The sequence below is a fragment of the Streptococcus sp. FSL W7-1342 genome, from assembly GCF_037966635.1.
GTDB lineage: Bacteria > Bacillota > Bacilli > Lactobacillales > Streptococcaceae > Streptococcus > Streptococcus salivarius_D.
In genome coordinates, this window is sequence record NZ_CP150200.1 from 1844437 (window position 1) to 1902107 (window position 57671).

54 protein-coding genes and 1 pseudogene (2 of these 55 only partly in view) are annotated in these 57671 nt (G+C 40.1%); 8 read left to right on the forward strand and 47 right to left on the reverse strand.

The window, feature by feature from the left end; translation table 11 throughout:
• Positions 1-114, forward strand: partial view of a carbonic anhydrase family protein gene (locus tag NSQ79_RS08525; protein WP_014632664.1) — the 3' end only. 669 nt of this gene lie to the left of the window's left edge; the window shows 114 of its 783 coding nt (coding positions 670-783); its start codon lies off the left edge, out of view; the stop codon is at positions 112-114.
• Between the two features lie 85 nt (positions 115-199).
• On the forward strand, positions 200-652 hold the full coding sequence (locus tag NSQ79_RS08530; RefSeq protein WP_049529020.1) for a GNAT family N-acetyltransferase: 453 nt from the start codon (positions 200-202) through the stop codon (positions 650-652).
• Between the two features lie 16 nt (positions 653-668).
• Here the strand turns inward: NSQ79_RS08530 and NSQ79_RS08535 are convergent, their stop codons facing one another.
• From NSQ79_RS08535 to NSQ79_RS08545, 3 genes are all read right to left on the reverse strand, one after another.
• Complete coding sequence (locus NSQ79_RS08535) at positions 669-1214, reverse strand: hypothetical protein (protein WP_241003663.1); 546 nt, start codon at positions 1212-1214, stop codon at positions 669-671.
• 112 nt (positions 1215-1326) lie between these two features.
• Positions 1327-2274 (reverse strand): serine hydrolase domain-containing protein, encoded by a 948-nt coding sequence (locus NSQ79_RS08540; RefSeq protein WP_014632661.1) that lies wholly within the window; start codon positions 2272-2274, stop codon positions 1327-1329.
• Positions 2274-3029, reverse strand: coding sequence for a CppA family protein (locus tag NSQ79_RS08545; protein WP_004183351.1), 756 nt, complete (start codon positions 3027-3029; stop codon positions 2274-2276). The genes NSQ79_RS08540 and NSQ79_RS08545 overlap by 1 nt, the downstream gene beginning before the upstream one ends.
• A 173-nt stretch (positions 3030-3202) precedes the next feature.
• Here NSQ79_RS08545 and NSQ79_RS08550 point away from each other — a divergent pair, with 173 nt between their 5' ends.
• Complete coding sequence (locus NSQ79_RS08550; protein ID WP_014634982.1) at positions 3203-3874, forward strand: CPBP family intramembrane glutamic endopeptidase; 672 nt, start codon at positions 3203-3205, stop codon at positions 3872-3874.
• 87 nt (positions 3875-3961) lie between these two features.
• Here the strand turns inward: NSQ79_RS08550 and gla are convergent, their stop codons facing one another.
• Positions 3962-4828 (reverse strand): aquaglyceroporin Gla, encoded by an 867-nt coding sequence (gla, locus tag NSQ79_RS08555; RefSeq protein WP_004183354.1) that lies wholly within the window; start codon positions 4826-4828, stop codon positions 3962-3964.
• Between the two features lie 123 nt (positions 4829-4951).
• Here gla and NSQ79_RS08560 point away from each other — a divergent pair, with 123 nt between their 5' ends.
• Positions 4952-7219 (forward strand): Xaa-Pro dipeptidyl-peptidase, encoded by a 2268-nt coding sequence (locus NSQ79_RS08560; protein WP_175062648.1) that lies wholly within the window; start codon positions 4952-4954, stop codon positions 7217-7219.
• 278 nt (positions 7220-7497) lie between these two features.
• On the opposite strand, the gene NSQ79_RS08565 is transcribed toward NSQ79_RS08560, so the two are convergent.
• The 6 genes from NSQ79_RS08565 to NSQ79_RS08590 all read right to left on the reverse strand — a co-directional run bounded on the left by NSQ79_RS08565 (position 7498) and on the right by NSQ79_RS08590 (position 10763).
• Positions 7498-7794, reverse strand: a complete 297-nt coding sequence (locus NSQ79_RS08565) for a bacteriocin immunity protein (protein WP_155213959.1) — start codon at positions 7792-7794, stop codon at positions 7498-7500.
• A gap of 164 nt (positions 7795-7958) precedes the next feature.
• Positions 7959-8885 (reverse strand): thioredoxin family protein, encoded by a 927-nt coding sequence (locus NSQ79_RS08570; RefSeq protein ID WP_175062649.1) that lies wholly within the window; start codon positions 8883-8885, stop codon positions 7959-7961.
• Between the two features lie 186 nt (positions 8886-9071).
• Complete coding sequence (locus NSQ79_RS08575) at positions 9072-9251, reverse strand: bacteriocin transporter (protein ID WP_155213961.1); 180 nt, start codon at positions 9249-9251, stop codon at positions 9072-9074.
• A 28-nt stretch (positions 9252-9279) separates the two neighbouring features.
• Positions 9280-9672 (reverse strand): hypothetical protein, encoded by a 393-nt coding sequence (locus NSQ79_RS08580; RefSeq protein ID WP_003094909.1) that lies wholly within the window; start codon positions 9670-9672, stop codon positions 9280-9282.
• A gap of 11 nt (positions 9673-9683) precedes the next feature.
• Positions 9684-9923, reverse strand: coding sequence for a Blp family class II bacteriocin (locus tag NSQ79_RS08585; RefSeq protein ID WP_021152514.1), 240 nt, complete (start codon positions 9921-9923; stop codon positions 9684-9686).
• A 585-nt stretch (positions 9924-10508) separates the two neighbouring features.
• Entirely contained in the window at positions 10509-10763 is a 255-nt protein-coding gene (locus tag NSQ79_RS08590; RefSeq protein WP_021152515.1) for a Blp family class II bacteriocin, read from the reverse strand.
• Positions 10764-11356: 593 nt separating this feature from the next.
• On the opposite strand from NSQ79_RS08590, the gene NSQ79_RS08595 reads away from it, so the two are divergent.
• Positions 11357-12097 (forward strand): response regulator transcription factor, encoded by a 741-nt coding sequence (locus NSQ79_RS08595; protein ID WP_164332023.1) that lies wholly within the window; start codon positions 11357-11359, stop codon positions 12095-12097.
• A gap of 314 nt (positions 12098-12411) precedes the next feature.
• Positions 12412-13428 carry a GHKL domain-containing protein gene (locus NSQ79_RS08600; protein WP_339313535.1) on the forward strand — a complete coding sequence of 339 codons (1017 nt, stop codon included), beginning with the start codon at positions 12412-12414 and terminating at the stop codon, positions 13426-13428.
• A 27-nt stretch (positions 13429-13455) separates the two neighbouring features.
• On the opposite strand, the gene NSQ79_RS08605 is transcribed toward NSQ79_RS08600, so the two are convergent.
• From NSQ79_RS08605 to proB, 27 genes are all read right to left on the reverse strand, one after another.
• On the reverse strand, positions 13456-13611 hold the full coding sequence (locus tag NSQ79_RS08605) for a ComC/BlpC family leader-containing pheromone/bacteriocin (RefSeq protein WP_021152520.1): 156 nt from the start codon (positions 13609-13611) through the stop codon (positions 13456-13458).
• A 16-nt stretch (positions 13612-13627) separates the two neighbouring features.
• Positions 13628-14851: an HlyD family efflux transporter periplasmic adaptor subunit gene (locus tag NSQ79_RS08610; RefSeq protein WP_049527520.1), complete on the reverse strand. Its 1224-nt coding sequence runs from the start codon at positions 14849-14851 to the stop codon at positions 13628-13630.
• An 11-nt stretch (positions 14852-14862) separates the two neighbouring features.
• On the reverse strand, positions 14863-17019 hold the full coding sequence (locus NSQ79_RS08615) for a peptide cleavage/export ABC transporter (RefSeq protein ID WP_107372339.1): 2157 nt from the start codon (positions 17017-17019) through the stop codon (positions 14863-14865).
• A 175-nt stretch (positions 17020-17194) separates the two neighbouring features.
• Complete coding sequence (locus tag NSQ79_RS08620) at positions 17195-17362, reverse strand: hypothetical protein (RefSeq protein ID WP_049527517.1); 168 nt, start codon at positions 17360-17362, stop codon at positions 17195-17197.
• A gap of 188 nt (positions 17363-17550) precedes the next feature.
• Complete coding sequence (locus tag NSQ79_RS08625) at positions 17551-17640, reverse strand: ComC/BlpC family leader-containing pheromone/bacteriocin (RefSeq protein ID WP_073688908.1); 90 nt, start codon at positions 17638-17640, stop codon at positions 17551-17553.
• A gap of 139 nt (positions 17641-17779) precedes the next feature.
• Positions 17780-17947: a hypothetical protein gene (locus tag NSQ79_RS08630; protein WP_049527516.1), complete on the reverse strand. Its 168-nt coding sequence runs from the start codon at positions 17945-17947 to the stop codon at positions 17780-17782.
• Positions 17948-17962: 15 nt separating this feature from the next.
• Positions 17963-18142, reverse strand: coding sequence for a Blp family class II bacteriocin (locus NSQ79_RS08635; RefSeq protein WP_004183368.1), 180 nt, complete (start codon positions 18140-18142; stop codon positions 17963-17965).
• 160 nt (positions 18143-18302) lie between these two features.
• Positions 18303-20048 (reverse strand): ABC transporter ATP-binding protein, encoded by a 1746-nt coding sequence (locus NSQ79_RS08640; RefSeq protein ID WP_004183369.1) that lies wholly within the window; start codon positions 20046-20048, stop codon positions 18303-18305.
• A complete protein-coding gene (locus NSQ79_RS08645) occupies positions 20041-21798 on the reverse strand; it encodes an ABC transporter transmembrane domain-containing protein (protein WP_339313539.1) in 1758 nt (585 codons plus the stop codon). The genes NSQ79_RS08640 and NSQ79_RS08645 overlap by 8 nt, the downstream gene beginning before the upstream one ends.
• A gap of 63 nt (positions 21799-21861) precedes the next feature.
• Positions 21862-22308 (reverse strand): hypothetical protein, encoded by a 447-nt coding sequence (locus tag NSQ79_RS08650; RefSeq protein WP_013991127.1) that lies wholly within the window; start codon positions 22306-22308, stop codon positions 21862-21864.
• 102 nt (positions 22309-22410) lie between these two features.
• Positions 22411-22938, reverse strand: a complete 528-nt coding sequence (locus tag NSQ79_RS08655; protein WP_004183372.1) for a VanZ family protein — start codon at positions 22936-22938, stop codon at positions 22411-22413.
• 1 nt (position 22939) lies between these two features.
• Positions 22940-24049, reverse strand: a complete 1110-nt coding sequence (gene rlmN, locus NSQ79_RS08660) for a 23S rRNA (adenine(2503)-C(2))-methyltransferase RlmN (RefSeq protein WP_096832658.1) — start codon at positions 24047-24049, stop codon at positions 22940-22942.
• A gap of 63 nt (positions 24050-24112) precedes the next feature.
• Positions 24113-24841 (reverse strand): YutD family protein, encoded by a 729-nt coding sequence (locus tag NSQ79_RS08665; RefSeq protein WP_014632648.1) that lies wholly within the window; start codon positions 24839-24841, stop codon positions 24113-24115.
• 54 nt (positions 24842-24895) lie between these two features.
• Positions 24896-26251, reverse strand: coding sequence for a metallophosphatase (locus tag NSQ79_RS08670; RefSeq protein WP_080610845.1), 1356 nt, complete (start codon positions 26249-26251; stop codon positions 24896-24898).
• A 273-nt stretch (positions 26252-26524) separates the two neighbouring features.
• Complete coding sequence (locus tag NSQ79_RS08675) at positions 26525-26755, reverse strand: Blp family class II bacteriocin (protein ID WP_002884558.1); 231 nt, start codon at positions 26753-26755, stop codon at positions 26525-26527.
• 479 nt (positions 26756-27234) lie between these two features.
• Entirely contained in the window at positions 27235-28578 is a 1344-nt protein-coding gene (locus NSQ79_RS08680; protein ID WP_014632645.1) for a DEAD/DEAH box helicase, read from the reverse strand.
• Positions 28579-28651: 73 nt separating this feature from the next.
• A complete protein-coding gene (gene mraY, locus NSQ79_RS08685) occupies positions 28652-29674 on the reverse strand; it encodes a phospho-N-acetylmuramoyl-pentapeptide-transferase (RefSeq protein WP_002891748.1) in 1023 nt (340 codons plus the stop codon).
• A gap of 1 nt (position 29675) precedes the next feature.
• Positions 29676-31943, reverse strand: coding sequence for a penicillin-binding protein PBP2X (gene pbp2X, locus NSQ79_RS08690; protein ID WP_339313544.1), 2268 nt, complete (start codon positions 31941-31943; stop codon positions 29676-29678).
• 3 nt (positions 31944-31946) lie between these two features.
• Positions 31947-32267: a cell division protein FtsL gene (ftsL, locus tag NSQ79_RS08695; RefSeq protein WP_002884540.1), complete on the reverse strand. Its 321-nt coding sequence runs from the start codon at positions 32265-32267 to the stop codon at positions 31947-31949.
• A 2-nt stretch (positions 32268-32269) separates the two neighbouring features.
• A complete protein-coding gene (rsmH, locus tag NSQ79_RS08700; RefSeq protein WP_084915326.1) occupies positions 32270-33220 on the reverse strand; it encodes a 16S rRNA (cytosine(1402)-N(4))-methyltransferase RsmH in 951 nt (316 codons plus the stop codon).
• Between the two features lie 114 nt (positions 33221-33334).
• The gene (locus NSQ79_RS08705; RefSeq protein WP_339313547.1) at positions 33335-34363 is read right to left on the reverse strand and encodes a hypothetical protein; all 1029 of its coding nucleotides are present in this window, start codon (positions 34361-34363) and stop codon (positions 33335-33337) included.
• Between the two features lie 30 nt (positions 34364-34393).
• A complete protein-coding gene (locus NSQ79_RS08710; RefSeq protein WP_339313549.1) occupies positions 34394-34849 on the reverse strand; it encodes a Wzz/FepE/Etk N-terminal domain-containing protein in 456 nt (151 codons plus the stop codon).
• Between the two features lie 167 nt (positions 34850-35016).
• On the reverse strand, positions 35017-35445 hold the full coding sequence (locus NSQ79_RS08715) for a TM2 domain-containing protein (RefSeq protein WP_211181049.1): 429 nt from the start codon (positions 35443-35445) through the stop codon (positions 35017-35019).
• A gap of 2 nt (positions 35446-35447) precedes the next feature.
• Entirely contained in the window at positions 35448-36347 is a 900-nt protein-coding gene (locus NSQ79_RS08720; protein WP_339313551.1) for an LPXTG cell wall anchor domain-containing protein, read from the reverse strand.
• Positions 36348-36646: 299 nt separating this feature from the next.
• Entirely contained in the window at positions 36647-37045 is a 399-nt protein-coding gene (locus NSQ79_RS08725) for a DUF805 domain-containing protein (protein ID WP_339313553.1), read from the reverse strand.
• Positions 37046-37142: 97 nt separating this feature from the next.
• Positions 37143-38393, reverse strand: a complete 1251-nt coding sequence (locus NSQ79_RS08730) for a glutamate-5-semialdehyde dehydrogenase (RefSeq protein WP_138261774.1) — start codon at positions 38391-38393, stop codon at positions 37143-37145.
• 1 nt (position 38394) lies between these two features.
• Positions 38395-39198, reverse strand: coding sequence for a glutamate 5-kinase (gene proB / locus NSQ79_RS08735; RefSeq protein ID WP_339313555.1), 804 nt, complete (start codon positions 39196-39198; stop codon positions 38395-38397).
• A gap of 230 nt (positions 39199-39428) precedes the next feature.
• Between proB and NSQ79_RS08740 the strand changes: the two are divergent.
• Positions 39429-40678, forward strand: a pseudogene (locus tag NSQ79_RS08740) (ISL3 family transposase).
• Between the two features lie 58 nt (positions 40679-40736).
• Here the strand turns inward: NSQ79_RS08740 and NSQ79_RS08745 are convergent.
• Together NSQ79_RS08745 and NSQ79_RS08750 are read right to left on the reverse strand one after the other, a co-directional pair.
• The gene (locus NSQ79_RS08745; protein ID WP_339313556.1) at positions 40737-42326 is read right to left on the reverse strand and encodes an ABC transporter permease; all 1590 of its coding nucleotides are present in this window, start codon (positions 42324-42326) and stop codon (positions 40737-40739) included.
• 2 nt (positions 42327-42328) lie between these two features.
• On the reverse strand, positions 42329-43060 hold the full coding sequence (locus NSQ79_RS08750) for an ABC transporter ATP-binding protein (protein ID WP_002891761.1): 732 nt from the start codon (positions 43058-43060) through the stop codon (positions 42329-42331).
• Between the two features lie 274 nt (positions 43061-43334).
• On the opposite strand from NSQ79_RS08750, the gene NSQ79_RS08755 reads away from it, so the two are divergent.
• A complete protein-coding gene (locus tag NSQ79_RS08755; RefSeq protein ID WP_339313558.1) occupies positions 43335-44066 on the forward strand; it encodes a DUF554 domain-containing protein in 732 nt (243 codons plus the stop codon).
• 352 nt (positions 44067-44418) lie between these two features.
• On the opposite strand, the gene addA is transcribed toward NSQ79_RS08755, so the two are convergent.
• The 8 genes from addA to NSQ79_RS08795 form a co-directional block, all read right to left on the reverse strand.
• Positions 44419-48072, reverse strand: a complete 3654-nt coding sequence (addA, locus tag NSQ79_RS08760; RefSeq protein ID WP_339313560.1) for a helicase-exonuclease AddAB subunit AddA — start codon at positions 48070-48072, stop codon at positions 44419-44421.
• The gene (gene rexB / locus NSQ79_RS08765; RefSeq protein WP_164332229.1) at positions 48062-51382 is read right to left on the reverse strand and encodes an ATP-dependent nuclease subunit B; all 3321 of its coding nucleotides are present in this window, start codon (positions 51380-51382) and stop codon (positions 48062-48064) included. The genes addA and rexB overlap by 11 nt, the downstream gene beginning before the upstream one ends.
• A gap of 248 nt (positions 51383-51630) precedes the next feature.
• Positions 51631-53004, reverse strand: coding sequence for a GHKL domain-containing protein (locus NSQ79_RS08770; protein ID WP_138261779.1), 1374 nt, complete (start codon positions 53002-53004; stop codon positions 51631-51633).
• A 35-nt stretch (positions 53005-53039) separates the two neighbouring features.
• Positions 53040-54350 carry a hypothetical protein gene (locus tag NSQ79_RS08775; RefSeq protein ID WP_138261780.1) on the reverse strand — a complete coding sequence of 437 codons (1311 nt, stop codon included), beginning with the start codon at positions 54348-54350 and terminating at the stop codon, positions 53040-53042.
• 247 nt (positions 54351-54597) lie between these two features.
• Positions 54598-56340, reverse strand: a complete 1743-nt coding sequence (locus NSQ79_RS08780; RefSeq protein WP_138261781.1) for a DUF6287 domain-containing protein — start codon at positions 56338-56340, stop codon at positions 54598-54600.
• 9 nt (positions 56341-56349) lie between these two features.
• Positions 56350-56610 (reverse strand): hypothetical protein, encoded by a 261-nt coding sequence (locus tag NSQ79_RS08785; protein ID WP_014635017.1) that lies wholly within the window; start codon positions 56608-56610, stop codon positions 56350-56352.
• Positions 56611-57426 (reverse strand): ABC transporter permease, encoded by an 816-nt coding sequence (locus tag NSQ79_RS08790; protein ID WP_037604722.1) that lies wholly within the window; start codon positions 57424-57426, stop codon positions 56611-56613.
• Positions 57427-57434: 8 nt separating this feature from the next.
• Positions 57435-57671, reverse strand: partial view of an ABC transporter ATP-binding protein gene (locus NSQ79_RS08795; RefSeq protein WP_164332230.1) — the final stretch only. It continues 549 nt past the right edge of the window; 237 of the gene's 786 nt are visible here — the last part of the coding sequence; its start codon lies beyond the right edge, outside the window; the stop codon is at positions 57435-57437.

The following is a 57671-nucleotide window of genomic DNA, read 5'->3' on the forward strand; positions in this document are numbered from 1 at the left end:
TTCAAGAATCAAGAAACCGTTAGTAAGGAACAAGTGGAGAAATTCACTCAAACCCTTGGATTTAAAAATAACCGTCCTATCCAAGATACAAACGGTCGACAAATTAAAGAATAAAACAAGATAAAAAGCTTGATGATGACTCCTCTCATCAAGCTTTTTTTCGTTGACAATTAGTTATAGACTTTGTTACACTTGCCCTATGATTATCAAACATACAAGAGATACACTCTCAGAAACTTACCTCGATGCCGTAGCCATCCGAAACACTGTTTTTGTTAAGGGGCAAGGTGTTCCTCGCTCCATTGAGATTGATGCGAATGAAGCCTACTGCATCCACTTTGTTCTATATGATGACAAAGGCAAGGCCGCAGCAACCGTACGCCTACTACCGAATAAAGACTTGACTCAGCTTACCCTCCAACGTATGGCGGTGCTCGATGCCTACCAAGGTCAAGGTCTGGGGAGCATTCTCCTAAAAGAAGCTGAAGATTTTGCACAAGAACAAGGCTTCCAGACTATTTCTCTCCATGCTCAACTCAGTGCACTTAAGTTCTACCTCAATAATGGCTATCAAGAAGTCGGTAACATCTTTGAAGAAGCTGGTATCCAACACATTACTGTAGAAAAATCCTTAATAAGTAAAAAAGCTTAAGCAGTTGACGTACTGCTTAAGCTTCTTCTTTTGTCGCAAATATAGGATAACCATGCTCGACAGCCAGCACTGTCACATTTTCTCTAGCTTTTAATCTCTCTGTGATTTTTTTCCAGTATTTCTGTCCTGTAAAAAGAAGGACAAAAAATCCCATGTAGACCAAAAAACCAAGAAATTGTTTATAATCAGAAGATGCCATTCTTGATTCTAGTTCTAGTAGCTCAAATATTCCTCTCAATAGGGCTGTAAAGGTAATCATTATAAGACTAAGTCCATTAAAGTATCCTAAACATATAAGCAAATACTCTATTTGAAGCTTCTTGGAACGCTTTTTGTAGAGTAACTTATAGTCTTGACCATACTTTTCAAACACAGGAAAATGAATATCAAACCCTCTTCTCATATGAAGGACTTTTAAATCGGGTTGGGCACGATACCCAAGGCAATGAATCAGTTTGTATAGTAGTTCTCTTATCAAAATATAAAAAGAAATAATAAGGTTAGATAACAAGCTAATAAATACCAAAACTACAAAAGAGCTTACATCTCTATTAGTCGTCAAAAAAATGATCACCACTGTAAAACACATACCACAGAAAAAGAGACTACTCCCGTTAAGCATGCAAAAGAGCAAACTCAGAAACCAAGGGATAAGCTTTCTTTCCTTGGAGTGTCTACTCGACCGTTTCACGAATCAGCTCCTTCTTCATTATCTCAATTAAAACATCTCTGTCCTTAATCCATTGAGCTCTCTCATCCTTGTAGTAAGTACGATTACTGAGGAAAATCGCCGCACGTTGACGAGGGATATTGATAAGCACAAAGGTACCTGTATAACCAGTGTGAAGAATCCACTCGCCTTGGAGGTCCCAAGCGACACTGCGTTCCTTGTTGGATTGGCTGATATTCTGCGTCATATTTTTAGCAAAATCATCCGTCAAATAATGGTTAACAAAAATCTCTAAGTCTTTTAGTGTTGAAAAGAGACCTGCTGAACCTGTATGTTCTTTGAGAACTCGAGCCTTGGGATCATGAACAGTCCCTCCCGTAACCCCCTTAACTGTTGGAACAGCTACCTCAACTGGGCCAAACTGTGTTTCAGACATACCAAACGGTTGAAAAATCTCGGAGTCAAAGAGCTTATCCAGTGTTTGTCCAGAGACTTTTTCAAGCATCAAACCTAGGAGAATAAAATTTATATCTGTATACAAGAAAGGTTTATCAGCCTTAACTTTGATGGCATTAATAGCAGCAATCAAGCCAGCTTGGTCTAAGTCATCACGATTTGGAATAAAAGGATCAATGCCGCTACTGTGAGAAAGAAGCTGACGAAGGGTTAACGTCTTATCCACAACTTCAGGATAATAGGTCGATAGTTTCTCATCCAAGTCCAATTTTCCCGCTTGCAAGTAGAAAAGACAGAGGGTCCCAACTCCGACTACCTTGGAAACACTAGCTAGATCATAGGTAAGTCCTGGAACTACCGGAATAGTTCCATCCTGAGTTCCTAGATAATGCTCCTGCCAATCTTGTCCGTCATAAAGTGCAAGGCTGGCACCTGGAAAGATGTCAGCCTTGATGTAGTCTGTAATTGTTGACAATGTTTGTTGAAAATTAGTCATTACTTTGTAAACCAAACCTCAATATTGCTCATGTCAGTGAGTGCGAGCAAGTTCCCTTTGCTGTCTAGGTAACTAGAGAACTGTTCTTTTTCAAGTTTATCATGCAAGGCAACCAAGTCATAGTCTTCTGCTACCTTAAACTCTAGAATTTCCAAATCCCAAGTCTGGTCTGGACTCACTTGGAGGTCAGGACCTTCTGCTTTTTCAAAGTGGATAGACAAAGGCAATTCTTCGCCAAAAAGATTATCGTAGAAGAAAGCTGCTTGAGCTGTATCAACAACGTTCAAGGTCAAAGACTCAACTGTAAAGTCTGACACTCCTTTGAAATCTTCTTTTTCTTCAACATCTGCGTATTCAACTGTCTTAAGAGTAGACAAGTCATCTTCAGCATGCATCAAAATAAGACCATTCTCAGGTGAGATTGTTTCAAAGGCATAGCCCTTTTCCCCTTGGAAAATAGCCTTGGCTTGGTGATCATCACGCGCCAAAAGGTATTCAATCTCAAGTGGATTTGAAACTTTAATGACCACTTTATTAATTTTCTTAGGACCTTCAACAGCGCGACAACGATAAGCTGGTGACTCCTCAATCACAAAAAGTGAGTTACGGTCTGTCCAATCTGTGAAGACCGCAAGGGCATTTTCCTCAGTCAAAAGCTTAAATCCTAATGTATTTTGGTAAAAATCAATATTTTCCTGTCTATTATTCACACGAAAGATTGGTGTGTGAAACTTAAAATTCCCTGATTGCGTCATGACAACCTCCATTCTTCTCTATTTTATCCGAAAAGAGCTTGTGTGACAAGGATTTTCCTAAGAAAAAACAGTATTGTAATTTTTTCACTTTCTTTCACACAAATTATGAAAATCATTACATTATCTTTACTTTGGGGCTAGCATTTTCCTCATTTTAGAGTATAATAGAGTCTATGAAAACTCTTGTCAATAATCTGGCATTTAGACATGCCTATCAGGGATTTTTTTTACTGCTGATGATAGCTATCCCAAACATCACCTTAGGTATGACAACCTTATATAACAATCAGACTGGATTGACTTTTACGAAGCTTGAAAGCTGGGGAGTCATCGCTATCAATCTCATCATTTTTTACCTTACCTATCTCTGGGCAAAGAGTGAAGGATTGATGACTCGTTTTAGACTAGACCTCAAGGATGCTAAAGCAATTATCTGGGGCTTTCTCACTATCTTCTTGATGGGAGTCATTGGCAGTAATCTTATGCTACTAACCCATACCAACTACCATGCAGAACTTCAAAAGACGCTCACAACAACGCCTATCCTTCCAGTAGCCATTGGTATGATTACGGCAGCCTTCCTCCAAGAAATCCTCTTTCGCAAGTGGATTTTCACCTGGTTAGCTCCTTATTCGAAAACAGCTGTGCTAGTCAGCACTGGGCTCTTTTGTCTCTTTCATATGCCAACTAATCTTGCCTACCTCACTCTTTATATCGGAATGGGCTTGGCTCTCTCTATGGTCTACCAAAAAAGAGAAAACTTATCTGCAAGTATCACACTTCATGTTTTATGGAATCTTTACACCTTAGGTGCTACCATTCTAGTAATGACTAATCCAATGTGACTGAGAATATTTTCTCAGTTTTTTATTACTTTCAAAATTTTAAGCATAAAAAAATCTGAAGCACTAACTTCAGATTTTTTGTATTGATTAAAGGTAGAGGAACTTGAACAAAGCTATAGCTAAAACTCCTGCTAAGATTGGAGCCACAACTGGAACCCATGAATACCACCATTTAGAATCACCTTTGTGCTCACCAAGAACTGTTGTTGGCAAGATGTGGTGGAGAAGACGTGGCATCAAGTCACGGGCTGGGTTAAGAGCTGGACCTGTTGCACCACCAAACGAAATAACCAAGGCTGCAACCAAGAAACCAACACCGATGTGGGCAACCGCAAGTGCACCATTAGCCATTTGACCTGTTACAGCTTCTTTATCATACCCATATTGAACTGCTTGTGAGACTAATTTGTGACCAAAGTAGTTGTTAGTCAAGGCAAGAGCACCAAAGAAGAGAAGGAATGAACCCGCAAACTCATTGGCAAAACCATTAAGCCAAGCACGTTTGTGATTTTCCTCTGAGTCTGAGTTATCATCAACAGCAGAGATTGTAGAGAAGGTACCGAGGATGTTGTTTGGATTCTCAGTTTGAAGATAATAAGGTTGGTGAACCCAAACCACGATAGCTTGTCCTAAGAAAGCACCGAGAAGTTGAGCAATCAAGTAACCTGGAACGGCTACCCATGAGAACAAGCCAGATGCAGCAAGTCCAAGTGTGAAGGCTGGGTTGATGTGGTTACCAGAAACATCACCAAACATAAGTGCTGGCATCATTACCGCAAAACCATAACCAAAACCAATAACAAGCCATCCAGACTTATTACCCTTAGTCCCTTTAAGCTCAACATTGGCAACCGAACCATTACCAAGTGCAACCATCAAAGCTGTCCCAATAAACTCAGTAATGTACTTCATAATCCAATCATGACTGAGCGCTTCTTTTAGAAAATCATTCATTTGTCTCTTTATTTCCTTTCACATTTTACAATAATTTAGACATCTATCATTTTATCAAGTATAATGTCTGATGTAAAGATATTTCTGAAATGTTTACGTATTCTTTTTTTGAGGTTTTAAAGTATGAAATTTAACCAGTTTAGTTACATCCCAGTAAGTCCTGAAATGGCTTGTCAGGAACTCCATTCTCTGGGCTTTGAAGTCTCTCTAGATGCCAGTGCCAAAGCTAATTTTGAGGCTTTTGTTCGCAAGCACTTCCTTTTCTTTGAAGATACTGATTTAGCTTTGAAAAATTGGATTGCTGATACAGAGACTGATCTCCTAACCTTCTTCCAATCAGACCGACCTTTGACTGCTGACGTCTTTGGTTTGGTGGCTCTTCAAATGCTAGGATTTGTCCCTAATGTAGACTTTACAGATAGTGTTGCTTTCCTAGAGGAAATGGCTTTCCCAATTACTTTTGATGGTAGCCTTAATAACCTCCATCAATTGCTAGCAACACGCACACAGTCTGGCAATACCTTAATTGATCAGTTAGTAGCTCAGGATTTGATTCCTGTAAGTAATAACTACGTCTTCTTTAATGGTAAGAGCTTGGCAACATTTGACACTAATCAGCTTTACCGTGAGGTGGTTTATGTTGAAACACCTGTAGATACCGATAAAGATGGCCAGTTAGACTTGGTCAAAATGACTATCTTACGTCCTAATGTGGACTTCCCAGTTCCAGCCATGATGACCGCAAGCCCTTATCAACAAGGGACTAATGAGCCTGCTTCAGATAAGCTTACCCACAAGATGGAAGGTGATTTACTCGTCAAACCAGCAGGTGAAATCTCCCTTAGCCAACCAGAAATCAAGACACCAGAGGCAGACCTTACGCCTATCAATCCTGTCACAAAGGCTCAGGAGCGTTTTGCTCACACAGATACCTACACGCTTAACGATTACATGTTGGCTCGTGGTGTGGCTTCTATCTATGTATCGGGTGTCGGTACCTTCAATTCTGAAGGCTTCATGACCTCTGGAGACTATCAACAAGTTCTGGCCTATAAAGCTGTCATTGACTGGCTCAATGGTCGTGCACGCGCCTTTACTAGCCGAAGTAGACAGCATACCATCACTGCGGATTGGGCTTCTGGTAAGGTGACTACTACCGGACTTTCATATTTGGGTACCATGTCCAACGCCCTTGCTACAACTGGTGTCGACGGTTTGGAGATGGTTATCGCTGAAGCGGGTATTTCTTCTTGGTACGACTACTATCGTGAAAATGGACTCCTCGTCAGTCCTGGAGGCTACCCTGGTGAAGATCTCGACACCTTGACCGAATTTACCTATTCTCGTGCCCTATTAGCTGGAGAATACCTACGCCACCAAAAAGACTACCAAGCCTACCTCAAAGAGCTAAGTACAGCCATTGATCGTAAGCATGGAGACTATAACCAGTTCTGGCATGACCGTAACTATGTGCAGTTCGCAGACCGTGTTAAAGCCACTGTTGTCTTTACACATGGTAGCCAAGACTGGAATGTTAAACCTATTAACGTCTATCAAATGTTCAGAGCCCTTCCAGACTCTCTTGAAAAACACCTCTTCTTCCACAATGGTGCCCACGTTTACATGAATGCATGGCAGTCTATTGACTTCCGAGAAAGCATGAATGCCTTGATTTGTCAGAAACTCCTTGGTTTGAATAACGGCTACACACTGCCTACTGTTATCTGGCAAAACAACCAATCTGAACAGACCTGGGAAGTCCTCGATAACTTTGGACGCGACAATGGGAAAAACATTCAGCTTGGTGAGGCTGAAGCTAGCATCGCTAACCATTACGAAGAGGAAACCTTCGCCAAATATGGTAAAGCTTACCAAAGTTTCAAGGATGACCTCTTTGCTGACAAAGCCAACGCCATTACCTTAGACTTTGAACTGGACCAAGATATCCAGATTAATGGTCGTGTCCACCTAGAGCTCAAAGTCAAATCTAGCACAAACCGTGGTCTCATCTCGGCCCAAGTTCTAGAAATGGGTGACAAGAAGTATCTCGCACCTATTCCCGCACTCAAACGCATGAATTTAGATAACGGCCGTCTCTTCAAGGAAGAAGCCTTACGTGAATTGCCATTCAAGCAGGAAAAATACCGTGTCATTACCAAAGGACACCTTAACCTGCAAAATCGCAAGAACCTCCTTAACATTGAGAATGTCTCTCCAAATGAATGGATGACTATCGGTTTGGACTTGCAACCAACCATCTACAAACTCAATAAGGGCGACAAACTCCGACTTGTTCTCTATACCACAGACTTTGAACACACTATTCGTGATAATAGCGACTATGAATTGACCGTGGACCTAAGCCAAAGTCAGATGACATTACCTTATTAGCTTTTTATCACAAAAAATCCCATAGGAAGATACTCCCATGGGATTTTTTGATTGTGTGGAAATAAACAAGATTTAGGCTTCAATTTTTACGATTCATTTTAATGTTATTTAAACAAATGATGTAGCCAAGACAGTGGAACAACACTTGGCATAATCATAACTAGAACTTAAGGTTCTTTCTCTGCTCCTCAACAGGTTGGAAAAGAACCTTTTTGCCCCATCTTCCTTTTCTCAATGGACAACTCACCCTTAAAACCAAGAAATCCTCCCTAATGACATCAATAGCCATAACGAATCGCTAGCAATTTTCGCAACTCTGCCATTCGCTCCTCGATAAAAGGAGACAAGGTTAGCTGGTCTTTTCTGACCACTTCGGATATTTCCAGTGACATCCTGCTTAAGATATAGGGAGTGGCTGAACGAGAGTCTGCAAGTTCCGTTCGGTAGGAGTGCAGGACCTGCTTCAAATTAGCATAATCTGGCTTATCTCCAATAGTTTCAATTACTTCATCGATGATAGCTACTGCTTGTTCTCGTCTCTCTTTGCCTCCTGCAAACCATTTAAGTCCTGTCATTAAGAAAACCTCCTTATTTCTTTCAACTAATTTTTCAATCACATTTTTAGTATAGCACCCTGATAGTCATTTAAAAGCCAGCGTTCCAAAAAGTGGCTATACGTCCTGAATGGTCATTCATATACAAAATGAAAAAAATTGAGGGAGATACTCAATCTTTTTACCTATTTAATATAATATCTCAGTGCTAACATGAGTGAAGCTAAGATTGCTAATGCCCCCACAAAAGAGACAAGTGATTGCTCACCATCATTTGTTTTAGGGAGTTCTTTTGTGTCTGCTACTTTATCAGTCATTGGTGCCATTTGCCCTGTTTGAGCGTTCAGTTCCTTCTGAACCGTTGACATCGGCTGTGGTTGAACAGTTGGCAAAGATTTCTCTTTCGTACTCTCTTCGGTTACTCGTGTAGGACGAACAGTTTTAGTTTGAGGTTCAGAGATGGTTGTTTGTTCCTGATTCAAAGTCATAAAACGTGGACTAGAGCTGGCTAAATGGTCATAAACTGTTTGAGCAGGTCCACCACCAACCCATCCTGACAATAGCTGACCATTTTCCAGATAAAGTAATGTAGGTGTACCTGGAATACCAATCTCACCAAACACATAGTTTCTGTCAAAATCCTCACGATCTGTATCGTAATATTCTAAACGACCATTCATCAGTTGGTTCAAGACCTTCAACTCTGGTGAAAACTGACGACAATAGTAGCAGGTTCCACGTCCAAAATAAATCGTATGTGCCTGACCATCCTCAGTGAAAGCATTACGCACATCATCTAAGCTTATCTTAGATAAATCAGCAACATTAGCGTCGTATTCCTCACGAGATACTGCTGGGATATCATTTGCAGTCTCCTCCTCAGACTCAGCCAAGGTTACTGATTCAGTCGCTGCTGGTGCCTCTTTATCTTCAGAAAGCGACTGCTCCTGACTATCTGATGGTTGTTCTACTGGAGTAGATTCGGTTGCTTCCACCTTTGGAGAATTATCAGCTCCCGTTTCTACCACCTCATCCGCTAAAGCAGTTCCTACCGATAGATTCAGTAACAAGGCTGAACTCATCAGCCATAGCGTTAATGTCCGTTTTTTCATCATAAACTCCTTTCAATTACTTAGTCTAGTTTAACAATTTACAACTCTCATAGAAGCTAACGTCCCAAAAAGTGACTATACGTCCCGAATGGTAAGAATATAAAAAATCCCACTATCACCAGAAGGTTCGGGTAATAAGGGGGACTTTTATATTCTTATCAAATAAGAGCCTTTAAATTAAAGTTCTTACATAATAGCACAGACAGGTAAATATACCATGGGATAGGCTTCACCGCTTCGATATCTAGTTGGTGATACCCAACCGTCTTTAAGGGGGTCACCCTCCTTGTTATTCACATTTGGCATAAGACAAACAGCACCACCTTGAATTACTTCAAGGTCGTTATGAGTTAATTTTGTAAACATTGCTTATACTCCTTATTTTGTCAATTACTTACTTCTCTATATTATGGTTGATATACTTGATGCCCCATAAAAATAGTACGAAACCCAATAATGAAAAAAAACCTACAAATATAGCGATAACTTTTTGATAATAGAAATCTGTTGTCAAAAAACGAAGGCAACTAAGTGTCAGTAACAAGAAACAAGCTAGGGAAGCTTTTAATTGATTTAACACAGTTGGTTCTTCTCTTCTTGTCATTATTTTTCGAATGAGCAATATATCAACCACAACCACTAAGAGGGCTGCTACGATGTAGACCAATTGGAATACGGATGATAAGTTATGAAGTAATTGACTAAAAAAAAGTACCAGTAAGGATATGCTAACTACTTGGGCAATGACAAATAGCACTATATCCCTTTTTGAAACTCTATGTGTCATTGCTGTTCTCCTTAACAGCCAAGTAAGGCTACTCCGCCTCCAATAGCTGCACCTACTGCACCAGTTCCAATTGCATACGGTCCAATGAAGAAAGCCGTTCCACCTGCAGCTGCAGAGAATCCTTCTGAAGCACCTACGGCGACAGAGGCCCCACACACTCCCCATCGTTCCCAATTGACTCGTCCTCCTTCAACACTAGCAAGTGTTTCAAGGTCGAGGGTGTTAAAGTTTTCAATTGTTTGAGTTGCCATGGCAACTACCTCCTAAAATTTTTATCGTGTGATCTCTCAATCACATCTTTAGTATAGCATTCAAGTGTCTCTATCAGAGCTAGCGTCCCAAAAAGTGGCTATATGTCCCGAACGGTAAAAAAATATAAAAGACCACTTTAAGATGATAAAGTGATCTTAATAGTCATTATCGAATAAGAACCTTGATTTCAACTTCCTACATAAGAACACAGATAGGAAGATATACCATCGGATAGGCTTCGCCACTTCGATATCTAGGTGGCGATACCCTACCGTCTATAAAGGGGTCGTAGCTACCACCAGCTTTATTATTTGTTCTAGGCATAATACAAGATACTCCACCTTGGATGGTTTCAAGGTCGTTATATGTTAGTTCTGTAATCATTAGTTAACTCCCCATCTACATAAAAATAAACTATTTGTTCAAAGAAAATAACACTATCTTATAAACAAATTATTAAAAATTGTTATGAAAATACCCGTATATGTTCAAGATGATTATTTATGTTTATTTTTATTGACCTTGTTGAAAAAGATATTACCTAACAAAGCAACAACAAAACCTATAATAAAATATACCATAGATTAGCTCCACCAGCAGGTTGCTCCATAGGCAACAGTACCACCTACACCACCTAGAGCACCACCACCGACCCAACCAGGAACTGAGCCTACAACTGGTAAAACTACATTACCTCCAAACGCTCCTGCGATAGCTCCTCCGATAGCTCCTTGAGCAGCCGCTCCACCTGCGCCTCTCCAACTACATCCACCTCCTTCAACACTAGCAAGTGTTTCGAGGTCAAGGGTGTTAAAGTTTTCAATTGTTTGAGTTGCCATGGCAACTACCTCCTAAAATTTTTATCGTGTGATCTCTCAATCACATCTTTAGTATAGCATTCAAGTGTCTCTATCAGAGCTAGCGTCCCAAAAAGTGGCTATATGTCCCGAATGGTAATTCCTAATGTATATTGTTTCTAAAATTCAGAAAAAAAGAAAAATCTCATTTTCCACTAATAAAAAATTGAAAAACCGTTTCTTTATGTTACAATTTTTCAATAAACAGTATTCGTCATGAAAGGGAGGACTCAACCTTGAGAATTTACCTATTAGAAGATAATCCTATTCAGATGGGTCGCTTGGAAGAGGCTGTGGCACATGAACTTAAATCCTTCGGAAAAGATCTATACAACCTCCTTTATAAATTTATTGTGATATCTCAACCACAATTGTAATATAACAATCTTATTAAAGAAAATTAAATATTGTCACAAACTACCAATATATGTCCTAAATGGTATTGATAGATAATGAATCACATTTATTTCTAATCTTTTTAAGAATAGTTGGATGGAATATGTAAATTATGGTATAATATTACATATTTATGAGTATAAAAACAACAGCATACAAAAATTTGGAGGGAACTACAATTGGATATATATATCTTAGAGGACAATCTCATTCAACAAGGAAGACTGGAGAGGGTATTGTCTCAAGAGTTAAAAAAATACAACAAAGACTTATCTATTGTCCACACGTTTGATAAGCCTAAGCAACTTATAGAAGCGTTTGAGTCAACAACTTCTAACCAGCTCTTTTTTCTTGATATCGAAATTAAAGGAGAAAAATTAAAAGGGCTTGATATTGCTAAAATCATTAGGGAAAAAAACCCCTATGCTACTATTATCTTTGTCACTACTCACTCAGAGTTCATGCCACTAGTTTTTGATTACCAAGTATCTGCCCTAGACTATATCGACAAAAGTCTCTCTGAAATAGAATTTAGGAAAAAGATAACCAGAGCTTTAGCTATAACTATGAAACCACTTGGAATAGAGAATGACGAGATTTTTGATTTTCAAACACAACATACAGCTATTCGCATCCCTTTAAACCAAGTTATTTATATTGAAACTTCTCCTCAAAAGCATTATGTAATACTTCATGGTACAAACAACCAAATGACCTTTCGTGCAAATCTAAAGGATCTTGAAAAAGCTAGTCCTTCACTCGTATCTTGCCATCGTTCGTATCTCATTAATCCTAAAAACATTTTAAGAATCAACAAATTAAAACGTGAAGTCGAAATGACTGATGGTAGTATCTGTCCTTTTTCACGTACCAAAGCTAAAATGCTGATAGATACTTTTAAAAGAAGGAACCTTCAATGATTATTTTTTTATTTTTGCTTACTGTTGTCTCTGAATGTTTCAATATTTGCCTGTTTCTTTACTTAATAAACAAAAGAGTTTCAATTAGGCATTTTCTTATTATCTTATTTTGTCGCATAGCATATACCAAAATATGTAACAGTCTATCCTGGAAATTCTTATTCTACTTTAACGAAGAAATATTCTATCTTTTATTATCTTTTTTTATATCACGAAAGCCCTACTTACAATCAAAGCTTAAAATATTCAATGCTCTTCTCCTCACAACTCTTAATAATATCAGTTTTAGAGTAATCATTTTCTTTATATTTCCTTTGTTTGGAATCAGTGTTGAAACAATAAAAGTTAATTATCTTATAGCTGTCTCATCTTCTTTCCTAACTATTTTACTATCCTTTCTTTTAATAAAATTATTCAAAGAAAGCTTTGAAGTTATACAAAAAAGACGATTAGCCCCTCTCATATCAAAGAGTATTATTGTTGCTGATTTCATTATGATTGGTTATACATTTACCCAGCAATATCTCGTCTACCTCGAAAACACTACTCATACATCCACTCTGATAATCAGAAAGTTAATTGTGGTTATTTATCTAGTCTTGTCCTTTATCATGCTTATCTTACTAGATAGAAATATCCGAGCAACAATACAAAGTCAATTGGACTTTCAAAAAGACATTCAACTATCGCATCTTAAGAATTATAACAAACAGATTGAAAACCTCTATCAGTCGGTTCGAAGTTTTCGTCATGATTATGCCAATATTTTAACAACACTCAAACTTGGTATCGAACAAAATGATATAGCTATTGTAAAAGAAGTCTACGACTCAGTTTTAAAAGATTCCGATAAGCATTTAAAATCGAAAACATTTGATTTAACTCGCTTAATAAACATAGAAGATAACACTATTAAAAGCCTACTTGCAGCTAAGTTCCTAGAGGCAGAAGAAAATAACATTGATGTCTCCTTAGATATTCCTAAAACTATCAAACTTGAGGGTATGGAGATGGTCGATTTTATTACTGTCATATCTATCTTTCTAGACAATGCGATGGAAGCATCGATTCAGTCTGACATACCAAAAATGCATATTGGCTACTTCAACCATGGTAATAAACAGCTCTTTATTGTCCAAAACTCGACCCGGGAAGAATTCATTTCGATCACCTCACTTTTTGAGAGAGGTGTCTCCAGTAAAGGGGATCATCGCGGTATAGGTTTGGCCAACGTTAGGAATATATTAGACAACTATCAAAATATTTCTTTAAAAACTGAAAGTATGACTTTTGCATTTACACAGGAACTTAATATATCGAAAAAAGCTTGACTAGTTTCAAGCTTTTAAAATTTTTAACTATAACAGATTTTTACTGCCATCTGAAAGAAAGTATTTATAATCCTCTTTTAAATATCTTGACAGATAATTTGCCCAACTGATTCCTCCATATACCTGTTCAAGCTCATGGTCACTGAGCTTTTGAAACTCAGTGACATTTCTTTGTTTTTTCATTTTCCACTCCTTGAATTTAATTAAGCTGATTAAATAACTTATCTTTAAGATAAGCAAAGTAGCTTTTTTTATCTATTATACTAGTTACTCGCCCTTGAAAACCATATTTAAGACTTCTAGATTCTTGAGCAGTTAGCTTTGCCTTTGCTTTAACTCGAAAGATATTTCCTTTCTCTGTTTCAATTGCTGAACTATCAATGCTCTCAATCTTACCTAAAACCATCATATTATGATTACCAACCTCATCAAGTGTTAGTCTAACTGACTGACCTTTTTTTAATTTAAGGATATAATCTGAACTAACATAATAACTAATAAAAACTTCCTTAGTAGACTCTATTTTAGGATAAATCTGTGCTAGTTCCTTACCTGTTGAAACCGTTGACAGATTTTCATAAGATTGATTAAGATGTATTATTCCATCTTCAGGTGCCTTTATTGTTGTATTAGACAATAGTATATTCGCTTGGTTAAGTTTTCCCTCTACTTCAGACTTCTGTATTTGAACAGTTGCTAATTGTTGTCCAGCTTCCTTAAGATACTGAGCTTTCAATACCTCCCTTTGACTTGATAAATCAGTATCGTATTGACTATCCAATGTAAGTGGGATAGACTTATAACTATTTCTCTTAGAAGTCATCTTATGATTCTTATTTGTTTTTGATAATGTCTCAGATTGAACTGGAAATCCACTGATTTCAAAAGAACTAGCAGTATCTGTTTCATTACCCAAATTAGTTTGGGGACTTGATTCCCGATTAGAACTATTAACACCTTGACCAATAGAATCGTATTGGGCTAAGAAAGTAGTAAATGTGCTTTGATAGCCAAATTCATCATTTTCTTCCTGAAAAAGGCTAGTTCCTTGATTGATACTATCTTCTAAGGTTTTTAGCCCTGTCTCCTGACGACTTAAAAGATCAAATTGTTTTTGAAGACTCTCTTTCTGAGAGCTTTCCATTTTTTCGGAATATTGAATCAATAAATCACCTTTTTTGACTTCTTTATTGGACCTTAACTGATTCTTTATAATAGTATTGTCACTGGTTGACTGGATTGTTGCAACAATACTTGTAGGCTCTATCGTTCCTGTGACTTCAACTGTTACCTCTTTTTTTGCCCAAAGTAAAAACGAAAGAAGGAACATTATCAAAAGGACTAATGGAAATATAATAATTGTTGAGAAGTTTTGATACCTTTTCTGATAAAATTCCGTACTTTTAAATAATTGAGAATTCATTTTTCTTCTTTCTATTTCTTAAATAAACGATAGTAAAAACCATGCCTAGACATCAACTCACTATGTGAACCACTCTCTATTAAACGCCCCTGTTCTATTACTATTATCTTATCAGTCCTTTGAGCAATACTAAGTCTATGAGCTACAAAAATAATCGTCTTTTGAGTTAATTTCAATAAATTATCTATAACTTTCTTCTCCGTTAGGACATCTAATCCACTTGTAGCTTCATCTAAAATAAGAACTGGAGCTTTAGTTAATAGAGCACGCGCTAAAGCAATACGTTGCTTTTGTCCTCCAGATAACCCTGAACCATCAGAAAGCTCCGTTTGAAATCCCATTGGCATTTCTTCAATGTCCCTCCGAATTTCAGCGATATCACATGCTCTAAGAATATCTTCCTCTGTTACAGTTATATCGGCTCCCAAAGTCAGATTTTCCAAAATACTTCCACTAAAAATATAGGACTGTTGAGGGAGATAGTTAATCTTCCTACGAAGACTTTTTTTATCGATTAGATTGATATCTTGACTACCTAGGCTAACTTTGCCTTTATAAGGTTGGTAAAAATTCACTATCATCTTCGCTAATGTGGTTTTTCCCGAACCGCTGACTCCAACAAAACTTACCTTCTCACCTCGTCTAATAGTTAAGTCAATGTCAGATAATGTATCCTGTCCAAATCCATACTTGTAGGACAAGCCTGAAATAATAATATCTCCATTCATTGGCTGTTTTTGATATATATTACCATTAGTTTCTTTAAACTCCGATTCAACAAGGTAGACCTCATTGAGACGTGCATTAGCAACTTTTGCAGATTGGAGTTTGCTCTGAAGATTAATTATATTTTCTAACGGCTTTGTAAAATATGACAATAACGTATTGAAGGTTATAAGTTGCCCAACTGAGATTTTATTTGACATAACTAACTGAGCACCTGTCCAAAGAATGAGCACATTTAAAATCAACTGAGCTCCTTGTTTTAAAGATGTCTGTAAAATAGATAATTTTGACAAACGAAAAGAATTTTCTAAATAGTCTATAAACTCACCATCAAGCTTTTGGTAACGAATTTCCTCACTAGTTAAAGATTTAATCGTTTCAATGCCATTGATATCTTCAATAATAGCCGAGCTTACCATAGCATTACTTTGCATGACCTTATGATTCATTTTCTCAAAGGGCTTCATGAACACAAGCACTATTATTGTATAGATAGGAACTGAACAAAGAACTATCCAGAACAAACTAACATTTTGTAATAGTAATATACTACCAATAACAACAAGAACAGAGACATCTAAGAAGAGAGACAAAATAGTTGATGCTAGTGCGTCAATAATTGAGTTGGCATCACTAAAACGTGAGGTAACTTCACCGGTTTGCCTAGTCGCAAAAAAAGACATCGGAAGATCAAAAATATGTCGTACGTAAGACAAAATAACATCAATCGTAAAACGCTGACTGAGGATAGTCAGTAGATAATCCCTAGCATATGTCATCATCTGCTGTAAAACATAACTAACAACTAGGCCAATGGAAATAATTCCTAGTGTTGACCTCATCTGATGAGGAATATAGTCATCTAAAATCCCCTGAAGATAATACGAACCAACAATATTTACCAAAGTAACCAAAAAACTAGCTAATACAATATTAGTAATTAATGATTTTTGCTTAAAAATGAGAGGAAGAAAAGCCAACAGACCGATTCCTTTTTCCTTATGTGGTTTGTAACTTGGTTCTGGTCCTATAAATAAAGCGACACCCGTCCACTCCTTTTTAAATTGCTTTTTAGACATTTTAGTTACTTTGATACTAGGATCAGGGTCACCAATAACTAGCTTATTTTTTCCATTTTTATAGACCACATAATAATGCTGAAGTTTACCTTCTTTGTTTACATGAGCGATGAAAGGATAAGGAACATCATCCATGTTAAATAGAGACATGTCAGCTTGAATAGCCTTTGTTTCAAATCCGATTTTCTTAGCAGCTTCAACAATTCCTAAAGCCGTCGTACCTTCTTTGGTTGTCTTTGCTAATTCTCGAAGATAAGCTAAAGAATAGTCCGACCCATAATACTTGGCAATTGAAGCCAGAGCTGCAACACCACAGTCTCTAATATCCATTTGGGGAACAAAGGTCCTACGATAAAGAAACATAAAATTCCCTTTCATTTAGTTTTTATTTATAGTATGACAAATTCTTATCTGTAAAATATCTCTTGTCACAAATGACCATTATATGTCCTAAATGGTAGGTTTTAAGTGATCTTTAAAGTCTTTTTCCTCAAGATAGTGACAAAACACAAGTAATCGAATTATCTAGAACCCGACATTATTTCTTAAACTGTGCCCATTTTTTTAAAAGCAGACTATAAAGAAGCAAGGTTAGCCCCAGCAAGTTAATGGTATGGTGGACTGCATCCAAACTTCTAAATAGATTAGCAAGGCCCATTCCGATGAGAATGGTAGCCAGTAAATACGGTTTTGAGTTTTTGAACATACTTTTCTCCTTAAAGTGTTTTTAGCTTTCTGTGCATAAGCTATTCACAGACCAGCAATTGACAAAGTCCTTCAATTAAGATTTCTTTTTTGTGGAATTGGTAGCTTTGTGTTTTTCAAGAAATGACATAATAGGCTTATCCAAAAAAGTCATCAAGGCCATGAAAACCATCCCTAAAATATAACTTTTCAAATCAAACATAATCCATCACCACCTTCAACGTTTGCAAGTGCCTCAAGGTCAAGGAGTTCAAAATTGTTAATTGTTTGCCTTGTCATAGCAATACCTCCTAAACTATTTTTTAGCTTCTTTCTCTCAAGCTATGATTTTATTATAGGGTGGAAGACAACAAAAAAGTAGTGACATAAATGTCACTACTCGATTTTGATTTTTAGGAACTCTACATTTCGAATACTTCTATTTTTTGAGTCGCTCCCATTTACTAAAAATCAAACTAAAAGTGATTAATGTTAACCCTACCAAATTAATGATATGATGAACAAAATCTAAATTTCTAAAAAGGTTAGCAATGCCAAATCCTAAAAGGAAAATTGCTAGTAAATACATTTTTTTATCTTTAAGCATAGAGTCACCTAAATATTAGCAGAATGTAGCATAGCCAACTAAAGCTCCTCCCCAGTAACCTACCGGGCCTCCTGCTGATCCTACTAGAGCAGAGCCAATTGTGCCGGCATAACACTTAACCCATCCGCCACCTTCAACGTTTGCAAGTGTCTCGAGATCGAGTGTTTCAAAAGTGTTCATTGTTTGTGTTGTCATTCTAACAACCTCCTAAAATATTATTTTTTAGCTTTTTTCTCTCAAGCTATGGTTTTATTATAGGGTGGAAGACAACAAAAAAGTAGTGACATAAATGTCACCACTCGATTTTGATTTTTAAGAAATCTTTTCGAATATAGAATCTATGGTCTAGACTAGCTTACTCTCCTTCCATTGCACCTGCTTGTAGGCTGTACATCTTGTGGTAGGTGCCACCGAGGGCTAGGAGCTCCTCATGGCTACCATGTTCGATGATGCGGCCCTTGTCTAAGACATAGATGCAGTTGGCATCTTGGATTGTCGATAGGCGGTGGGCAATGGCAATGGTTGTGCGTCCTTGACGCATTTTTGCTAGAGAATTTTGGACAATAGCCTCTGTCTCTGAATCAATATTGGCTGTCGCTTCATCCAGAATCAAAATCTTAGGCTGGCTAGCAACGGTCCTAGCAAAGGCTAGAAGTTGGCGCTGTCCGGTTGAAAAACTTGAACCTCGTTCAGAAACTGGAGCATCATATCCTTCTGGAAGTTTGTCGATAAAGTGATTGGCATCCACAAACTCAGCGGCTGCTTTAATCTCTTCATCAGTTAGATCCTGATACATGGCAATATTTGATTTGACTGTACCATGATAGAGAAAGGGTTCCTGAAGGACAAGACCAATGTTCTTACGCAGCTCTGCCTGACTATAATCGCGAATATCCACACCGTCAAGAAGAACTTGGCCTGATTGGAACTCATAGAAACGCATAAACACGTTGATAATAGAGGATTTTCCGGAACCTGTAGAACCGACAAAAGCGATGGTTTCTCCTTTATTGACAGAGAAGGAAATATTATCCAAAATCTGATGCTTGCCATCATAGGAGAAGGAGACATTTTCAAAGCGAATATTCCCCTCAGTAATCTTGGCATCTGTGTCTCTCTGCTCAGGTTCATAGGTGCGCTCGTCAATCAAGGCAAAGACCCGACCGGCTGAGACCATAGAAGTTTGCAAGGTTGAGAAGTTCTGTGTCACTTCAATCAAGGGATCAAAAAGACGGTTAATGTACTGGATAAAGGCATACATGGTCCCCGCTGTGATGCCCAGGTAGATACCACGGTAGCCAAAATAGGCCATGAGAACGGCATAGCCCAGGAGCTTCAGTAAACTCATGGCTGGGCGTAGAAAGAGAGAATCCAGTGACATGGAACGGCTAGCGTAAATCAAGTGTTCCTCATTAATAGCATCAAACTCTTTTTTGAGGCGTTTCTCTTGATTAAGGGCCTGAATGATGCGAATCCCTTCGATACTCTCTGACAGTTTGGCATTTATATCTGAAAGTAAGGCTCTGGTCTTTTCAATGATAACCACTGATTTTTTGCGGTAAAGGTTAACCAAGAGAACAATCAGAGGAAGAAAGAGTACAATAAGCCCGGTCAGACGAATGTCCAACATCATCATGGTGTAAAGGGTGGTAACAAAGATAAAGATAGCCGAAATAAAGCTAGACAGAATTCCTGAGAACATCTCACTAATAGTCTCTGTATCATTGGTCAAGCGGGAAACAATAGACCCTGCTGGAGTCTTGTCAAAGTAAGACATACCCAGTTTCTCCATATTGGCAAAGGCATCCCGGCGAATATCCCTGACAATACTATAGGACACACGCGCAAAAAAGAGATTTCCCAAATACTGGACTAGCGTCTGCAAGAGATAAAGACCATAGTAACCAATCAGAATTAAGCTTGCCGCCTGATTCATATCATGAAGATAGTGGTCGATAAAATAAGAGGCCACAAGGGGAATGATACTCTTGATAACCGTTGTGGACAAGAGAAAGGCCAAAGCTAGAAAGGTCAAGAATTTGTAAGGCTTGAGATAGGTCAAGAGACGCTTAAACACAGACCATTGGTTTTGATTAGGCATCGGCTTCTCCTCCTTCCATTTCTAACTGTTGAGACTCATAGGTCTTGGCATACCAACCACCCTGAGCTAGCAAATCCTCATGACGGCCACGTTCAATGATACGACCATCCTGCATGACTAAGATAAGGTCAGCGTGCACCACCGCACTCAAACGATGGGCGGTAATGATAGTCGTCTTGTCCTTACGAGTATGTTTGAGATTGTCAATAATAGCATGTTCTGTCTTGGCATCCACTGCCGATAGAGAGTCGTCCAAAATCAAAATATCTGGATCCAAAATCATGGCCCGACTCATGGCCAGACGTTGTTTTTGACCGCCTGATAGGCTGATACCCTTTTCACCAATGATCGTTTCAAAACCTTCAGGCATATCCTTGATATCATCATAAACTTGAGCCAACTTAGTCGCTTCTTCTATCTTGTCAAAGGCGAGATCAGGATTACCAAAGCGGACATTGTCTAAAATGGAACTGGCAAAGAGAAACTGGTCTTGAGGAACGTAACCCATCAAGCTACGCAAGTCTGATAGGCGATAGTCTCGGATGTCATGCCCATTCAAATAGATGGCTCCTTGATTAACATCGTGCTCCCGCAAGAGCAACTTGACAAGAGCCGTCTTTCCAGAGCCAGTCTGACCAACCAAGCCAAGGGTTTGCCCCTTGTCCAAGGTGAAATGAATATCTCTCAAAGTATCCTCATCCTCAAAAGCAAAGCGGTCAATCGCATATTCTAAGCGACCATTTTCAATACTTGGGAGAGGATGCGCAGGATCTTGAACATCTGATTCCTGCTCCAGAAGATTTTCAATACGTTGGTAGGACACATTTCCTCTCTGTGTGATATTAAAGAGGAAGCCAATGGCCATTAGGGGCCAAACCAGCATGTCCAAATAGGTAATGAAGGTTACCAAATTTCCGACCGTTATCTGACCAGCCTGAATCATAAAGGCACCGACAAGAAGGGTCAAAACATAAGATGAGCCAACAAAGAGTAAGACCAAAGGATCAAAAAGGCTGTCATACTTCATGGTATGCATATTCTTTTTAAAGGTCATCTTATTGGTCTCTTGGAAGGACTGAAGCTCAGCCTCCTGATAGCCAAAAGACTTGGTTACCTTGATACCTGATACCGACTCTTGAACCTTATTATTAAGTTCTGAAAAGGCTGCCTGGGATTCTCCAAAAGCTTTATGGGTCTTACGGCCCAAACGACTAGTCGCAAAAGCCATGAAAGGTAGGGGTAAGACAGCCACTAGTGTCATCTGCCAGGAAATGCTGAAAAACATAGTGATTAGGGTTACCAAGGCTGTAATAGAGGCATCCACGGCTGACATGACACCCCCACCAGCCAAGCGAGTTAAAGAGTTGATATCATTGGTTGCATGGGCCATGAGGTCCCCAGTTCGGTACTTTTGATAAAAAGAAGGCGACATCTTGGTAAAATGCTCAAAAAGGCATGAACGCATAATCTGGCCTAAGCGATAAGAAGTCGCCAAGATATACATGCGCCAAACATAGCGTAAATAGTACATCCCTAGAGCTGCCAAAAGCAAATAAACGAGATTCAGAAGCAAGATCTGATTGGTCAATTTTCCCGATGTGATAGCATCAATGACCCGTCCCATAACCATAGGAGGAATCAGATTGAGAACCGAAACCAGACTCAGTGCCAAAATCCCAACAATATACCGGCGTTTTTCTAACTTGAAAAACCACCAAAGTTTTGCAATGATTGATTCTTTAAAAGACAAGTTACTCCTCCTATCCTTACAAATGGTTAATAATAGACCTCGTATAAGTCTCTTATGATAAGGTTACTTCCAATAGCGATAGATTGTGCCATCTTCTAACTGAAAGTGACCAATATAAGATAACTTCCCAAAATCAGTAGACTCTGGTAATTGATAAGCAAAGGAATCAAAATTATATACCTTGTTCCCACCATCCATAGAGTAACTATCCTTATCATGGATAACGGATTCATCCTTCTTAGGGTTCCAAATGCGTCTGATTTCATCAGATGTTTTATACTCTCTGACAAAATTGTACAATTCAAAGTTAGTTGCCTCACTGAGATAGCGACCATCAGTGTTGTAGTTGGCTAATTGAGGATCTCTCTTAGACTCAGAATAATTCCAAACCTGTCCTCTTTCTCGCATAATATCGGCATCACGGCCACTTTGATAAGTATCTGCCTTAACCATCGTCATTGTTGCTCCTAACGTTAATACGGTGACTACTGTCATCATTAAGTGTTTCATTATTTCTCCAAACGTGTTTATTCATTTTTCCCTCTTTTGAATATGTTGTATTTGTATGATAGAAAATAAGTGAAACCTGGGACACATAGGCTCCCAGGTTTTTTACTCTTTAAAATGCGTTTGAATCAGTTTTACAAGAAGGCGGTAGACAGCTAATGCCAGCAAACCTCCTAAAGTATTGGTCCATAAATCATCTAGCTCAAAGACACGATTAGCATCAATGAGAAGGTCTAGAATGACTTGTCCAACCTCAATCGTCAAAGACATGACAAAGGTCGCTAAAAGGACCTTTTTCCAAGACCTGAATCTTGGATACAAGGCTAAAAGCCCTAAAATCAGCGGACTCAGCAAGAAAATGTTGGTCACATTTTGCCCAAGCACAAAGACAATCTCTTTAAGACTATCCAGCTGATAAAAGTTGGTCAAACTATTGAATGGGGTTAATAGGACCACGACACGACCAAAATGTTGAATACCAGGGGTTTCAACACCTTCGACTAGCCCATACTGGGGTGTCCAACATAGGAGCACTAAACAAAGGAGATAAGCACAGACCAAAACTCGGCTTAGCTTGCTTCCTTTTGGTGTTAGTTCTCCATCCTTATCTACCCAAGTCTTAAGCTGAAACATCTTACTTACCTTCTGATTTACCAGAAGCTTCTGCCACTGCCTTTTGACGGTCGCGTTTCATAGTGTTTGAACGCAATTGTCCACAAGCTGCATCGATATCTGTACCGTGCTCTTGACGAACCACGCAGTTAACCCCATTTTTCTTGAGCACATCGTAGAAGGCCGCCACACGTTCTTTCGTTGAACGGCTATATTGGTCGTGCTCTGATACTGGGTTATATGGAATCAAGTTGATATATGACAACTTACGGATTTTCTTAGTCAAATCAGCCAACTCTTGAGCATTTTCAGGATGATCATTGACCTCATTAAGCATGATATACTCAAAAGTTACACGACGGTTGGTTGTCTGGATGTAATACTCGATAGCTTCAAAGAGTTTTTCAAGTGGGAACGAGCGGTTGATACGCATGATGCTTGAACGAAGGTCATTGTTAGGCGCGTGAAGTGATACGGCAAGGTTAACTTGAACACCTTCGTTAGCAAATTCCTTGATTTTTGGTGCCAAACCAGATGTTGATACGGTAATGTGACGCGCTCCAATGGCAAGACCATTGTCATTGTTAATGGTACGCAAGAAGCGAAGCACATTGTCATAGTTATCAAATGGCTCACCGATACCCATAACAACCACGTGGCTGACACGTTCACCGTCACCACGATCGTCAAAGTATTTTTGTACCAACATGATTTGCGCCACAATCTCACCAGCCGTCAAGTCACGTTGTTTCTTAATCAAACCACTGGCACAGAAAGTACAACCGATGTTACATCCAACCTGAGTTGTCACACAGACAGACAAACCATAGTGTTGACGCATCAAAACCGTCTCAATCAACATACCATCTGGCAATTCAAAAAGATATTTAACGGTACCATCTTTAGATTCTTGAACGATACGTTGTTTCAATGGGTTCACACAGAAATTCTCATTCAATTTAGCAATGAAATCCTTAGAAATGTTGGTCATTTCTTCGAAAGATTGCACACGCTTCTTGTAGAGCCAATCCCAAATTTGAGTAGCACGGAATTTCTTTTCACCGTGTTCCATAGCCCAATCAATCAACTCATCACGAGTAAGACCATAAATAGAAGGTTTGTAGCCTTCCATATCCTCTAACTTCTGACGTTTACGACGTTCTGGTTTTGCTTGTGTTGTTACTTCTGACATAGTTTAATTTCCTTTTTTTCTGATTGTGAAATGCTGACCATCTGACTTGGTCTGGCTTTGTTTCTTCGATGGGGTGTTTTGACCTTTAGATTTTGGAGCTTGCTTCTGACTCTTCTTGAAGTTAGGCTTACGCTCACGACCACCATCCTCGGATCTAGATTTGAACTTAGGACGACGCTTGATTTTCTCAAAGCTTGGGCCCTCTTGATCCCTATCTCTTCGTTTGGACTTGTCTGGCTTTTGCTTAGCAGAAGCTTTTTGCCCCTTATTCTTTTGAGAAGCATTTCGCTCTCTATCTCTAGATTCCTGAGAAGAATTACGACGATTATTAGAACGACGGCGCTTGCGACGAGGCTCCGTCTCCTCTTCAAAGACGATTAACTGCGGCTCTTCATTTTTCAAAATAAAGTAGGCACAGCCAAAAGCACAGTATTCACGCAAATACTCCGACAATCGGCTAATGCAGTCTGTCTTACGCGTATTAGGGCGCTCGTCCTCGTAAAATCCCTTAAGGCGAAGCTGATCATTGGACCAGTCCCCAACGATATAATCATACTTGAGCATGATTTCAGAAAAACGTTGCCCAAAGCGGGTAGCGTCTAAAGCATCCTTGTGATTTTCAAGAACTGTAAACTGACAGGCATCTGATTTCAGAAGATCAGCCACATACACAAAGTCTGGCCCTGGATATTTATTATAATTAAACATTTCTGGCAAGATTTCTTTACGCATGTGCCATCCTTTCTGCTCTCTCTTATTTTCTATCCTGATGCTGTAATAATGTCTCTATATCTTATCCCAATTGGCACCATTTTTTCCTAAATACTTGGCCACAAGTTCCCTTAACAAATCTGGAAAAAGAAGAGTAACTTCCTTTTCCTTAATTGTAGGGAAATAAGAAGCAAAGTAGTACTGGTCCACAAGGACCAAACTAAACTTCTCATTGGAATCTACAACCCTTCTATTATACAACAAATTACCGTTTTTGTAAGCAAAATTCCCTGTGATTACTTCACCAAATGTCTTCCCTCTGAATCCCATACCTTTAATAGCTTGATTTTTAAGGAGTTCAGCCTTAGTAAAAACTTCCTGACAGATTTCTTTGAGTTCTTGTCCTGTCACGACTAGACGTGCCATCCGCATCTGGTGAGGAAGGGCTTCTTGCAGGTCTGCCATGGTCACTTGAGGACCTAGTGTTTTCATGATAAGTCCAGTATTTAAAAGCGTTAATTGGCTATCGGTCTCCTGACAAACAGCCTGTAAAACCAATTGACAGGTCTCATCAAAATCTAGTTCTCGACCTAGATTAGCTACTTTTTTCTGAGCTAAACGACGATGGCCTTCCTCACGCATAGCCTTGATAAAGGTTTCGTCCTCCTTGTCTAAATCCAAGATGTAGGACTTGGTGGGGATAGCCTCAATCTGACATTCTATCAATCGCCCATTTTCCACAGTAAGGTCAATACAGCCAAGATAATAGCCATATCTGTCAGCAGCTGCCAAATAGGTTTCATTGACTAATTTCCCCTCTTCAAAAAGGTGATGCGTGTGGCTCCCGATGACAAGGTTTACCTGTGGATAAGTCTCTGCAATCTGCTCATCATAACGTACACCTAGGTGGCTAAGAACGACGACTATATCTGCATCCTTTACCTCAGGACGAGCCAAATCCTCTTCCAACCTAGCCATAGGCTCTAACACCTGCCAACCATTGGGAGCATAGGTGATGTAATATGGGAAGGTATAGGCTAAGAAAGCAATGTTTGTACCTGCTTTAGTTTTGTGGATAAGATAGGGCTTAGCCCATTCAGGTTGTCTCCCCTCATCCTTGAGATTTCCTATGATTGGCTGAAACTTAGCCTGCTCATAAAGACAGTCTAGCTCCTCCTTGGCCAGACCAATCCCCTCATTATTTCCAATAGTCGCATAGTCTATCCCCAACTCATTCATCAGGGCTACATTAAAACGCCCGGCTGTCGCATCAGATAGGGGATGGGACTTATCCACATTATCCCCAAGATCTACCTTGATCAACTCTCTATCCGTCTGACTCAAATCATCCACAGCTCGCTTGAGTTGTGGATACTGTTCAAAATGAGAGTGTAAATCATTGATATGAAGAATTCGAATCGTGTCTTTCATGACTCCTATTGTAGCACTTTTGCTATAAAAAAACTTGACAATCATTCTGCCAAGTTTTTACATGCTATTTTTCAAACAGGAACGTATTCCTAGTTAACTTTCTTTTTAACATATTCTTCTGCGAGATGATAGATGTCATCTGCTAGGGATATACTGACATAGATGCACACAATTGAGAAAATTTCTCCTCTAAAGTGTTGCCAAGCAAAGAATATAAGCCCATAAATTAGTAGCGCAAGTACTATTTGGCCAAAAAATTGACTCAGTAATCGCCTAATAACGACAAATAAGGCCATAAGTAATCCCATCTTTAATACCATAACCAATACCCTTTAAGGCTGCACCTTGCCAAGTACCTGTTTGAATACCACCTTTAATGGCTCCTCCAACAGCCCCGACGCCTACGGCAGCTGTAGCTCCCCAAAAACTACATGCTCCACCCTTAACAGTAGAAAGATCTTCGGAATTAAGTGAGTTAAAATTGTTAATGATTTGTGTTGTCATTAAAACAACCTCCTTTAAAATATTTTTTAGCCTTTTCTCAAAAGCTATGATTGTATTATAGATAGAAAGTCAACAAAAAAGTAGTGACATAAATGTCACTACCTGATTTTGAGAGTTGACTCAACTAATAACCTCAAACTTACACATTATTTTACTTTAAACGGAAAGCTTCTTAAAAATGGCTGTGATAAAACTATTTAAAATCTGTCATAGTTTCAGTTCTTAAGACAGCCAATTATTTTGCGAGTGTAGTGAGCATATACTGAGACTTGTCGCTGTGATAATGACGCCTAAGACTTTGTAGTCATAAGCGTTGGGAAGTTTTGAGACCTTAGGCTCAAAAGAAAAATATATCTTCAAACTAAATAAGGTCTTTTGAGTTTCCAAAAAGTTTGATAATAATCAAAAAAGCTGAAACACTTTGGTTTCAACCTCTTGAATTTTTAAATTAAAATTTGCTTTCACCTAAAAGCCAATACTTAGAAACTTTGCTTCTTAGCTTTACGCTCAGCACGCCCCTTAGCACGGTTAGCCGCACGACGCTCACGTTTGCGTTTTTCATCAACCTTCCACTGAATTTTCTTCTTATAGCCAGGTTTGATCTTTTTCTTTTTCTTCTTAACCAAACCAATCATTTCCGTATCAAGTTTTTGATAGGCTTTTTCACGGTTGGCACGACGGTCACGGTCATAGGTATCTTGAAACTCGCCGTCCTTATAGACTTTAGGGTCAAAGGTAATCCCCATCTTTTCAAGCTCACGAATATCTGAGTCGTCACTTGGTTGATAAAGGGTGATAGCTGTTCCTGACAAACCATTACGTCCTGTACGCCCTACACGGTGAACAAAGAAAGACAAATCCTGAGGGATAGCATCGTTGATAACATGACTAACCCCTTCAATATCAATCCCACGCGCAGCAAGGTCAGTCGCTACAATGTACTCAAAATCAAGCTTCTTGACTTGATTCATGATACGCTTACGTTCACGTGGTGGAATACCTCCATGAATTTTGGCAACCTTAAGACCATTTGACACTAGGTAGCTGTGCAAATCGTCAGCACGTTCCTTGGTATTAACGAAAATCATTGCCAGGTATGGTTGCATCCCCTTAAGCATCTCAAGAATCTGTTCATTCTTGTTGCGACCCTTAGTAGATACCAACCAGTTATCAATGGTGTCTGCAATAACTGTTGAAGTTTTGATTTGTTCCATGACTGGATTGGTCAAATATTTCTTCAAGAATGGTTGCAATTTTTGAGGAATGGTTGCTGAGAAGACCAAAATTTGCACTTCTTTAGGAAGGCTTGCCGCAATCTTGTCCACAGTATCCAAGAATCCCATGTCCATGGTCATATCAGCTTCGTCAACAACAAAGGTATGGGCCTTGTGGATAGCCAAGTCACCAGACTTAACTAGGTCATAAATACGACCTGGTGTTCCGATAACAATATGGGGTTGGGCTACCTTGAGTTTCTCAATCTGACGTTGCTTGTCTGTACCACCCACATAGTTAACCACACGAATTTCTGTATCAGAGTGTTTAGCAATCTGTTTTGTTGCTTGGTAAATTTGTGTCGCCAATTCACGTGATGGCGCTGTGATAACAACTTGAACATCGCCACTCTTCGGATTGAGCTTCTCAAAAATTGGCAAGAGGAAGGTATGTGTTTTTCCTGAACCCGTCTTTGATTCACCAACCAAATCACGACCTGAACGGACTACAGGAATCAATTTCTGTTGAACAGGCGTTGGCTCCTTAAACTTAATCTCGTCAAGAGCCTCCTGAATAAATGTTTTAAAATTAAAATCTTTAAATGACATGTTTATTTACTTCTTTTCTATCTAGTCTATCCCTATCATTATAACAAAAAAAGAGCATTTCTGCTCTTTTCATTTATTTCATAACGTTTCCAAGAACCATCCAAAGGGTAATGGCACTTGCAAGTGCTCCAACTGTCCAAAGGAAAGCATCAACCTTCCACTCTGACCATTTGTCACCCTTACCTGAAAGACCACCCAATTCGAGGTGATGGTGGAATGGTGTCATACGGAAAATACGACGACCTTCTCCATACTTACGCTTAGTGTATTTGAAATAGCTGACCTGTAGCATGACAGAAGCTGTCTCAAAGACATAAACCACACCAATCAAGAGTAGCGTCCACTCTACACGTAGGGCAATAGAGATAACCGCAAGCATAGCTCCAAGTGACAAGGAACCAACATCTCCCATAAAGACCTTTGCTGGCTTGTGGTTAAAGACGAAGAAGCCAAGAAGTGCCCCAATCATAGTGATAATGATAGTCAAGATAGCGAACTCACCCTTGACAAAAGCGATAATCCCATAGGCAATCAAGCTGATAACCACAGATATAGAAGCTAAACCATCAATACCGTCTGTCAAGTTCACAGCATTTGAGAAACCGACAATCCAGAATAGGACAAAGAGAACATAAAAGACACCGAGGTGAATGGTTAATCCACCAATAGCTAGGCTATCTGTCCCACTAGGGAGTACGTGGATAAAGTAGAAAAGCAAACCCGCAATAATCTGCAAGGCCATCTTTTGCCAAGGTTTAAGTCCCTCATTGATTTGACGGAAAATCTTAAGGAAATCATCAAGGAAACCGATGATTCCATAAATCAAAATCACAAAGAGAATCCCTACTGTGGCACCATAGGCTTGGTGCCCCTCGCTAAAGACGTGGAAGTTGAAAATCAAGCTAACCAAGATGGCAACCACTAGGAAAACTGTCCCTCCCATAGTTGGCGTCCCAGCCTTAGCCAAATGCTGCTTCACATCTTCATGCATTTGTTGGCCACCGATTTTCTTGATTTTGTAGTAAGTAATAAAGTGAGGCATGGCGAGCACCGTCAACACAAAGGCGGCCACGCCTGCTATCAGACTCATAGTCATCTTAGTCTCCTAAAGTAATGGTAATCTTCTTGGTTTTAGACAGGGCTTTTCCTGCCGCAACACTTTGTTTGGTAACAGTCCCTGACTTGCCACCCTTATAAGTAACTTTAATGCCTTTCCATTTGGCAAAGGTTTCAACGTTCTTCTTGGTCCAACCATACATGTCTGGAAGTTCTGTGAAATCATTGGTCATGATGAGAATCTGTTCATTAGCCTTGATATTGGCTTTGGCATCTACAGAAACCTTCTCAATCTTATCACCAACACCCAGAACAATCGGATGAATCAAGTTTTGACGAAGGGTGTTAGTTGTCTCACCTGGACTCTTACCGATAATATCGCCGGTTTGATAACTCGTTTCCTCGGTCTTTTCACTACCTTCAGACACAGAAGTATCTAGGGTGTCTCCCATAGACATGGCTTCTTCCAAAACCGGGTTAACCACAGTCGCATAAAAATTATTATCCCAAGTCTTAGGCTCCAGAACAGTCACATACATGATGTATTCTGGATTATCTGTAGGTACCATAGCTACAACTGAATTGAGGGTTTCATTGGAACCAACTTTGTAAGTCCCAGTCTTCTCATCAGCAACCTGAGCCGTTCCAGACTTAACTGAAACATCATAATTGCCAACTTGGATAATAGGTGACCCTTCAGATTTATTGTAAAGGGTACCGAACTCTGGATCTGTACCAACGGAAATCATATAGTTACGCGTTTCAGAGGCAGCCTGCTTAGAAACTGGCTTACCGATAACTTCCTTCTTCGCTGTACGAACTGTGCCTTGGTTAGTATCGGCAACTTGTTTGATAAATTGAGGTTCCAACATTATACCGTTGTTTGAAATAGCGGTAAAGGCTCGAAGCATTTGGACCTGAGTCACCGAAATCCCTTGTCCGAAGGATGATTGAGCTATATTAACAGAGTTACGAGAGACAACCCCTGAAGACTCACCGACCATCCCAAAACGGGTAGGAAGACCAAATTTGTAAAGAGATAAGTAGTTAGACCAAACCTTGTCTCCCATCTCTTGTTCTAGCATGGTCATAGCAACGTTACTTGAATAAGAGAAGCCTTGAGCAAATGTCATGGTACCACCTGTTGAGATACCCTCATTGATTGACCAGTCATTAGTTTCAACGTCGTCAACCTTAATACCATTAGCATTACTGTAGGTCGCATTCGGGTTGAAACTTCCATTGTTAATAGCAGCTGACAAGAGCATGACCTTCATGGTTGATCCAGGCTCATACTGAGCTTCGTAAAGACGGTTAACCCAGTCATAGTTTTTCTTAGCCTGTCCCTCAAGAGTATCAGAATTATAGGTCGGACGTTGTGTCGTTGCAAGAATCTCACCTGTCTTAGCATTAACAACTGTCGCTGAAGCATTTACCCCTTGCGTCTGCTCCATAAAGGTATCCATCTGCGTTTCTAAGAAGGTTTGGAGAGGCGCTGACAAGGTTGTATAGATGTTCTTACCATCGATAGCTTCCTTGGTAATGGTTTCCGTACCTAGAAGCGTATTACCGTTTTTATCCTTCTCATAGATGGCTTCACCATCTGTTCCAGTCAAGAGGCTATTGAGCGAACGCTCCAAACCAGTTTGACCAATCAAAGAATATGAGCCGTCTTTTTTATTTTCAACAGCTTCGGCACGACCAAGAAACTCTGACGCGAAGGTTCCATTAGGATACATTCGTGACGTTGTTGCTTCAAAGGCCATCCCCTTAATTCCCGCATCTTTAAAGGCTTTTTCTAGTTCTTCTTTAACAGAGTAGGTAATTCCCTTCCCCTTTAGTCCAAAGGAAACCTGGTAGGCACCCTTAGTACGCAATTGGGCCAAGGAATCACTCTTTTCAATTCCTAGCTTATCCTTTAAAATATCAGCAACTTTGTCAAACTGACTATCTTGGACATAGAGTTTTTCTTGAGTCGCTGACACATAGCTGGTCGACACGATAGCGTAAATGGCATAACTGGTTGAATCCTCAGCCAAAACATTTCCATTTCGGTCGTAAATCGTCCCACGCTTGGCAGCCACTGTGGTCTTAGTGTTATAAGATTTAGCAGCCTGGGTCGACAAATCGACACCAAACTTACTGTCTGCCCCGATAATCACCACAAAGTTGATAATAAAGACGAAAAAGATAAAGATGCTGAGAACCATAAGGTTCTGACCAACGTGCTGTCGATTCTGGGCTGGCTTTCGCCTATCCCTAACGACATAGTTTAGAAATAAATGTTTAAGTTTTCTTAATCTGTTCATTGGTTACCTCACACTCTTAATACTATCGTTATTAATAGACAGGCCTGCCTTATTAGCAATCTCTTTAATACGGTCAGAGTTAGTCAACTCATTAACCGCCTGCTTAGCATTATTAAGCTCTGTTTTTTCATCACTAATCTTGCTATTAAGGTCTGTGATTTGTTGCTTGATAGCCTGATTACGCCCTTGTAAAAATACAACTGCGATACTCATCACAATAGCTGTCAAAACAATTGCCGAATAGAAAGCCTTTTCCATACGCGTCATAAAACGAATATGGTTTCTAATGGCTCTATTGACAATCTGATGTTCCTTATTTTCCATAATTATTTCCTGATTTTTTTAGCCACACGCAATTTAGCAGAATGCGAGCGGTTATTAGCTTCTAATTCTTCCTGACTAGGTAGGATTGGCTTGCGATTAACTAAGGCTACCTTAGGTTGGAGGTCTTCAGGAATAAAGGGCAGACCTTTAGGCACATCTACCGTACTGGCTTCCTTGAAAAGCTGTTTAGTCAATCGATCCTCCAAAGAATGGAAGGTAATGACCGAAATACGACCATCTACAGCAAGTAAATCCAAGGCCTCTTGAATAGATTCATCCGCAGCACCAAGTTCATCGTTCACTTCGATTCGAATAGCTTGGAAGATTTGTTTGGCTGGATGACCCTTCTTCTTTAATTCCTTAGCAGGCTTAGCTGATTTAATGATTTCTGCCAGTTCCGTCGTCGTCTCGATAGGTTTTACCTGACGCGCTTGCTCAATCTTACGTGCAATTTGTTTAGAGAACTTGTCCTCACCGTATTTGAAGAAAATACGCACTAAATCGTTGTAAGGATAGGTATTGACCACATCATATGCAGTCAGACTTGCCTCCTCATTCATGCGCATATCCAGCTTGGCATCCTGTTTGTAGGAGAAACCACGCTCACGCTCATCCAACTGAGGGCTAGACACACCCAAGTCATAGAGAATACCATCGATTTCAGACACCCCCAAAGCTTCAAGGTTGGACTTGAGATTACGGAAATTATCCTTAATGAAGGTCACCACGCCCTTATCAATATAGTCCTTGAGACGCACTTGAGCATTATCAATAGCCTTTTGGTCCTGATCAAAACAGTACAAATGACCCTTTTCAGACAATTGTGACAAAAGATAAGACGAATGTCCTGCGCCACCCAAAGTCGCATCTACATAGATGCCATCGGGCTTGATATCAAGCATATCAACAGTTTCGTGCAAAAGAACGGTTACATGGTGAAATTCATTAGTCATAACTTTTATTATAGCACAAGAATAGAGAAATTGTCTCGCCTTGAAAGTTGTTAGGATGGCAAAAAAGCCAGACCCTAGGCCTGACTTTATGATTGATATATTGGTTCTCAAAAATTAATCCACTCTGTAAAAATAACTTTCCTCTGAAGGCATCCCATTCGTCGCTAAGATTCGATCCTTACTGTTATCTCCCGCATCACTTGCATCACTAACTCCCTTAGGACAAAGCTGAATTGGGGTATTCCCTACTGGACTAGAATCAACATAAGTTAAGGTATATATACCAGACACATACTGATTGGGTGAGACTTTGTCGATAGGATAAGTATAGCCCCAGAAATCCAACTGCCCATCCGAAGTAATGGTGATGGTCTTTCCATTTGAAGACTTCCACGTTCCTACAGCTGATTTGTAATTGCCATTTTTGAGTTCATCAGGCTTAAGAGATGTTGAACTTGTTTGAGTTTGTGACGCTGCGCTAGAACTACTATTAGTAGAGGCACTGCTCAGATCCTTCCAATCCCAATTCGAAAGATCAGCCTTCTCTGCACCCGAATCACTGTCATCTTTTACAAGAGATTGACCATTACTACTAAATTGGTAGCCAGAACCACCACCAGCCATAGCACCAGCACTACCATAGTAGCTAAAGGTGTTATCCTTGAGGTAGGCCAAAGTCATGCGCTCACCCAACATGCCCAGTTGTGGACCTTCTGTCAGACGAATGACCTGACCACTATCCTTAGAGATAGTGTAAATATCCGTAATCACATGTTCTTTAAAGAGTTTACCTGGCTTAAAAGCAAGAATCAACTCATCAACACCATTACCATCCAAATCACGATAAGTATAGACCGTTGAGGCAGGACTTGTTTGAGAATTAGCATAGGTCACAATGAGAGAATTAAGTGAGGCATCGGTTTGGTTGTTGGCCACAGCCGTTTGGTACTTACTAATGATGCTATCATAGGCAGATGTATCTACCTTTTTCTCTTGACTAGAGCTTTCACTACTACTTGATTGTGACTGCTCTACTGATGAAGATGAAGTCGTCGAAATCATGCCATTTTGCTGGTTTGAACAAGCTGCTAATAGGACTAAACTAGATAATCCTGTTACTAATGCTAAAACTTTATTTTTCATTTCTAATCCTAAATTCCTTTTCTTTAACTCTTATTCTGTTGTCCCAGAGCTGACATCTGCGCTGTAGGCAGGGGCTGTATAGCTTGAAGACTCACTATGTGACTCGGTATAAGTTGTTGGTGGCACATAGTTATACTGAGGAGCTTGATAAGTCTCTTGTGCTGAAGAAGGCGTTGGCGCCGATGCTACCACAGGAGTTGAGCTTGCTTCTGTCTGACTAGCTGCTTCTACCGTTGAGCTTGATGACGACGATTCGCTTGAAGACTCACTTGAAGTTGAAGAAGATGACGACGAACTAGAGCTAGATGACTTGGATGAAGACTTGGGTTTGCTTGATGATGACTGCTTAGTCCCCACCTTAACTTGGACCTTTGCATGATTGTGTGCAGGTTGCAAAAAGACAATTGCTAAAGCCAAAAGAATAGCCGGTAGGGTAAATGCCAAAATAAGGTAACGTTTTTCTTTTAATTGACGAAGTAGTTTCATAGAGTATTCACATTTCTTAAATTATATTTTAGTATTGATTAGTCTCAGATAAGATTATATCAGAAATATTAAAATGTGCAACATTAACATAAAACTTATGAAAGTAGAGAAACGGACTTTAAAAGAATTCAAATTTTTTTGATTACCTACACATTATTCAAAATCCATTAATCAAGCAATTCATTTCCTAAGGCATCTTGATGGTATTTCGTACCTGGCTTCGAAGTAAATATCATAATACCGAGAACAATATTCCATATGAGATTGACCACTAAAAGTGGTGGGAAAAGACTTAATGCAGCAATGAAAAGGTGTAAGACACCAGTACCGTTATTCCCAATATAGAAGAAGTAAAAAGGTCTCAAGAAGAATGCTAATAAACCTGCAACCATTTTCGATTTTTGTGTAGTAGTCGGTGTAACTTGCTGTCCTAGATTCACCTTAGAAACAATATATGTCTCACCATTTTTATAGTATTCTACAAAATCTCCGACTTGAGGTTCAAAGCCAAAATTTTCTATAGGAATTTCTGCAAAGTTCCCAACTGAATCTCCCACAGAGACGATACCATTTTCGATTTTAATAATTTTGTTCACCTTTATTCTCCTTTTTTATCTGTTTTTTTCTTAAATCCAAGGACAATCGCAAATACAACTAAAATTACACCAATACTAACGAATAATCCTGTAGCCTTTTCACCAGTATTTGGTAGAAGACTTTTCTTTTCAGTATTCTTTTTGACTGCTGAAGATGAAGAGTCCAATGTAGAGCTTGAAGACACTTGCCCCTTATGTAATGTTCCATTATCCTTCTCATTTGACTTCGCTTGCAATTCAGGAATACTTTCATGAGAATCGTTTGAAGACGAAGAGCTACTAGAAGATTTATTCGTTTCTGTGTTTGAATAATTTTTTTCTACTTCAGTCTTACTTCCAGAAATTTCAGTTTTACTTTCACTAGATGAAGATGATGATGGCTCACTTGGCGAAATCTGATTAGGCGTTACTGAACTTGATGAACTCTCAGTTGACGAAGAACCTTCTGACTGTTTGCTTTCGTCACTGTTACCATTAAATGGAGGGATGTAAATATCCTGACTGAAACTACCGTCCTCAGTAAAAATTGTCAAAGTATATGAGTGTGTGGGGTGCTGTTCAACATAATTTGTTCCCGGTTGAACCTCAATATCAAAACTTTTCGATTGTTCATAACCATTAAATGGAATTTCTGAGAGCTTTTTACCTGTTTGGTTATCTGTTAACACTCGTTTTACTACAGAAGTCAATCCATCTGGTAATGTCCCTGACATTTTATAGAATGGTTCACCATATTCAGATATCTCCCAATTTCCAGATGAAGTAACAGTTTTAAGTGAATTAAAAGTACCAACTTCAATTGAATCTGCTTTAACCGTATTGAAAGCACCTGTTGAAGTAGCAGTTCCCAATAAAGCTACTGATAATGTTGTAACAGCAACTAGTGAATAATATTTTTTCATGATTTACTCCCTTTTCAATTTTGCTATCCATTATTATCCCCCCCCCCCGAAAAAGTCAAGAGTTTTTTAACTATTTTTTAAAAATTAATCAATTAATTATTAATCATAAAACATCAATAAATAAGTATTCTTAATCCTGTTTAAATTTTTATCAATTTTTTAAACGAAAAATATATAGGGTTTAGATCTAATGTTATTATTATTTTCTTTATTTATAATTTTATGGTGTTATTCAAATTAAATGTATTAAAAATCCACTGAAAATAAAAAAACCAACTCTAAGAGTTGGCTGATTTGCATTATTGCTGTGGATTATTGAAGTTGTTAAATGGCACTTCTACTTTTGTTGGTTGACAGTACAAAACCAAGAGTATAATCCCACCTATTCCTAAGGCGAAACGTAAGAAAATAAATGCCCAGTGATAGCCAGCATCACGCAAACGACGTACTTGAATTGAAATAAATGGTAATATAACGGCAAGACAATATACAAACATAGCCAATATCATTACCGTTGCAATAGTACCTAGTGCGCCGTCCATACTACCACCATTGGCAACTATAAATATGGATGTTATAATCCCAAAAGCCCAAATAACTAAAATATTTGCTAATACTGCAAACCAATAATCTGAACGTGTTGAACGTCCCGTGAAATCGACATAGCCCTTCCAAAATTTTTTGTAGGCTTCAATCATAATAAAATCCCCCTTTTTTTATGATACCACCAGTATATCAGAAGGTCTGTCGTCTAGCAAACTAACTTAAAAAAGCTCCTTCATGGAGCTTGATGGTTTATTCTCTGATTTGACCTTGGCCATTAATATAGAACTTGGTTGAGGTTAGGGCCTCAAGTCCCATTGGGCCACGGGCGTGCATTTTTTGGGTTGAGATTCCGATTTCAGCACCTAGTCCAAAGACGAATCCATCTGTGAAGCGGGTTGAGGCATTAACATAGACAGCTGCAGCGTCAACATCATCTTGGAATTGCTCCGCACGACTGATATCCTGAGTCACAATAGCCTCTGAATGCGATGTCGTGTAAGTATTAATCCAATCAATGGCCTCATCAAGGCTATCTACTACTTTAACAGACATGATATAGTCAAGAAATTCTGTCGCAAAATCTTCTGGTGAAGCTGGTACAGCTTTTTCCATAAGTTTCAAAGCCGTTTCATCCGCACGGAACTCAACAGCCTGAACTTTTGAAATAGCTTTTTCCAAATTAGGTAAGAAGTCTTCCGCAATATCAGCATGAACAACGAGAGATTCTGCAGCATTACACACACTTGGTCGTTGAGTCTTGGCATTGATGACAATCTGTGTCGCCATATCCAAATTAGCATATTTATCCACATAAATATGACAGTTACCAACACCCGTTTCAATGACTGGAACTTTGGCTTTTTCTTTAACCGTTTGGATGAGACGAGCTCCACCACGAGGGATGAGCAAGTCTACATACTTAGTCGCCGCCATGAGTTCTTCTGCTACCTCATGAGAGGTATCTTCAACCAGCTGAACGGCATCTGCTGTGATACCCGCATTTTCCAAAGCCTTACGAGCTACTGTAACCAAGGCCTTGTTGGAATTGATGGCATCACGTCCTCCACGAAGAATAATGGCATTATTGGTTTTAAAGGCAAGGCTAAAGGCATCGATTGAGACATTGGGACGGCTCTCAAAAATCATAGCGATAACACCCATAGGAACACGCTTTTGAACAATTTTGAGACCATCCAGATTCGTATAGCCACGAACTACTTGACCGATTGGGTCCTGAAGATCTGCCACCTGACGGACACCCTCAGCAATCCCTGCGATACGGTCTTCCGTCAAGAGCAAGCGGTCTTGCATAATCTCTGAAATACCATTTTCCTTAGCATTGGCCATATCCTTAGCATTTTCAGTGATAATATAGGCACTCTCAGCTACTAGAGCTTTAGCTACCTGATTTAAAAGGTCGTTTTTAGCTGCTGTTGACAATTTAGCAATCTGACGACCTGCCACCTTGGCCTGTTGACCTAGTGTATCGATATATGTCATCTTAGTCCTCCTTTTTAAAGAGTGTACCAATCTTGGCTCCTTCTAGGACACGAAGGATGTCACGTGGATTTTCACCATTCATCAAAACCATTTGGCTTTGATTTTCAAAAACCATCTGAGCTGACTTAATCTTACTCATCATACCACCTGTACCAAATTTACTACCGGCACCACCAGCTGAGGCTATAATTTCCTCTGTAATCTCTGGGACATAGCTACGAAGGGTGGCATCCTCATAGACATTTGGGTTCTTATTGAAGAGCCCATCAATATCTGACAACATAATGAGTAGGTCAGCACCAACAATCTTAGATACGATAGCTGACAAGCGGTCGTTGTCCCCAAACTTAGTCGCATGGTCCATTTCATCTACGCTGACAGCATCATTTTCATTAACAACTGGAACAACTCCAAGCTTGAAGAGGCTCTCGAAGGCATTGATGGCATTGGCCAGACTCTCAGGATACTCGACCACATCACGGGTCAAAAGAAGCTGAGATACCTTGGTTTGGTAATGTGAAAAGACCTGAGAATAGAGGCTCATCATGGCTACCTGCCCTACACTTGAGACGGCTTGTTGCTTACCAACTTCAGCCGGTCGCTTGTCTAGGTCTAAGACATTGAGCCCGAAGCCCATGGCACCAGAGGATACGAGGACAACCTCAATCCCTTTATTATGCAGGCTAGAAATGACAAAAGCTAATTGATCGATTTTTTCAAGATTAATTTTCCCTGATGGTAAAACCAGAGAGCTAGTCCCGATTTTGATAACCAGGCGTTTTACTGAGTCAAAATTTCGTTTCATGTTTATGATTATACACTAAATTCAGGTATTTTAACATATATAATGCATAAGTTTACATATTAAGGATTTTCAGTAAAAAAGAATCCCTCCAATCGGAGAGACTCTTTAAGGCTCTATAATTTCTGTAGTGGGTAAAACCACTGTAGAGATTATAGAGCTTTTTAAGTGTACACAAAAAGTCCCATAAGAACTATAATGAAAAGCGACGAAACTACCATTAGGAAGAACTTATGAGACCTATTAAGAATACCACAGAATTAATCGGAATTAAAGACCAAAATATCAAGATTTCACTTGTTTTTGAAACTGACACTCATATCGAGATTCAAGCAAAACTTGATTACCCTGCACCATCATGTCCTCACTGCCAAGGAAAGATGATCAATTGTGACTTTCAAAAGCCTTCTAAAATTCCTCTTCTCGAACAAGCTGGAACGCCTACACTGCTACGTCTGAAGAAACGCCGTTTCCAGTGTAAAAGTTGTAAGAGAGTCACGGTAGCTAAGACATCTATCGTTGAGAAAAACTGCCAAATCTCAAATCTAGTCCGTCAAAAGGTCTCACAACTCCTTACTGAAAAGGTGTCACTAACAGATATTGCCAGAAGACTTCGTGTGTCGACATCCACTGTCATTCGTAAGCTTGATCAGTTTACTTTCAAGGAACATTTTGACAAACTCCCAAGGGTTATGTCCTGGGATGAGTTTGGGTTCAAGAAAGGTGAACTCGCTTTTGTGGCGCAAAACTATGAGACCAACAAACTCATAACCATCCTTGATAATCGCCGTCAAACCACGATTCGAAACTACTTTTTGAAGTATCCATTGAAAGTACGACAAAAGGTACGGTTTATCACGATGGACATGTCAGGAGCCTATATGCCACTAGCTCGAAGACTTTTCCCAAATGCCGAAATCATTATTGATCGTTTCCACATCATCCAGCACCTTGGACGTGCCTTTTTAAAGACAAGAATTGCGATTATGAACCAATTCGATAAGAAGTCACTACCCTATCGAGCCTTGAAAAATCACTGGCGACTCTTCCAAAAGGACAGCTGTAAGTTATCTCTCAACTCTTTCTATTCAAAGACTTTCCGTCAAACTTTAGCACCACATGAAGTCGTTGCGAAGACACTAGACTTTTCAGAAGAACTCGCTAATTATTATAACCTCTATCAGCTGTTGCTGTTTCACTTTCAAGAGAAGAGGGGGGATGAGTTTTTTGAGCTCATAGAGGAGAATATAAGCAAGGTCAATCATTACTTCAAAACTGTCTTTAGGACCTTCCTTAGACACAAACCATACATCAAAAACGCACTAGAAACACATTACTCAAATGCAAAATTGGAGGGGACCAATAAGCTTATCAAAGACATCAAACGTCTGGGCTTCGGTTTTAGAAACTTCATCAACTTTAAGAAACGTGTCTTCATCATTCTGAACATAAAAAAAGAGAAGACCTATCATGTCCTCTCTAGATGTTAGCTTTTCGTCACCCACTACAGTTGACAAAGAACCCTCTTTAAACAGTTTGTTCTAGGCAAAAAACATGGCTCTAATGCGTTTCCAACGTCTGCGATCAACAAAGAGATACACGATTAGGGCAATTAAAGCTATAAGCCCAGATACTATAGCGTTAACTACTAGGGCAATCCAGAACTTACTTGCAAAGAAGACAATACCTCCTAGCAAGGCAGCGATGAAAATTGTAAGAATAAAGATACCCATATAGAGCCACTGGCCGCCACCCCGATTGAAGAGCTGAGTGACTTCCTGCCAATTCACTTCCAATAATTTAAGGTCACGTTCAAAGAAATAGCCACCTACAAGGTAGGTTGTTACCAGAAAACCAAGAGCGAAACTTGCCACCAAAATAGGATGGAGATGTGCAAGGAATATTAAACCAAATCCTCCTAGTAAGAGGGATACACCGACTTGCAAGCCATAGAAAATCCAAAACTTTTGACGAAGATAGTCACCCGTATTGATTGGTAGGCTACGAATAAAGTCAAAGTTTGTGCCCTCTAAGGAAGTTGCTACACCAAGAAAACTTGTTGGTTGCGCTGAAAAGAAACCAAAGGCAATTCCGACTAAAAGCATGAGCCCGAAATAGTCTGGGCCTAAATCTTTCAAAAAGAACGCACCTCCACCCAGCATGATCATATATAAGACTGGTACCACATAGGTATTGATAATGAGGGTTGAGTTTCCCAAAGTAGATAAATGATGGCGAACCAAGACCTGTCTTTGACTTCGAGTAACAACTTTTACCTGAGTCTTTCTAGCCTTTTTGTTATAAATGGCTTCGTGGAAATAACGAGGCATTCTGACTTTATAAAACCAAAAGCCCAAGATAAGCACTAAGATAAGAGGAAGATAAAAATTTAGTAGAGCCTCTGGAGATAGAGGAGCAGCTACCACATCATAGTAACCTCTTAGATAAGGCAATAAAGGAAAATCAATATGTCCAGCACCCTTAATATAACCATTAAGAAAACCAACCATCATGATAGGGAACATAATCAATAGGGTTGACAGGGTCATCAAAATAGTCGAATAGAGCTTTTGACGAGAACTGCGAACAATCAGCGTTCCAATACTATTAGACAGAATCACTGAAAAAACGAGATTGATAAAGAGAGAAACGATAAAGGATAGAAGCCCCACGACTATCCCCAGTGGGCCAATAAATTGCCAGTAAGCTAGAATGAGAAGACTAAGGATAGGTACCATGAAGGTCATCCCAACCATAGAACCTGACAAGGTCTTGGCCAAAAAGACTTCTGACGGCTTTAAGGGAAGAGGCAGATAAGCCTTGCTATCCTTACTATCGTAAAAGGTACTATAGAGAGCCGTAAAAGTCTGGAGAAGCCCCATGATTGAAAATGTCAAAAGATATAGGGTTAAGACTCCAGGATTGGCCTTATAATCGACGCCTACAAAAAGATAGCTATATACAACCGTAAAAATAATTAAAATCAAGAGTTGTTGTCTAAGCATGGCATTAACGATGGAGAAATTGGCCTTTTTCTTTTTCTCTTGACGTTTCTGTAGGTTAGTTACTGCTTGAGGATTTGCATAGAGGAGATTAATTTTAAAAAGCTCCCAAACATGGTTCCAGTTCATGACTACACCTCCTCGATCTTACGTCCAGCCATTTCCAGATAAATGGTTTCCAAATCCTTGTCAGGGTACTGAGACTTAAGTTCAGCCAGAGACCCTTGGAAGATGAGTTTTCCTTTCTTCAAAATAGCAATACGATCACAGAGCTGCTCAGCTACACTTAGAACGTGGGTTGAGAAGAGGACACTATTACCCTCCTTAGCATGGTTACGCATGGCTTCTTTCAAATCATAAGATGCCTGTGGATCCAGACCAGTCAAAGGCTCATCCAAAACCCAAATCTGCGGATTAACCAGAAGAGCACCGATAACGACAACCTTCTGACGCATACCGTGAGAGAAGGAAGAAATGAGGTTATAGCGACTTTCCGTCAAGTCAAAGGTAGCCATAAGATTAGTCAAACGTTCCTCAACCTGACTAGCTTCCAAATCATAGATACGTGTCAAAAAGTACCAATAGTCATTAGCAGTTAAATTTAAGAATAAGTCTGGTGAATCTGGCACATAAGCGATTTTTTTCTTGATAGCATCACGATGTTGGCTGAGGGCCATATCATCGACGTAAACTTCACCGTAGCTAGCTTCAATGATAGACGTCAAAATGGAAATAGTCGTGGTCTTACCAGCCCCATTGTGACCAATCAGACCAAAAATCTCCCCATCTCGAATCTCGAGGTTAAGATCTGAGAGAGCATCCTTATCTTCATAACGTTTCGTTACGTGTTCAAAACGAATCATCTTTTATCCTTTCTTGAGAATCTATTTAACAATAGTCTCATTTTATACTTTATATTAGATTATAAATTAGAGTTATTACCTTGTTTTTTATGGACAATGCTCTAATAATATCGGCACTAGTTTTAGATAACGCTGTTTTGTTATCTTCTCGTTTATTGTATCATTTCAAAGGTACAATTTCAAGAAAACGTTTGTAAAAACGAGACAATTTTGCATTCGGTCTTTGATAATGCTAAACTTATAGTATTTAGAATAAATAGGAGGAAAATCACTGGTGCCAACGGGAATTATCATCAACTCGCTATCTATTATCTTAGGAGGAATCGCTGGAGGGCTCTTCGGGGACTATCTCAGAGACGATTTCAAGGAAAATCTTAACCTTATCTTTGGCCTAGCCTCTATGGTAATGGGGATTAGCGCTATTATGAATATGGTTAACATGCCTGCGGTTATCTTTGCGGTAGTTATCGGTACCATCATTGGGCTGGCCCTAAAGTTTGGAAACCTCATCAATAAGGGAGCTGGGCTAATGGAAAAAGGCTTGTCCAAGATTACACCAAGCAAGCAAACAGGGTTAGCTCACGATGAGTTTTATGCGCATCTCTTGACAGTTATCGTCCTTTTTTGTGCGAGTGGTACAGGAATTTACGGGAGCCTTGAGTCTGGGATGACAGGCGATGCTTCTATCTTAATTTCTAAATCTATCCTAGATTTCTTTACGGCTATGATTTTCTCTTGTAGTCTAGGCTACATCGTCTCCATGATTGCCATTCCACAATTTATCGTTTTCTTCCTCCTCTTTGTGAGTGCTGGTTTCATTCTCCCTCTAACAACAAAAGCCATGATTGGAGACTTTAAGGCTTGCGGGGGCTTCCTCATGATTGCGACCGGTTTTCGTATTATGAAACTGCGTCAATTCCCAACAGCAGATATGATTCCAGCCATGATTCTGGTTATGCCTATTTCCTGGGCCTGGGTCAATTGGGTGGTTCCTTTGATTAGTTGATATTAGGATTAAAATAAACTAAAACCGTCAGTCTCATGCTGACGGTTTTTATCTCTATTTATTGCTATTATGGATCCTAACTATTAAAAACTAGTAATGTTTGTGACGGTTAATTCTAATTTTTCTAACCTTGTTTAGACTAAGATGAGTTTGTTATAATAGCCCTTGTAGGCCCAAGCAACCTACAAGATACTTTTTTTCATAACTATTTCCATCCTCTAATATTTTAACGAACTTACAATACTGATGGAAATCTATCGAAAAGACTGGTGTGTGCACACCGGTCTTTTTTGGTGGGATTAAGACACAAAAAAACCACTCTTTCACTATGAAAGAATGGTTAGGCTATAGCTTATACTTCTACGACTTCCAAGTCTTTTCCACCTAGGAGAATAAGGTATTTATCAATCTTATCTATTTGATAGGCTTGGCTGAGTGCTTTAGCATAGAGGCTCATTTGCCCTTTGTAACGTTCCTTAAGCTCACCAGGTTGAGTGAAGCGGTCTGTCTTATAGTCAAAGAGGACAATACGGTCTTCAAGAAGAAGGTAGCCATCGATGATACCACGGACGACAAAGTCTTCCTTACTAGTCGGGTCTTCTGCCAACATGGCAAATGGCGCTTCGCGACGCAACTTATCACGGTTAGCTAGAATGAGCTTCCCAAGTTCGGTGTCAAAGAAGCCTAGTAGCTTTTCTAACTGCAGGCGCGCCTTGACTTGATCATCTGCCGATACTCGACTCAAGGCCTGTGTCAAATCTTGGAGGGTCACCTTGTCAGAAAGACTCAAGCGTTGCATGAGTTCATGGGTGGCTGAACCAACTGCAGCTCCAGTGACCTTGGTTTTTTGCCCAAAATCTGGAAGCTCAAAGCTAGTGGTAGTCTCAAGAGGTTGCACTTCCTCTTTCTTGTCCATAATATCCACCCCTTCGGTATCCATGACAGGTTCGTAGAAGGCTTTGAGCTGGCTCGGCGTACGCACAGATGGCAGGTCAATCGCAGGTTCATAAAGTTGGTTAAGTCTTTCAACACTTTCTAAGACCGTTAGGGCACGCTTAATGTCTTCCGTCTGGTGATTGTTAGATAGATCATCAGCATCTACTGCCGCTTGAACTTCAACCTGACCAATAGCCTCTGGAGTCAAGTCCTCAGCCTCTACAAAGCGAACAGTAAACTTGAGATCCTTTCTCATAAAGGCAGTATCCAAAGCCATAACCCAATCCTGATAAGTAGCGATTTGGTCACGTAGAGCTACTGGTAGGCGATTATTTTCAACATCCGTGCCAAATTGCTGGGTCAATTTCTCCTTACTGCCCTTACCAACTAGGTAGAGTTTTTTCTCTGCACGGGTCATTGCAACATAGAGCAAACGCATCTCTTCTGAGATACTTGCTCGACGCTCTTCCCTACGATTTTCCTGGAAGGTTAAGGTCTCGAGAACAACATTTAACTTAGGCAAATTGGTGTTTACCTGGTCTTTGAGGTCAGCTAGGTACTTAATGCCAAGTCCTTTTTCACGGTTGATAATGTACTTACCACTCAGTCCGTCCTTGCTGTGACCAATGAACTTGCGATTCATCTGCAAGACAAAGACATACTTGAACTCTAGTCCCTTGGACTTGTGAATAGTCATAAGGCTAACTGCATTTTTGGGAACCAAGTCTGTCACTTCCTCTAGGTCGTTACCGCTAGAAATGATCTTATCAATCATGCCAATAAAACGGGAAAGTCCCTTAAAGCCAGTCTTTTCATAGGCATTGGCACGCAAGGCAAGGGCGTAGAGATTGGCCTGACGTTGCTCAGCTCGTGGAAGACTGCCAACATAATCATAATAGAAACGATCGTCGTAAATCTTCCAAATGAGGTCGTAAAGCGAGTGCCACTTACTGTAATCACGCCAATCTGACAGAGTCTCAATGAAGAGAGTCAACTTTGCCTCCAGTCCTTGCGTCACGACTTCTGGATGAAGTCCTGATTTAGTATGAGCTGCAAGAAGCTTGTCATAGAATTGCACTTTGTCAGCCTGAACAGCAATCCGAGCCAAATCGTCCTCGTTGAAGTTAAACATAGGTGAACGAAGGAGGGCAACCAAGGCGTAGTCATTGAGAGGATTATTGATGGCACGAAGGGTATCCAACATAATCATAACTTCTAGTGACTCTAGGTAGCTTGACTTGTACTCGTCAGGAACCAAGGGAATTCCGTGCTCCTCAAAGCTTGCCATCAAGTCCAGATAGGTGTTGCGGGTTGGTGCTAGGAGGGTAATGTCCTCAAAACGTACACCCTGCTCGTGAAGTTTGATGATTTCTTTGATAACCAAGGAAATCTCTCCGCTACTAATAGGTTGATCAGCACTTTCCTCGTCAGGAGTTACACTCGCTTCATCACTATTGTAAATCAGAACCTCTGTCTCATTTTCAGGATGGGGTTCTTTTTGCTTCTCGCTACCTGCTACCAACATATGCGTCTTGTCATAGAGGATATCTCCGATTTCCTGGTCCATGAGGTGGCTGAAAACACCATTAGTCGCATCAAGAACCTCAGATTGGCTACGGAAGTTCTCTTTAAGGAGAATCAACTTACCTGCATCTGGATTTTCAAGGAAGAGCTGAAACTTGCCGTTAAAAATCTGAGGATCCGCCTGACGGAAACGATAGATGGATTGTTTGATATCTCCCACCATGAATCGGTTGTGGCCGTTAGAGAGGAGCTCCAACATGCGTTCTTGGGTATGGCTATTGTCCTGATACTCGTCTACCATTACTTCATGGTAACGGTCACGGTAGCTAGCTGCCACCTCTGGATTTTCCTCCAAAATACGGATAGCAAAATGGGCAATATCCGAGAATTCAAAAGCATTTTCCTGAATCTTGGCCTGTAAATACTGGTCCGAAAAATCAAGTACAAAGGCCTGAAGCAACTCCAACAGAGGTAGGATGTCATCATTATGCTTGGTCAAAACCTCGAGGACCGTTAGTTGGGTATCAATCTCTCGCAACTGGGCCACAAACTCATTTTTGGTCTTGTTGTAAGCTTCCTTGTAGGCCTTGAGTTCCTCGTCTTTAGGACGGGTCATATTGGTCAAACCAGTCCCTCCTGACAAAGTCAAGAGTTGTTTGAGCAGGTCCTCCATATCCGTTTGGTCATTAGCCAAGGCTCCTTCAAGAAGGCTAATGGCATCTGACACATTATTTAGATATTTGGCCTTGGCAAATTCACGCTGAGCTAGACCTAGATGGTCTCTTAAGAAGTCTAAGAAATCAGCCAACAAGCCATCTTTGAGACCCTCTAAAAGCTCAGCTTTAGCCTTTTCTGGATTGGCCTCTGCCTGCCCTTTTAAAAGATTTTGACGTAGCCATTTTTCAGGACCTGCAGTAGCCTGAGAAAAGTTATAGACATCGTAAACTAAATCACGAAAAGCCTTACTAGTCTTGCCATTTCCTGCGAAGTTGCGGACCAATTTTTGGAAAAGTTGGGCATCCTTTCCTTGCATATAATCGTTAAAGAGATCAGCATAAACCTCATTTTTCATGAGTGTCTGCTCGGCAGGGTCTGTCATAATGCGGAAAATAGGTGACACACCCAGGAGATAGCCATACTGATTGACCAATTTCTGGGTAAAGGCATCCATAGTTCCAATATCAGCCGTTCCAATCTTGGCAATCTGATCTGAAAGAAAGGCACGCTCTTCATCCGTCTCAACTTGTCCAAGTTGCTCTGTCAGACGCTTTTCCAGACGCTCTTTTAACTCACCCGCGGCCTTTACCGTAAAGGTTGAGATAAAGAGTTGATCAATGCCAACGCCACGTCCAATCATATCAAGGATACGCTCAACCATAACAAAGGTTTTTCCTGATCCAGCCGAAGCTGACACAAGAATATTGCTACCATTACTGTAAATGGCCTCAATCTGCTCAGGTGTTAACTTGCGTTCCTTGTCAGAAGCTGCTTCTTGGGCAATGCGTTCCTTAATCTCTGTTGGACTTAAAAAAGCTTTAGTCAACATGGTTGTCCTCCTGGTCTTTTTTGTCTGCTGTCACAGCTTGATCAGTGACTGGAAAGGGGATGATTTTTTCAGCAACTTGCATCTGATTCTTGTCCTCATCTTTTGCCATCAGCTCCAAATAGGCTTCCTTCTTGCCCCTACTTGGTAAACGCAGGAGCTTTCGAGCCTGTCCCATGTGGCGGTCGGCCTCAAAATGAGTAATAGCCTTGATTTGATCCCCTTGAACAGACTTGCCATCCTCGGTATAAGGATTGACTGCAAAATTCCCGCTTCGAATAACTTCAGCAGCACCTGTAAAGAGCTTAATGTTGTATTCTAGCAAGGTCTCTAGGTCCTCCTTGTCGTAGGTGACAGTCTTTTGTAAATCATAGTTTCCACCAGCCAGATGCTCCGTCTCTGAAGCCACAAAGAGTCCCTTATAGGTCAATTCCTTATGAGCCTGAGCCGCTAGCTTGTCCAAGCCAAACTGAGCCAGATTAAGTTGTGGGTCCTTCATATGTAAATACATGGCACCAAAAAGCTGATCAGCATCAACCTTATAGGTCTGGCGAAGGGCTTCTAGATAGGTTACTAACTGCGGACTAAGGCCATTGTAGAATTTTTGAATGTCAAAGACATTTTTACCTGACTTGTAGTCAACGACACCCAGAGCCCCATCCGATAAACGGTCCACCCTGTCAATAATCCCTGTAATCTTGATGCTATTAGCTAAAAGCAAGTCAAACTTGGCTTCCTCTCGCTCAACCTTAACGGCTGCATTATCACGTAAAACACTAGCTGTAGAACGAGCGATATCTTCCAAAATCTGACGGGACAAACGACTCTCCTGGTCCTCCGTATAGAGGAGTTCAAAGGGTTGCTCCTGATTGGTCTGAGCAATTGCCTTTTCCAGTTTATCATCGAAGTTTTCTGACGAAGAATCCCCCATGACACGCTCAAAGACACGGTGCAAGTAAGTCCCGTGGTGTCGAGCATCCGGATGGATAGATTCCAACTCCTGAAGCCCCAAGACATAGCGCAAGAAATAAAGATACTGGTTGTTATAGAAGGTTGTCAGAGCCGAAGCTGATAATTTCAGTGGTTCTTCCCCCGGAAAGACCAACTGCATGACCTGATCATCCACCTTGGTCGTCGTCACATCGTCAATCACATTTGGAATCAAGACTTGGTCCTTATCAAGTCGCTTACGGAGATAACGCACAGCAACTGACCAGAAAGTCTGGGTTTCCTTGTCCAAATCAGCATCTAGCTGACTGCTATTAAGGGCAATGACAGTCGACAAGAGGTCCTTGTAGTTTCCAATCTGGTCACCTTTAGCCTCGAAACGATTGCGTCCCTTTTCAACCAAAGGAAGACCAAGATCAAGAAGTTCCTTCAAATAAACCGACATGTCATCCTGTGTCTCATTGAGAATTTGTGGCTGACTAAGCACCAATTGTTCACTAGCCGCATTAAAAAGTGACATAGCCACGAAATGCCCCCGCTGACTATTGCTCTGCGTAACAATATCCAAACTTCTGTGCTCGTCCGTAGCTTCATTGATACGACTACGTTCCTCGTCAGACAGGAGACTCTTATTTTGCCCTACCTTTGGAAAATGCGACTGGGTCATTCCCAAGGCAAAAACATAAGGAGCAGAGTGTGGTTGAATCAAATCGTATTTCTTCACATTAACCACATCGACAGTGGCTGGGACCGTACGGTAATCACAGGCCAACATTCCTGAACGCAAAATGGACAAAAAGTCGTCCACTGACAGAGTTTCTTCCCCAAAAATAGTCTCAACCTGCTCCAAGAGTTGTGTGAAAGCCTTCCAGACCTGTTCATTCTGCTCTTTTTCGGCCTCACTAGCCTTGCCAGTCAAAGCAGCCATCTTACTTGGCACTTGCACAGCCTCTAAAAAGACCACAAGTTTTTTGAGCAGACTAGACCCCTTCTGTTTGCGACTGTTAAGCAACTTGTCCAAAGGCTCTACCAGTTGTGACCTCAAGGCATTGAGCTGGTCCAAATCATACTTATCACGACTATTAGCCGTGAAATCAGAAAGGAACTTGTGACGCCCCTTGATATCTGCAAAATTGACATAATACTCAAAAAGGTCTAAATCCTCTTGAGCAAAACCACCATAGAGACCGGATTTTATGAGATTAAGTAAATCCTCAGCACGGTAATTGTAGCGTTTGATCCGCTCCAAGGAATCCACAAACTGCACCAAAGGATGGCTAGACATGGTTTCTTCCTTACCGAAATAATAGGGAATATCAAATTTTCGAAAAATCTGACCCACCTGAAGCTTATAACTCTCCTCATCACCTAGCAAGACCAAGATATCCTTATAGCGCTTGCCATCTGCTAGCAACTGACGAATACTCTTAGCAACCTGAGCCACTTCTTCCTTTTGGTTGACCACTTTCCAAACCTGCAAAGCTTGCTTGTCCTGAGCAGTCAGCTGCTCGTCAATCGTACTAAAATCATGACGGCTCTCCAAAAGACGGCTAATACGTGCAAAAGAAGGATTCCCCTCTTTGTCTGTCGTCACATAGTCGGGTGTCACCTTATAGGTCTGAGCCAGAGTTCTCAGAAAATCCACTGAAGCCTGATAAACATTGCCGTAAACAAAGTTAGCACTATAAGCTTTTTGACTGGTATAAGTCCCAATGACAATTTGGTGGCACTTATCATTCAAGAGGGCAACTAGGGCCTCCTCCTCGGCAGAGAAACGCGTAAAGCCATCAATGACCAAAACCGTATTACTCAGTGCCTTATCCAGATGTCCTGAGGTAATTTCCTTGAAGAAGGCACTAAGTTTTGATTGATTATCAAAATCTCCTGCCAACAAGAGGTCCTGAGCTGCACTGAAAATCCTGAGCAAATCCTCTTGTTTCTCAACCTGATCCAAATGCTGCAAATCCAGAACCGTCATATTAGCCTGCTGCAACTCTTTGTAAAGGTCCACCAATTGATTAATAAAGTTACTATCCTTGCGCAAACGGCCATAAACCTTGAGCTCATCATCGTCCATATGCGACAACACCTTGTAAAAAATCATTGCCAGACCAGTATCATCCAGCTGAGTCTTTGGGTTGCTCGTATTGAGAATAAAGTATCTCGCCATCTGAGTAAAACGAGTCACCGTAATCTCAAAGGATGCTGACTGAGGCAGGTATTCCAAGACCTTACGCTCCTTCTCAAATGACAGGGCATTAGGGGCAATATAAAAGACCCTCTTTCCCTTTTGAGCATAGCTGGTTGCCTGCTCCGTCAGAATTTCTGTTAAATCCTGAGACATATCCGTATAAAGTAATTTCATAAGACGTCCCTTTCTTATCTCTACACCAGTCGTTAGGCCAAGCAAGAACTGCCATTCACTTAGTGCTAACAACCACTAATCCTTGCTATTATAACACAGAATGAAGCAACAATCAGACTCCTCCCTTGCTCCTATCTCCTCCGATGTCCTAAGTTTCACACATAAGCATAAGCTCAACAGCAAAGACCCCTCCTTCATGGACTTGTACCTAAAAAAAGAGCCAAATCCTCTGATTTAGCTCTACATCTTTATTTAAAAATCAATTCCTGTTTGAAGAGGTAATCACCACTGCTTGTAATCAAATTGGCATCACTATACTTCCTAAGAATATCCTTGGCTGAGTGGAGGTTAAGACCTGAGGTCTTCTTCTGATTTTCTTCCTGCATAATGGCATCAAGGTCAACTTTTTCTTCTTGCGTCCTATTTTCCATGACGAAATGGTAACTTCCATCCTTATCATGTCGATGAAAACTAAACTTGATTTGACTGACAGGCACCTGCTTACTCTCATCAATCGCATTACTAAAGAAAATAGACACCAGCAAGGTCAAGTCAACCACGTTCATGGTAAACCCTGAAATCTCCTCAGGAATATCACAAGTCACTGGAATATTACTACGTTTAGTCTCCATCATACGAGCCGAAAGCAGACTACGTAAAGGTAGGGACTGAATATTTTCCAGCTTAGGATTATCAATGACACGGAAACGTTCAAACTCCTTGGCACTCTCTCTAAGGACATTCTGGTACACCTGTTCAGCAAGAGCCTCTTCCTGGTCACGTACTTCCTCTGAAAATTGTTCCACAACCGTCTGATAAGACTGTCTGTATTGTAACAACTCATTGTAGAGAAGATCAATCTTTTGGTTGGCCTTGGTCAAACTATTCAAATGCCTCTTTTCCTCCATGGCCAAACTCTCTTCCAAATACTGCCGAGACAGTTGATTAAGATGGGCAATTAGGAAAATGAAAGCCACTGCGGACAAGAGAACCCAAAGCATCCGAAGTCTCAACTCCACCTCTGAAGAGTAGCCAGGGAACCAACTGTCTAAATTCACACTGAGATAGATTCCCAATAAATAAATGGCCATTGCTATAGCAACTCTTCTAGAAATCTGGAGGTTCTGGAAAGAGTCATCGCTATAGACCTTCCAACGCTTCAAATCCAAGCCCAAGAAACGATCAAATACAAAATAAAGTGGCAAAATCAAACCGTAAGATAAGAGATAGAAAAGAGCATTTGACCCTACCTCAGCGACAGGGAGATTCAAGAGAAGGGGAATAAAGAAGAGTCCCAATAAACGATAAAGTAAATCTGACGTCACCACTGGAAACAAGGTATGAAAAGCATACTGGGTCACCGACCAGGTCTTCCCTTTAGCAAGAAAGGCCAAAATCATCAGGATAAAGACATCAAAAACCATAATCATGTTAGTAATATTATACTGAATGACTACATCTAACAGGGCTAAGGTCAAGAAGACCGTCCAGGAGATACGAATGTCTGTCATTCGTTTGAAAATGGCACAATTTATCGTCAGAGTTAAAATAAGCTGAATGGCTAGAAAGGCATCTGTATCATAGAGATTTAAAAAATTTATTCCCAAAAACGATTCAAACATCGAATCTCCTTTCTATTTATTTTTTTACAAGTTATTTAGTATTCAAATTGCTGTCTATAGATGAACTTATCATTCTTAAAGCTAAGTTTAGACTGAGGGTAACGCTCCATAATATCTTCAAGCTGCTCATTGATTGATAAGTGATTCTCATACACCTCGTGGGGCGCCTCGGCACTATCTTGCGAAAGGGTTGTCTCTACAGAGAGGACCTGGACCTCACCTCTTTGGTAATAAGACAGACGAACTAAACTATTTTCTTGACCATGAGCTCTCAACAAGGCATTGTCCAAGAAGGTCGTTAGAACAGCTGATAAATCCACCACATCGATATGAACTGGGGATATAGGGTCTGGAACCTCCATGATAAAATCAACGCCAACAGCATGAAACTCCATATACTTACTCTCAATGACGGAACGTAACAATTGAGAACGCAGGTTAGAAATATCTGGCATAACCTTGCTGAAGGGAACTTCCTCCTCAGATAAGTTCTGAGTGTCTCCCTCTTGACTAGTAGCCAGAACGGTCTTAGCCTTCTTAGGTACGACTACCTTAGGCACTCCATCACGGTATAGATCCTGATAGAGATGGAGGATATGTCTACTAGATTCCTGTAAGCTCTGGAAATGACGCTCCTGCTCCTCTTTCAACTCCAGAAAAAGTTCATCCTTAATCCACTGGTTAGCATAGGAAACAACAATGAAGAAGGCTCCTGTTGCTAATAGAACGATCAACTTGGCATAATTGTTAACCACTTCCACAGGCCAGATGCTAGCAAAGTAAGGCATGAAATCATTTAGAAGCCCGTATGAAAGAAAGGCAAAACTAACCCCAATAACAATAGGGGTGAAGTGAATGCGTAAGCGCTCCTTTTCCTCGACCTGCAAATATTCATAACCAATAAAACGGTGAACCAAAAGATAAAGAGGATAGGTAACTACCACACATATAAACTCCGTTAAAGATTCTGGAATACGGCTCATCAAGTCGGCTCCCAAAAGTAAAGGAAAGACGATTAATGACAAGCCTCGTATAATGATATTGGTTGTTCCCCAGGCATAAAAACTATTAAATACCGGCTCTATCCATGGCAAGTCTGGACGTTTGTAATAACTAAAACAAAATAAAATGAGAGGATTAAGTAAAAATTTGAATCCCATAGGAAGAAGAGGAGTCAAAACAACTGATAAAAGGCCACCTAATAAAAGTAGCCACCAAGAAATCTTGACCCTACCAGCTGCATGAAACATCAGATAATTGACAAAGAAAATCAAGAGCGTGTCTATAGATACTAGCCAATGAAAATCTTTAAAAACAGCAAGTAGCGATTCAATAATAGAAGTCATTCTTTTCCCCCTCTCCCTTTAATCTGATTTAAGAAACTTCCTCAAAAATCCCCTAGGAAGCCCTTTTTACAACACTACTCATTATATAGCTTTTTGTAAGTTTTCACAATAATTAATTTTCTAAAAAAACCTTTACCTCCCTAAGAATCCGCTTATTTATACAAGGAAGGTTGACTATTAAATTAAAGTTACAAATATAATATAAAAAGTTGAGATAATTTTATCTCAACTTTCAGATTTATCAGATCTAGTCAGCCTTGTAGTAGAATTGTTTGGCGTCAGATTGTGCACTTCCTGATTGGGTCACTAGGATACGGTCTTTGGTATTATCTGAAGCATCAGGATAGTCTCCTGATATATTCGGTAATGTCGTACCTTTCGGGATGAAAAAGATTATTGCCCCATACATTCCTGTTCTTAGACTCGCTCTTAGGTAGCCATTTTCAAGACTGGAATTAGCATTTTGGACCTCATAATCTGTTGGCGCAGTTACTTGATCCTTAGAAAATGTCAAACTACTACCATTCCCATTCTTCCAAGTCCCTTCGAGGCTTTGGAAGTTATTATCCTTGATAGCATTAACATCCATGCCTGTTTGTTCGGTCTTAGTTTCCGTTTTTGATTCTGTCTTAGCCTCTGATGAGCTTGATGATGACTCCGATGTTTGTGAAGAACTTGAAGATTCTGAGCTTTCAGATGTGCTAGCACTAGAGTAATGCTTGAGCAACTCTTGGTAAGCCTCTTGCATGTCATCTGGTGCTACCTTATAGGTCTGAACAGCCTTCTTATCGTAATTGCCCTTCCAGTAGTTCGTCACATAATAAACGGTACCATTAGAGCCTAGAACGATTTGGTAAGAATCCTTATCTTGGTCAACCAAATCCTTATAGAGCTTGTTGTAACCATTATAATTGCCACCGGTTTTATCATCAGCTGAAAAGTCCTTAAAGAGGGCTTTTTGTTCAGCAGCATCGTCTTCATACATAGCATGTTTCTTATCCTTCAAGGTATAAAGACGGAAGGATGATGTTGGGCTATAGTCTGCGGTCTTGCCACTATTCTCATTAATCCCTAAAGCAAAGGAATCAACCGTGTTTTTATAATCCTTGAAATCATAGTTTGAGACTTCCTTGCCATTGATGATACCACTCGGAACACCAGTAATATGTTCATAGCCATCCGCATTGATGAGATTAGCAAGGATGGTAATCGTTTGGCTGCTACCTTTTTCCTTAGGTGCCTTAAATGACAGGAAGGTTGGACTACCATCATTGACCTTGGTGATGCTGTCAAAGCTGCTTTGAACTAAAACAGCATCCTTGGCATAATCAGACTGATAGAGCCATTTCCCAAAAGCTTCCGTGATAGACTTAATGTCCTCAGTCGAATAGTCTGCAATATAAGTGGTTTCCTTATCACCATTGACATCAGTCTTAGTCTTGATATCTGCATTTGGCTTATTTGGATCGTTAGAAGACGATTCTGAGCTTGCATCACTACCAGAGGATGAACTACTTGATTCCAAAATATCCTTAATTATACTTTTAACTTGGCTACTTGAAGAACTAGACGAAGCCTCGCTAGACTCAACGACTTCAGAGCCTCCCTCAACCTGAGTATAGGTGTCTGATTCAGTCATTTCAACCTTTGCATCTCCTCCAGGTACCATACTTGGTGTGATACGGATAGTACCGTCTGAGCTACCGTTAGTTCCAGGCAACTTAAAGCTCAAAGAACGGTCTTCGCCGGCTTGGGCATTAGCCTGATAGGTATCCCCAGTCTCCGTATTTTTGACTTCGTATTTGTCTCCCTTGATCTTACGAACTTCAAAACGCACCTTGTTCCCGGTATTCTTATCGACAACGGTTGTGGCATAAACTCTTGAAGATGATGTAAATGCCGTGCTCTGAGTGTATTTTCCAAGTACCATGAAGACCAAAAAGACAATCAAGGCTAAACCGATAAACTTTTTATGTTTAAACTGTTTCATGAGGTCCTCCTAGATAAATAGATAGCCAACAACATAGCCAAAGAGAGCAATACAAATCAAGAGCAAAATTTCCAAAACTAAAAACCAGCTAAACTTGAGATCACCCAAACCAACCTTAGACAAAACTTGTCTGAATTTAGAATTTTTCTGTCTGCTCAAGCCACTAGAAAGGGCAAAACCAGCCTTAGCAGCTTCAGCAACTTCCTTATCACTTGGCTTGCGACCATGCTGCACTTGGAAGTCAATCAGCCATTCATCATATTGTTGCATTTATTTCTCCTTCTTCTGAAGTGTGACGAAAAAGAGTAGGGCATAAACTAGGCAATGAAGCACCAAGGCCCACCATTGTCCCCAGAATTCGCCTGTAGAACCTTGAAAAGCCTCCAACTGGCTCTTAGGGACAGGAACATGGTACTTAGCCAAACTAGATGGCAAGTCTGACAAGTCACTAGAAATCCCAAAAAGCTTGTGGCCATAACCAAGATAGATAAACTTTTGTACCCAATCAATGGCTTTGGGCAAAGACAGGATAGTTCCCGACAATGAAAATTGCATGATACCCACAACGACTGCTAGGATAACAGAGGTAATCTCAGATTTGCCAACCAAGGCTGAGATAAAGAGGGCAATGAAATGCGAGGCCAAGAAAACCAGAAGCACTGTAATCCCAACTTCCCAACGGTAGGAACCAAAAATATGACCAGCATCTGGAAATTCCTTGTCAAAGAACTTACTAAAGACAGAGTAAGATAGGATAAAGACAATGGTTTCCAAAACAGCAAAGAAGGCGTGAATCCCCATACTAGCCAAGGCAAAGGCTGAACGACTCAAACCTGAGAAAAAGTCACGGTTGAGGACCGAGCGTTCCTTAGAAATATAAATACTGTTTTGAACCACAATCAAGAGACTGGTTGAGAAAAGCAAGAGAAAGAGGGTCATTCGAGTTGTTTCGAAATCTTTCAAAAATCCCTTGTCTTGGATATAGAGAATTAAGCCTTCGAAAGCGACAATGCCCAGAAGAACCTTCACAAAATCCATGTAGTGGTGTTTAAATTTATACCAACTTAATCGTAATGCTGCGTTCATAAGTCTCCCTAAATCTTGTAAATACGTGTTGAAGCATTGAGCTCTTGATAGACATCTGCGATATTCATATCCATATATTTACGAATCATATACGGATCGCTAGTCTTGTATTCCAAAAGCAACTCTTCATAGGTTCCTGCGAATGTCGGATGTCCCTTAGACAAGAAGATAATCTTGTCAAAAATAGCCAAATTTTCTGTGTTGTGGGTAATAACCACAATAGACTTGTTAGCTGATTTAGCCAA

Bases quoted from the DNA above. Each gene is read 5' to 3' on its own strand.
- NSQ79_RS08585 (WP_021152514.1), bottom strand. From the start codon at position 9,923: ATGGCAACTCAAACAATTGAAAACTTTAACACCCTCGACCTTGAAACA.
- NSQ79_RS08540 (WP_014632661.1), bottom strand. From the start codon at position 2,274: ATGACTAATTTTCAACAAACATTGTCAACAATTACAGACTACATCAAG.
- gla (WP_004183354.1), bottom strand. From the start codon at position 4,828: ATGAATGATTTTCTAAAAGAAGCGCTCAGTCATGATTGGATTATGAAG.
- addA (WP_339313560.1), bottom strand. From the start codon at position 48,072: ATGTTGACTAAAGCTTTTTTAAGTCCAACAGAGATTAAGGAACGCATT.
- NSQ79_RS08785 (WP_014635017.1), bottom strand. From the start codon at position 56,610: ATGCAACAATATGATGAATGGCTGATTGACTTCCAAGTGCAGCATGGT.
- NSQ79_RS08630 (WP_049527516.1), bottom strand. From the start codon at position 17,947: ATGCTTAAAGATAAAAAAATGTATTTACTAGCAATTTTCCTTTTAGGA.
- NSQ79_RS08725 (WP_339313553.1), bottom strand. From the start codon at position 37,045: ATGATTGAAGCCTACAAAAAATTTTGGAAGGGCTATGTCGATTTCACG.
- NSQ79_RS08675 (WP_002884558.1), bottom strand. From the start codon at position 26,755: ATGACAACACAAATCATTAACAATTTTAACTCACTTAATTCCGAAGAT.
- NSQ79_RS08565 (WP_155213959.1), bottom strand. From the start codon at position 7,794: ATGACAGGACTTAAATGGTTTGCAGGAGGCAAAGAGAGACGAGAACAA.
- NSQ79_RS08730 (WP_138261774.1), bottom strand. From the start codon at position 38,393: ATGACATATATCGATACACTAGGTCAACAGGCCAAGGTGGCAGGTCGT.
- NSQ79_RS08580 (WP_003094909.1), bottom strand. From the start codon at position 9,672: ATGACACATAGAGTTTCAAAAAGGGATATAGTGCTATTTGTCATTGCC.
- NSQ79_RS08655 (WP_004183372.1), bottom strand. From the start codon at position 22,938: ATGTTTCAGCTTAAGACTTGGGTAGATAAGGATGGAGAACTAACACCA.
- NSQ79_RS08775 (WP_138261780.1), bottom strand. From the start codon at position 54,350: ATGACTTCTATTATTGAATCGCTACTTGCTGTTTTTAAAGATTTTCAT.
- NSQ79_RS08575 (WP_155213961.1), bottom strand. From the start codon at position 9,251: ATGTTTACAAAATTAACTCATAACGACCTTGAAGTAATTCAAGGTGGT.
- NSQ79_RS08710 (WP_339313549.1), bottom strand. From the start codon at position 34,849: ATGAAACTACTTCGTCAATTAAAAGAAAAACGTTACCTTATTTTGGCA.
- rsmH (WP_084915326.1), bottom strand. From the start codon at position 33,220: ATGACTAATGAATTTCACCATGTAACCGTTCTTTTGCACGAAACTGTT.
- NSQ79_RS08625 (WP_073688908.1), bottom strand. From the start codon at position 17,640: ATGACAAGGCAAACAATTAACAATTTTGAACTCCTTGACCTTGAGGCA.
- NSQ79_RS08560 (WP_175062648.1), top strand. From the start codon at position 4,952: ATGAAATTTAACCAGTTTAGTTACATCCCAGTAAGTCCTGAAATGGCT.
- NSQ79_RS08610 (WP_049527520.1), bottom strand. From the start codon at position 14,851: ATGAATTCTCAATTATTTAAAAGTACGGAATTTTATCAGAAAAGGTAT.
- NSQ79_RS08665 (WP_014632648.1), bottom strand. From the start codon at position 24,841: ATGCGTAAAGAAATCTTGCCAGAAATGTTTAATTATAATAAATATCCA.
- NSQ79_RS08640 (WP_004183369.1), bottom strand. From the start codon at position 20,048: ATGCCTAATCAAAACCAATGGTCTGTGTTTAAGCGTCTCTTGACCTAT.
- NSQ79_RS08720 (WP_339313551.1), bottom strand. From the start codon at position 36,347: ATGAAAAAATATTATTCACTAGTTGCTGTTACAACATTATCAGTAGCT.
- NSQ79_RS08790 (WP_037604722.1), bottom strand. From the start codon at position 57,426: ATGAACGCAGCATTACGATTAAGTTGGTATAAATTTAAACACCACTAC.
- mraY (WP_002891748.1), bottom strand. From the start codon at position 29,674: ATGACTATGAGTCTGATAGCAGGCGTGGCCGCCTTTGTGTTGACGGTG.
- rexB (WP_164332229.1), bottom strand. From the start codon at position 51,382: ATGAAATTACTTTATACGGATATGTCTCAGGATTTAACAGAAATTCTG.
- NSQ79_RS08570 (WP_175062649.1), bottom strand. From the start codon at position 8,885: ATGAAAAAACGGACATTAACGCTATGGCTGATGAGTTCAGCCTTGTTA.
- NSQ79_RS08770 (WP_138261779.1), bottom strand. From the start codon at position 53,004: ATGTTTGAATCGTTTTTGGGAATAAATTTTTTAAATCTCTATGATACA.
- NSQ79_RS08550 (WP_014634982.1), top strand. From the start codon at position 3,203: ATGAAAACTCTTGTCAATAATCTGGCATTTAGACATGCCTATCAGGGA.
- NSQ79_RS08780 (WP_138261781.1), bottom strand. From the start codon at position 56,340: ATGAAACAGTTTAAACATAAAAAGTTTATCGGTTTAGCCTTGATTGTC.
- NSQ79_RS08590 (WP_021152515.1), bottom strand. From the start codon at position 10,763: ATGGCAACTCAAACAATTGAAAACTTTAACACCCTTGACCTCGAAACA.
- NSQ79_RS08530 (WP_049529020.1), top strand. From the start codon at position 200: ATGATTATCAAACATACAAGAGATACACTCTCAGAAACTTACCTCGAT.
- NSQ79_RS08545 (WP_004183351.1), bottom strand. From the start codon at position 3,029: ATGACGCAATCAGGGAATTTTAAGTTTCACACACCAATCTTTCGTGTG.
- NSQ79_RS08705 (WP_339313547.1), bottom strand. From the start codon at position 34,363: ATGAAAAATAAAGTTTTAGCATTAGTAACAGGATTATCTAGTTTAGTC.
- NSQ79_RS08605 (WP_021152520.1), bottom strand. From the start codon at position 13,611: ATGAAAAAACAAAGAAATGTCACTGAGTTTCAAAAGCTCAGTGACCAT.
- NSQ79_RS08745 (WP_339313556.1), bottom strand. From the start codon at position 42,326: ATGAACTGGAACCATGTTTGGGAGCTTTTTAAAATTAATCTCCTCTAT.
- NSQ79_RS08670 (WP_080610845.1), bottom strand. From the start codon at position 26,251: ATGAAAGACACGATTCGAATTCTTCATATCAATGATTTACACTCTCAT.
- rlmN (WP_096832658.1), bottom strand. From the start codon at position 24,049: ATGGAAGGCTACAAACCTTCTATTTATGGTCTTACTCGTGATGAGTTG.
- NSQ79_RS08680 (WP_014632645.1), bottom strand. From the start codon at position 28,578: ATGTCATTTAAAGATTTTAATTTTAAAACATTTATTCAGGAGGCTCTT.
- NSQ79_RS08615 (WP_107372339.1), bottom strand. From the start codon at position 17,019: ATGTTTCTTTATCGTAGGACCTTTGTTCCCCAAATGGATATTAGAGAC.
- NSQ79_RS08620 (WP_049527517.1), bottom strand. From the start codon at position 17,362: ATGTTCAAAAACTCAAAACCGTATTTACTGGCTACCATTCTCATCGGA.
- pbp2X (WP_339313544.1), bottom strand. From the start codon at position 31,943: ATGAACAGATTAAGAAAACTTAAACATTTATTTCTAAACTATGTCGTT.
- ftsL (WP_002884540.1), bottom strand. From the start codon at position 32,267: ATGGAAAATAAGGAACATCAGATTGTCAATAGAGCCATTAGAAACCAT.
- NSQ79_RS08635 (WP_004183368.1), bottom strand. From the start codon at position 18,142: ATGACAACACAAACAATGAACACTTTTGAAACACTCGATCTCGAGACA.
- NSQ79_RS08650 (WP_013991127.1), bottom strand. From the start codon at position 22,308: ATGAAACACTTAATGATGACAGTAGTCACCGTATTAACGTTAGGAGCA.
- proB (WP_339313555.1), bottom strand. From the start codon at position 39,198: ATGAAACGAAATTTTGACTCAGTAAAACGCCTGGTTATCAAAATCGGG.
- NSQ79_RS08750 (WP_002891761.1), bottom strand. From the start codon at position 43,060: ATGATTCGTTTTGAACACGTAACGAAACGTTATGAAGATAAGGATGCT.